Source organism: Agrobacterium sp. CG160-95, from assembly GCF_053521725.1.
Window position 1 is genome coordinate 628211 of sequence record NZ_JBNWDU010000002.1, and the last position, 57671, is coordinate 685881.

Annotated in this window: 51 protein-coding genes and 1 riboswitch (2 of these 52 running past the window's edge); of the genes, 20 read left to right on the forward strand and 31 right to left on the reverse strand. The window is 59.1% G+C overall.

Features of this window, described 5'->3' with window-relative positions; all coding sequences use genetic code 11:
* On the reverse strand, positions 1–357 hold the 5' portion of the coding sequence (locus tag ACQZ63_RS09510; protein ID WP_003510838.1) for a BA14K family protein. 156 nt of this gene lie to the left of the window's left edge; the window shows 357 of its 513 coding nt (coding positions 1–357); its start codon is at positions 355–357; the stop codon falls past the left edge of the window.
* 176 nt (positions 358–533) lie between these two features.
* On the opposite strand from ACQZ63_RS09510, the gene ACQZ63_RS09515 reads away from it, so the two are divergent.
* A complete protein-coding gene (locus ACQZ63_RS09515; RefSeq protein ID WP_025595694.1) occupies positions 534–1244 on the forward strand; it encodes a GntR family transcriptional regulator in 711 nt (236 codons plus the stop codon).
* Between the two features lie 49 nt (positions 1245–1293).
* Here ACQZ63_RS09515 and ACQZ63_RS09520 read toward each other — a convergent pair whose 3' ends face one another.
* Both ACQZ63_RS09520 and alr read right to left on the reverse strand, forming a co-directional pair.
* Positions 1294–2550 carry a D-amino acid dehydrogenase gene (locus ACQZ63_RS09520; RefSeq protein WP_113555692.1) on the reverse strand — a complete coding sequence of 419 codons (1257 nt, stop codon included), beginning with the start codon at positions 2548–2550 and terminating at the stop codon, positions 1294–1296.
* A gap of 7 nt (positions 2551–2557) precedes the next feature.
* Positions 2558–3724, reverse strand: coding sequence for an alanine racemase (alr, locus tag ACQZ63_RS09525; protein WP_113555693.1), 1167 nt, complete (start codon positions 3722–3724; stop codon positions 2558–2560).
* Positions 3725–3851: 127 nt separating this feature from the next.
* Here alr and ACQZ63_RS09530 point away from each other — a divergent pair, with 127 nt between their 5' ends.
* Complete coding sequence (locus ACQZ63_RS09530; protein WP_003500727.1) at positions 3852–4310, forward strand: Lrp/AsnC family transcriptional regulator; 459 nt, start codon at positions 3852–3854, stop codon at positions 4308–4310.
* A gap of 226 nt (positions 4311–4536) precedes the next feature.
* Here the strand turns inward: ACQZ63_RS09530 and thiD are convergent, their stop codons facing one another.
* The 5 genes from thiD to ACQZ63_RS09555 are packed head-to-tail and all read right to left on the reverse strand — an operon-like array spanning position 4537 to position 8449.
* Entirely contained in the window at positions 4537–5334 is a 798-nt protein-coding gene (thiD, locus tag ACQZ63_RS09535) for a bifunctional hydroxymethylpyrimidine kinase/phosphomethylpyrimidine kinase (RefSeq protein WP_112355442.1), read from the reverse strand.
* Positions 5331–5993, reverse strand: coding sequence for a thiamine phosphate synthase (gene thiE / locus ACQZ63_RS09540; protein ID WP_112296445.1), 663 nt, complete (start codon positions 5991–5993; stop codon positions 5331–5333). Before thiE ends, thiD begins: the two co-directional genes overlap by 4 nt.
* A complete protein-coding gene (locus tag ACQZ63_RS09545; protein ID WP_111828875.1) occupies positions 5980–6720 on the reverse strand; it encodes a hydroxyethylthiazole kinase in 741 nt (246 codons plus the stop codon). Before ACQZ63_RS09545 ends, thiE begins: the two co-directional genes overlap by 14 nt.
* Before the next feature lie 2 nt (positions 6721–6722).
* Positions 6723–7667, reverse strand: coding sequence for an ABC transporter substrate-binding protein (locus ACQZ63_RS09550; protein WP_162694079.1), 945 nt, complete (start codon positions 7665–7667; stop codon positions 6723–6725).
* Complete coding sequence (locus tag ACQZ63_RS09555; RefSeq protein ID WP_112296444.1) at positions 7664–8449, reverse strand: ABC transporter permease; 786 nt, start codon at positions 8447–8449, stop codon at positions 7664–7666. Before ACQZ63_RS09555 ends, ACQZ63_RS09550 begins: the two co-directional genes overlap by 4 nt.
* A 128-nt stretch (positions 8450–8577) precedes the next feature.
* Positions 8578–8680, reverse strand: a riboswitch (TPP riboswitch).
* Between the two features lie 181 nt (positions 8681–8861).
* Between ACQZ63_RS09555 and ACQZ63_RS09560 the strand changes: the two genes are divergently transcribed.
* Entirely contained in the window at positions 8862–10151 is a 1290-nt protein-coding gene (locus ACQZ63_RS09560) for a TadE/TadG family type IV pilus assembly protein (protein ID WP_038494024.1), read from the forward strand.
* Positions 10152–10236: 85 nt separating this feature from the next.
* On the opposite strand, the gene ACQZ63_RS09565 is transcribed toward ACQZ63_RS09560, so the two are convergent.
* The 6 genes from ACQZ63_RS09565 to ACQZ63_RS09590 form a co-directional block, all read right to left on the reverse strand.
* On the reverse strand, positions 10237–12231 hold the full coding sequence (locus tag ACQZ63_RS09565) for an alpha-glucosidase (RefSeq protein ID WP_113555694.1): 1995 nt from the start codon (positions 12229–12231) through the stop codon (positions 10237–10239).
* A gap of 12 nt (positions 12232–12243) precedes the next feature.
* A complete protein-coding gene (locus ACQZ63_RS09570) occupies positions 12244–13101 on the reverse strand; it encodes a carbohydrate ABC transporter permease (protein WP_003500737.1) in 858 nt (285 codons plus the stop codon).
* A 4-nt stretch (positions 13102–13105) separates the two neighbouring features.
* Entirely contained in the window at positions 13106–14017 is a 912-nt protein-coding gene (locus ACQZ63_RS09575) for a carbohydrate ABC transporter permease (RefSeq protein ID WP_162763609.1), read from the reverse strand.
* Between the two features lie 174 nt (positions 14018–14191).
* Positions 14192–15427 (reverse strand): ABC transporter substrate-binding protein, encoded by a 1236-nt coding sequence (locus ACQZ63_RS09580; protein ID WP_113555696.1) that lies wholly within the window; start codon positions 15425–15427, stop codon positions 14192–14194.
* A gap of 54 nt (positions 15428–15481) precedes the next feature.
* Positions 15482–16558, reverse strand: a complete 1077-nt coding sequence (locus ACQZ63_RS09585; RefSeq protein ID WP_003510819.1) for an ABC transporter ATP-binding protein — start codon at positions 16556–16558, stop codon at positions 15482–15484.
* 332 nt (positions 16559–16890) lie between these two features.
* On the reverse strand, positions 16891–17595 hold the full coding sequence (locus tag ACQZ63_RS09590) for a GntR family transcriptional regulator (protein ID WP_113555697.1): 705 nt from the start codon (positions 17593–17595) through the stop codon (positions 16891–16893).
* A gap of 100 nt (positions 17596–17695) precedes the next feature.
* On the opposite strand from ACQZ63_RS09590, the gene ACQZ63_RS09595 reads away from it, so the two are divergent.
* The 5 genes from ACQZ63_RS09595 (at position 17696) to ACQZ63_RS09615 (ending at position 25055) form a co-directional block, all read left to right on the forward strand.
* Positions 17696–18853, forward strand: coding sequence for an LLM class flavin-dependent oxidoreductase (locus ACQZ63_RS09595; protein WP_113555698.1), 1158 nt, complete (start codon positions 17696–17698; stop codon positions 18851–18853).
* Entirely contained in the window at positions 18853–19746 is an 894-nt protein-coding gene (locus ACQZ63_RS09600; protein WP_003510816.1) for an aldo/keto reductase, read from the forward strand. The genes ACQZ63_RS09595 and ACQZ63_RS09600 overlap by 1 nt, the downstream gene beginning before the upstream one ends.
* On the forward strand, positions 19746–20270 hold the full coding sequence (locus ACQZ63_RS09605) for a flavin reductase family protein (protein ID WP_113555699.1): 525 nt from the start codon (positions 19746–19748) through the stop codon (positions 20268–20270). The genes ACQZ63_RS09600 and ACQZ63_RS09605 overlap by 1 nt, the downstream gene beginning before the upstream one ends.
* A gap of 232 nt (positions 20271–20502) precedes the next feature.
* Positions 20503–24471 carry an autotransporter domain-containing protein gene (locus tag ACQZ63_RS09610; protein WP_448799123.1) on the forward strand — a complete coding sequence of 1323 codons (3969 nt, stop codon included), beginning with the start codon at positions 20503–20505 and terminating at the stop codon, positions 24469–24471.
* Positions 24471–25055, forward strand: a complete 585-nt coding sequence (locus tag ACQZ63_RS09615) for an invasion associated locus B family protein (protein ID WP_065659514.1) — start codon at positions 24471–24473, stop codon at positions 25053–25055. The genes ACQZ63_RS09610 and ACQZ63_RS09615 overlap by 1 nt, the downstream gene beginning before the upstream one ends.
* Positions 25056–25111: 56 nt before the next feature.
* On the opposite strand, the gene ACQZ63_RS09620 is transcribed toward ACQZ63_RS09615, so the two are convergent.
* The 7 genes from ACQZ63_RS09620 to ACQZ63_RS09650 all read right to left on the reverse strand — a co-directional run bounded on the left by ACQZ63_RS09620 (position 25112) and on the right by ACQZ63_RS09650 (position 34080).
* The gene (locus ACQZ63_RS09620; RefSeq protein WP_113555701.1) at positions 25112–28255 is read right to left on the reverse strand and encodes an efflux RND transporter permease subunit; all 3144 of its coding nucleotides are present in this window, start codon (positions 28253–28255) and stop codon (positions 25112–25114) included.
* On the reverse strand, positions 28252–29553 hold the full coding sequence (locus tag ACQZ63_RS09625; protein ID WP_113555702.1) for an efflux RND transporter periplasmic adaptor subunit: 1302 nt from the start codon (positions 29551–29553) through the stop codon (positions 28252–28254). Before ACQZ63_RS09625 ends, ACQZ63_RS09620 begins: the two co-directional genes overlap by 4 nt.
* A gap of 294 nt (positions 29554–29847) precedes the next feature.
* On the reverse strand, positions 29848–31044 hold the full coding sequence (locus tag ACQZ63_RS09630) for a polysaccharide biosynthesis/export family protein (RefSeq protein WP_013761539.1): 1197 nt from the start codon (positions 31042–31044) through the stop codon (positions 29848–29850).
* A 428-nt stretch (positions 31045–31472) separates the two neighbouring features.
* Positions 31473–31604, reverse strand: a complete 132-nt coding sequence (locus tag ACQZ63_RS09635) for a hypothetical protein (protein ID WP_448799124.1) — start codon at positions 31602–31604, stop codon at positions 31473–31475.
* Between the two features lie 172 nt (positions 31605–31776).
* Positions 31777–32295 carry a helix-turn-helix domain-containing protein gene (locus tag ACQZ63_RS09640; protein WP_113048339.1) on the reverse strand — a complete coding sequence of 173 codons (519 nt, stop codon included), beginning with the start codon at positions 32293–32295 and terminating at the stop codon, positions 31777–31779.
* Positions 32296–32576: 281 nt separating this feature from the next.
* Complete coding sequence (locus ACQZ63_RS09645; protein ID WP_003510798.1) at positions 32577–33701, reverse strand: glycosyltransferase family 4 protein; 1125 nt, start codon at positions 33699–33701, stop codon at positions 32577–32579.
* 178 nt (positions 33702–33879) lie between these two features.
* Positions 33880–34080: a hypothetical protein gene (locus ACQZ63_RS09650; protein ID WP_162763607.1), complete on the reverse strand. Its 201-nt coding sequence runs from the start codon at positions 34078–34080 to the stop codon at positions 33880–33882.
* 136 nt (positions 34081–34216) lie between these two features.
* On the opposite strand from ACQZ63_RS09650, the gene ACQZ63_RS09655 reads away from it, so the two are divergent.
* From ACQZ63_RS09655 to ACQZ63_RS09675, 5 genes are all read left to right on the forward strand, one after another.
* A complete protein-coding gene (locus ACQZ63_RS09655) occupies positions 34217–35743 on the forward strand; it encodes an ABC transporter substrate-binding protein (RefSeq protein ID WP_026330678.1) in 1527 nt (508 codons plus the stop codon).
* Between the two features lie 236 nt (positions 35744–35979).
* Entirely contained in the window at positions 35980–36921 is a 942-nt protein-coding gene (locus ACQZ63_RS09660) for an ABC transporter permease (RefSeq protein WP_065659511.1), read from the forward strand.
* On the forward strand, positions 36921–37796 hold the full coding sequence (locus ACQZ63_RS09665; protein ID WP_019564634.1) for an ABC transporter permease: 876 nt from the start codon (positions 36921–36923) through the stop codon (positions 37794–37796). The genes ACQZ63_RS09660 and ACQZ63_RS09665 overlap by 1 nt, the downstream gene beginning before the upstream one ends.
* A gap of 1 nt (position 37797) precedes the next feature.
* Positions 37798–39021: an amidohydrolase/deacetylase family metallohydrolase gene (locus ACQZ63_RS09670; RefSeq protein WP_065659510.1), complete on the forward strand. Its 1224-nt coding sequence runs from the start codon at positions 37798–37800 to the stop codon at positions 39019–39021.
* A gap of 82 nt (positions 39022–39103) precedes the next feature.
* Positions 39104–39598 (forward strand): RidA family protein, encoded by a 495-nt coding sequence (locus ACQZ63_RS09675; protein WP_013761533.1) that lies wholly within the window; start codon positions 39104–39106, stop codon positions 39596–39598.
* Between the two features lie 6 nt (positions 39599–39604).
* Here the strand turns inward: ACQZ63_RS09675 and ACQZ63_RS09680 are convergent, their stop codons facing one another.
* Positions 39605–40441: an IclR family transcriptional regulator gene (locus ACQZ63_RS09680; protein ID WP_013761532.1), complete on the reverse strand. Its 837-nt coding sequence runs from the start codon at positions 40439–40441 to the stop codon at positions 39605–39607.
* 89 nt (positions 40442–40530) lie between these two features.
* Between ACQZ63_RS09680 and ACQZ63_RS09685 the strand changes: the two genes are divergently transcribed.
* Both ACQZ63_RS09685 and ACQZ63_RS09690 read left to right on the forward strand, forming a co-directional pair.
* Positions 40531–41727, forward strand: a complete 1197-nt coding sequence (locus ACQZ63_RS09685) for an aminotransferase class V-fold PLP-dependent enzyme (RefSeq protein WP_013761531.1) — start codon at positions 40531–40533, stop codon at positions 41725–41727.
* Between the two features lie 48 nt (positions 41728–41775).
* Complete coding sequence (locus tag ACQZ63_RS09690) at positions 41776–43611, forward strand: ABC transporter ATP-binding protein (RefSeq protein WP_113555703.1); 1836 nt, start codon at positions 41776–41778, stop codon at positions 43609–43611.
* Between the two features lie 6 nt (positions 43612–43617).
* Here the strand turns inward: ACQZ63_RS09690 and ACQZ63_RS09695 are convergent, their stop codons facing one another.
* Both ACQZ63_RS09695 and ACQZ63_RS09700 read right to left on the reverse strand, forming a co-directional pair.
* Positions 43618–44247 carry a glutathione S-transferase N-terminal domain-containing protein gene (locus ACQZ63_RS09695; RefSeq protein ID WP_113555704.1) on the reverse strand — a complete coding sequence of 210 codons (630 nt, stop codon included), beginning with the start codon at positions 44245–44247 and terminating at the stop codon, positions 43618–43620.
* Between the two features lies 1 nt (position 44248).
* Complete coding sequence (locus tag ACQZ63_RS09700; RefSeq protein WP_003510774.1) at positions 44249–44614, reverse strand: ArsR/SmtB family transcription factor; 366 nt, start codon at positions 44612–44614, stop codon at positions 44249–44251.
* 212 nt (positions 44615–44826) lie between these two features.
* Here ACQZ63_RS09700 and ACQZ63_RS09705 point away from each other — a divergent pair, with 212 nt between their 5' ends.
* Genes ACQZ63_RS09705 through ACQZ63_RS09720 form a run of 4 tightly spaced genes read left to right on the forward strand, consistent with a single transcriptional unit; the run spans position 44827 to position 49696 of the window.
* Positions 44827–45693, forward strand: coding sequence for an ABC transporter substrate-binding protein (locus ACQZ63_RS09705; RefSeq protein WP_065661640.1), 867 nt, complete (start codon positions 44827–44829; stop codon positions 45691–45693).
* Positions 45690–46817 (forward strand): LLM class flavin-dependent oxidoreductase, encoded by a 1128-nt coding sequence (locus ACQZ63_RS09710; protein ID WP_113555705.1) that lies wholly within the window; start codon positions 45690–45692, stop codon positions 46815–46817. The genes ACQZ63_RS09705 and ACQZ63_RS09710 overlap by 4 nt, the downstream gene beginning before the upstream one ends.
* 31 nt (positions 46818–46848) lie before the next feature.
* Entirely contained in the window at positions 46849–48681 is a 1833-nt protein-coding gene (locus ACQZ63_RS09715; protein ID WP_113555706.1) for a TRAP transporter large permease subunit, read from the forward strand.
* A 16-nt stretch (positions 48682–48697) separates the two neighbouring features.
* Positions 48698–49696, forward strand: a complete 999-nt coding sequence (locus ACQZ63_RS09720) for a TRAP transporter substrate-binding protein (protein WP_113555707.1) — start codon at positions 48698–48700, stop codon at positions 49694–49696.
* Positions 49697–49753: 57 nt separating this feature from the next.
* On the opposite strand, the gene ACQZ63_RS09725 is transcribed toward ACQZ63_RS09720, so the two are convergent.
* Positions 49754–51265: an aldehyde dehydrogenase (NADP(+)) gene (locus ACQZ63_RS09725; protein ID WP_113555708.1), complete on the reverse strand. Its 1512-nt coding sequence runs from the start codon at positions 51263–51265 to the stop codon at positions 49754–49756.
* A 245-nt stretch (positions 51266–51510) separates the two neighbouring features.
* On the opposite strand from ACQZ63_RS09725, the gene ACQZ63_RS09730 reads away from it, so the two are divergent.
* Entirely contained in the window at positions 51511–51864 is a 354-nt protein-coding gene (locus ACQZ63_RS09730; RefSeq protein ID WP_034501960.1) for an antibiotic resistance protein VanZ, read from the forward strand.
* 28 nt (positions 51865–51892) lie between these two features.
* On the opposite strand, the gene uxuA is transcribed toward ACQZ63_RS09730, so the two are convergent.
* From uxuA to ACQZ63_RS09760, 6 genes are all read right to left on the reverse strand, one after another.
* The gene (gene uxuA, locus ACQZ63_RS09735) at positions 51893–53101 is read right to left on the reverse strand and encodes a mannonate dehydratase (RefSeq protein ID WP_113555709.1); all 1209 of its coding nucleotides are present in this window, start codon (positions 53099–53101) and stop codon (positions 51893–51895) included.
* Between the two features lie 16 nt (positions 53102–53117).
* Positions 53118–54164: an L-idonate 5-dehydrogenase gene (locus ACQZ63_RS09740; protein WP_019564621.1), complete on the reverse strand. Its 1047-nt coding sequence runs from the start codon at positions 54162–54164 to the stop codon at positions 53118–53120.
* Positions 54165–54236: 72 nt separating this feature from the next.
* Entirely contained in the window at positions 54237–55643 is a 1407-nt protein-coding gene (locus ACQZ63_RS09745) for a TRAP transporter large permease (protein WP_019564620.1), read from the reverse strand.
* A 4-nt stretch (positions 55644–55647) separates the two neighbouring features.
* Positions 55648–56220 (reverse strand): TRAP transporter small permease, encoded by a 573-nt coding sequence (locus ACQZ63_RS09750; RefSeq protein ID WP_013761519.1) that lies wholly within the window; start codon positions 56218–56220, stop codon positions 55648–55650.
* 61 nt (positions 56221–56281) lie between these two features.
* On the reverse strand, positions 56282–57256 hold the full coding sequence (locus tag ACQZ63_RS09755) for a sialic acid TRAP transporter substrate-binding protein SiaP (protein WP_013761518.1): 975 nt from the start codon (positions 57254–57256) through the stop codon (positions 56282–56284).
* A 61-nt stretch (positions 57257–57317) separates the two neighbouring features.
* Positions 57318–57671: the final stretch of a FadR/GntR family transcriptional regulator gene (locus tag ACQZ63_RS09760; protein ID WP_019564618.1), read on the reverse strand. It continues 363 nt past the right edge of the window; only the last 354 of its 717 coding nucleotides appear in the window; its start codon lies beyond the right edge, outside the window; the stop codon is at positions 57318–57320.

A 57671-nucleotide genomic window follows, 5' to 3' on the forward strand; every position in this document is an offset into this window, starting at 1 on the left:
ATTATTGTCATAGACCGGTTGGGCACGGTAAACCGGTGCCGGACGATAGACCGGCGCGGGTCGATAAACGGGCTGCGGCTGTGGCTGATAATAGCGGTAGTCCGGCTCTTCGTACACATAGCTCGGTTCATAGCGACGCGGCGGGTCGATATAGACGCGCTCGTCGTCTACCGGTGCCGGGCGGGAAAGGGCTGAGCCAACGGCGACACCGGCGGCAAGGCCAAGCACGCCACCCAGAATAGCGGCATCGCGACGGTCGCGGCGGCCCCAGTCATCGGCGGATGCGCTGTTGAAGGGCACGATGGTGGCGGCGGCGACGGCGATAGCCAGAACGGTTTTAGCTGCAAAGGACGACATGATCTTCTTCCATCCGGATGGCAGGGCGCTGCCAGTTGCAAATTCGATGGTTAAAGAAATATAGCGCGCCTGCTGAACGGGCGCTGAATGAATTGTGGCGGCTGGCGACAGCTCGCAATTCCTGTTTGCGCAAGCCGCGCTTCGCGCTAGAACTCAAGTTCAAACAGGACAATTCCATGAGCCTTGCCCATATAACCGTCAATTCCGATTCATCCCACGAAGACCGTGCCCAGGCTATTCGAGATACGCTGCGCGACGCAATTGTCGACCGACGGCTTGCCCCGGGAACGAAGCTGTCGGAATCGGAAGTGGGAACGCTGTTCGATGTCAGCCGCACGGTGGTGCGGGCGGCTCTTCAGATGCTGGCTTACGAAGGACTGGTCAAGGCCGAGCGCAACCGCGGCGCTTTTGTCTCCAATCCCACACCGGACGAAGCGCGGCAGGTTTTTGCGTCGCGCCGGCTGATCGAGCCCGGCGTTCTGGACGCCGCAATCGAAAAGATCACGCCTGCGGCGGTGAAGCAGCTGAGAGAGCATCTGGTTCAGGAAAGCCGCCACCAGCATGAGCGCGGCCCGCACGCCAGGCGCGCGGAAATCAAGGCATCAGGCGATTTCCACCTGATGCTGGCCTCGCTTGCCGGCAATGCCATCCTCGAAAAATTCATGGACGAACTGGTCGCCCGCTCGTCGCTGGTTATCGCGCTCTACGGGCGCTCGGGCGTTTCAAGCTGCGGCCACAACGATCATGCCGACCTGCTCGATGCACTGGAGGCGAAGGATGCGGCAAAGGCCCGTGCCTTGATGCTGCAGCACCTCGATCACATCGAGGCCGATCTCGACCTTCGCATGAAGGAAGGATTGGCGCTGAAGGATGCACTGGCACTTTGAGCGGCCACCATCCCCGCCTTTCAGACGGGGATAAGCGCCCTGTCGCACTTCAGGCTGCGTAACGGCTGAGTGCCAGATCGTGCGTGTCTATCTCGGGCTTGTTCCCGCTGATGAGATCGGCAAGCACGCGGGCCGAGCCGCAGGACATGGTCCAGCCAAGCGTACCGTGGCCGGTGTTGAGATAAAGATTGCTGTAGCGGGTGGCGCCGATGACAGGCGTACCATCCGGCGTCATCGGGCGCAGGCCGCACCAGAATTTTGCCTGGCTCTGGTCACCTGCGCCGCCGAACAGGTCTTCCACCGAATGGGCCAGAGTTTCCTGTCTTGCTGCGGGCAGATCCTTGCTGAAACCGGCGATTTCCGCCATGCCACCGGCGCGGATGCGCGAGCCGAGCCGGGTGATCGCTACCTTGAACGTTTCGTCCATCACGGTCGAAACGGGCGCGCGTTCCTCCTTCACGATCGGAACCGTGATGGAGTAGCCCTTGACCGGGTAAACCGGCAGGGTAAGGCCGAGCTGGCGGACGAATTGCGGGGAATAGCTGCCCAGTGCGGCGACGAAAATATCGGCTTCCACCAGCCCCTTGGTGGTTTCCACGGCCTTGATACGGCCTGCCTCGACGATGGGGCGCATGATGCCGGTATCGTAGATGAAAGTGACTCCCGCCTCTTCAGCCATGCGCGCAAGTTCGGTGGTGAACATGAAGCAGTCGCCGGTTTCATCACCGGGCAGGCGCAGGCCGCCGACGATCTTTTCCCTGGAAGGAGAAAGGCCAGGCTCGATGGCGGCGCAGCCGTCGCGGTCGAGAATTTCGAAAGGCACGCCACCTGCCGTCAGCACGTCCACATCCTTGCCGATGGCGTTGAACTGCTTCTGGGTGCGGAAAACCTCCAGTGTGCCCTGCATGCGCTGGTCGTATTCTATCCCGGTTTCGTCGCGCAGCGCCATCAGGCAATCGCGGCTATATTCGGCAATGCGCACCATGCGGCTCTTGTTGATGGCATAACGCGCCGATGTGCAATTGCGCAGCATCTGGCTCATCCAGCGCCACGCCGCCGGATCGGCGGTCGGGCGGATGATGAGCGGGGCATGCTTCATGAACAGCCATTTCATGGCCTTCATCGGAATGCCGGGCGCGGCCCATGGCGAGGAATAGCCGGGGGAAACCTCGCCGGCATTGGCAAAGCTGGTTTCAAGTGCTGCCGCCGGCTGGCGGTCGATCACCGTCACCTTGTGTCCGGCTTTGGCCAGATACCAGGCGGAGGTCACGCCGACGACGCCGGCTCCGAGGATAGTGACGTTCATGATCGTCTCACTTATGGCTGACAGATGTTGAAGCGACGGCCGGGTTTTCGCCCGGCTGAATATAATTGCGGCGGTAACGGCGTCCGAGGCCGGTCAGGATTTCATAGGCGATCGTGCCCGCGTCCTCGGCAATGTCTTCCAGCGTCTGGTCAGGCCCGATCATCTGCACGAAGCTGCCTTGCGTCAATGTTCCCAAGGGCAGGGCGGATATATCGAGAATGATGCTGTCCATTGAAACGCGACCAGCAATGGGTAGGCGAACGCCATTATACCATGCCGCACCGCGATTGCTGAGCGATCGCGGCAGGCCATCGGCATAACCAGCCGCGATCGTGGCAAGCCGCGTCGGCCCGGCCGCTTCGAAAGAGCCGCCATAACCGACCAGCGATCCGGCGGGAACGTCGCGGGTCTGAATAACGGCGACATCAAGCCGGACAACCGGTTTCATCGGGTTGGGACGGGTAACGGAGGGCGCGCCGCCATAAAGCGCAATGCCGGGGCGTAGCAGGGAGTTGTGATAGTCGTTGCCCAGAAAGATGCCGCCGGAATTGGAAAAACAGACGGATACATCACGAAAAGCGACAGCGGCTTTTCGCATCACAGAGAGTTGGGCGGCATTGGAGAGGTGATCCGGCTCGTCGGCGCAGGCGAGGTGGCTCATCACGAAGGCGATGTCGATACCATCAAGCAGTTGCGGCCGGGAGGCGAGGACTTCAAGCTCCTCGGGAGAGAGGCCGAGACGGCACATGCCGGTATCGATCTGCACTGCGGCGGGTAACGTCTTGCCAAGATTTTTGGCGTGGGCCGCCCATTGGGCGATCTGCTCGAGCGAATTCAGAACCGGTGTGACGGCCATGGCCGCGCAGGAGGTTTCGTTACCGGGCTGAAGCCCGTTGAGGACGAAAATCCGCGCTTCCGCTGAAAGACGCAGCCGGAGCGCCAGCGCTTCATCGATATGGGCGACGAAGAAATTCCGGCAGCCCGCTTCAAACAGCACCTGCGAGACGATATCCGCGCCGAGGCCGTATGCGTCAGCCTTGACGACCGCTGCCGTCTGCGATGTGGGTGCCATTGCCGCAAGCGCGAGATAATTATCGCGCAATGCGCCAAGATCGATGGTCAGATGGCCGCTTGCACCACCCGCTGCCTGCTGGCGGCTGATCTGCATGTCCATGGTCGTTCACCCTCATTTTTATCATATGAGAGTATTGCAACGATTGTCGAATTTCTTGGCTATTGTTCGAATAAGATGCGATAAAAATCAAATCTACGCAACTTTCATTGTCATATTGGAATTTTCTATGTCGTCACTCGACGCGACCGACCGGCACATCATCCGCCTGCTCCGGCTCAATGCCCGCATCAGCAATGCGAAACTTGCTGCGGAAGTCGGCCTTTCGGCCTCCGCCTGCCTTCGCCGGGTCGATATTCTGGAACGGGAGGGTATCATCCGGGGCTACACGGCGCTGACCAGCGGCCTTGCCGGCGGCGAGGTGATCTCGGTCATCGTGCAGATCACGCTCGACCGCCAGACGGAGGATTTTCTCAACAGGTTTGAGAACGCGGTGCGGCGTTATCCAGAAATCCGCGAATGTTACCTGATGACGGGCGGGTCGGATTATTTCCTGCGATGTGAGGCGGAAAGTGCGGGCGATTTCGAGCGCATCCATAAGGAGATTCTGTCGAAGCTGCCGGGTGTTTCGCGGATTCATTCGAGTTTTGCGATCAGGAATGTGCTGGCGACGCCGAAGGCGCGGTGAAGGCGGATGCGCAGAGCGTGGGGCTCACCCCCCTCTGTCCTGCCGGACATCTCCCCCTCAAGGGGGGAGATCGGGTGAGGTTTTCGCCTCGGTCCCCATTAACGTCGGTATCGCGATCTCGTCCGCCAACTAAAACGCCCGGGGCAGGCCACTTGTCGATCTCCCCCCTTGAGGGGGAGATGTCCGGCAGGACAGAGGGGGTAAGCCCTACGCTCCACTCTAACCTTCACCCCCACCATCGATAAAAATGATGCACCGGTCCCCGACCGTGCCCGACGGCAAGCCCCCGACCAGCGTCAAGCGCTCCATTCAGATAGTCCTTCGCAAGACCAACCGCCTCCGCCAGGTTATGCCCCATGGCCAGATGCGCGGTGATCGCCGCCGCCAGCGTGCAGCCGGTCCCATGGTCGTTTTTCGTGTCCACTCGCATAGCGGAAAGCGCCTGCACGGTGCCGTCTGCAAACAGATAATCCGTACTCTGCGGCCCGTCGCCATGGCCGCCCTTGATGAGCACGGCTTTCGCGCCCGCCTTCAGGATCATCTCGGCCTGACGGGTGATCTCCGCCTCGGTGTCTGCAATCGGCAACCCGGTGAGAAGCGCTGCTTCAGGCAGGTTCGGCGTGACGATGGTGGCGAGCGGCAGCAGGTCGCGCTGCAGTGTCTCGATCGCATCCGCATGCAACAGACGGTCGCCGGAGGTCGCAACCATCACGGGGTCGAGCACCACCGGCTGGGGCTGCTGCCGAAGCCTTGCAGCTATGGCCGCGATGGTTTCGATCCGCGATACCATGCCGATCTTCACCGCATTGACGGCAAGATCGGAAAAAACAGCGTCCATCTGCGCGACGATGGTGGCGACGGAAATATCCTCCACTGCCGTCACACCTTTGGTGTTCTGGGCGGTGATGGCGGTGATGACGCTGGCGGCATAGGCGCCGAGTGCCGAAAAAGTCTTGATGTCGGCCTGAATGCCCGCGCCGCCGCCGCTGTCTGAGCCGGCGATGGTCAATGCGATTGCTGTCATGACTGTCTCGCTTTCAGCGCTGCATCGACTGCCGCGCGGAAGTCCCTGGTTGTGCTGGCAATATCGCCTGCGCGGAAGATTGCAGAAATGACGGCGACACCATCCGCACCGGCAGCGATGACGTTCGGCACGCGGGCAAGATCGATACCGGCGATGGCGCCCACCGGCATGCCCGGCCGCAATTCGCGGAGCAGAGTGCGGAGCGTCGTAAAGCCGTCAAGGCCGACAGGCTTGTCTGGATTTACCTTGGAAACGGTTTCGAACACGCCACCAATGCAGGCGTAATCGGCGGGCATGGAGGCCGCCCGCTCGGCATCGGCGCGGTTCTTGACGGTGAGGCCGATGATCGCCTTATCTCCAAGGATGCGTCTGGCGGTTTTGGCATCCATATCATCGGCGCCGAGATGCACCCCGTCCGCGCCAGAGGCGAGCGCCACATCCACCCGGTCGTTGATGACCAGCGGCACGCCCGTGCCGGCAATGGCTTCGCGAATTGCGCTGGCGTTTTCGATCATCTCCCGCGTGGAGGCGTGTTTGTCGCGATATTGCAGAATGGTCGCGCCGTTGAGTGTGGCCGCCAGAGCAAGCTCGCCCAAGGGCGCAACATCGCCGAGGCTCGCATCGACCAGCGCGTTGAGACGGTAATCAACCTTGTTCATGCTCAATCCTCGCATGGTTTCTTATGTCTTCGCCGGAAATTTCTGAAAGAACATCCAGAAATGCCGGCTCGAATGTGCCGGGACCTTTGGCGTTTTTCGCTGCCAGTTCGGCTGCGACACCCGTGATGGCGAGGGCGGCGGCGGCGGCCGTCAGTGCGTCTTTTTCCACCGCCATGAAGGCGGCGATGACGCCACCCGATAGGCAACCCGTGCCTGTCACCTTCGCCATCCACGGGTGACCGTTGACGATTCTGACGCTCCTTGTGGCATCGCGCAGGTTATCGACAGGTCCGGTCTCTATCCTGATGGCGTTCGGAACAGCACCGATCAGGCTCATCTCAGCGCTGTTGCCGCGCACGATGGTGGGTCCAAGCGAGATCAGGTCACGCGCGAACGCCAGTCGCGATGGCGAATAGTCGCAATGCACGGGGTCCAGAATCCACGGCTTGCCAGCCGCGCGGGCGATCTCGACGGCAAATCGAATGACTTTTCGCCGGTCGGCGTCGAGCGTGCCGAGATTGATCGTCACCGCATCGGCTTTCGTGACGAAAGCACCGATTTCTTCGAGTGAGGTTGTCATCGAGGGTATGCCGCCGACAACGGTAATGCCGTCCGCGGTGAATTTCTGTACCACTGTGTTCATCAGGCAATGCACGCGCGGGCGCGTCTGCCTTACCCTTTCGAGGATCTCTGCGGCCTTCGCCGCAGTCGGAAAACTGTTTGCCATGGTTATTGCAACTCCACGGCAATGTCTTCCGCCGCCGGCGCCTGCTTGATCAGTTGCATGTCTTGCATGAAGGTGCCGAAGCGTGTGTAGCGGGCGCGATCGAGTGCGGCTGGACGTTTGGCGAAACGCGGCAGCGTATCGAAAAACGCCTGTTTGTTCAGCGCGTCGTCAAGGTTCGGATAGGCCTTGATGAAAAGCTGCCAGGATTCTTGCGGGTGGTTGGTGATGAAAATCGCCGCCTGCTCAACGGCCGAGAGAAAACGCGGCAGGCGGCTATCTTTCACGAGATCTCGATGGGTGACGAATATGAGCTCGTCATAGGCGGGCACGCCATGTTCCTCGGGGAAGAACGAGCGGCCTTCGTGGCCTTCAAGCTTCATCTGCGTCAGTTCGAAATTGCGGAAACCGCCAAGCGTGGCATCGACCTTGCCGGCGATCAGGGATGGCGAGAGTGAGAAATTGACGTTGACCAGTTCAACATCGTCCTTTGTCAGTCCCTCCTTCTCCAGCATGCGCTTCAGCATCGCATCCTCGAAACCGGAAACCGAGAAGCCGACCTTCTTGCCTTTCAGGTCCTTCAGGCTCTTGATCGGCCCGTCGGCCAGAACGGTGACGGTGTTCAGCGGGGTTTCCACCAGCGTGCCGAAACGGACGAGCGGCAGCCCTGCATCGTGGTCGAGATAGAGGTTCGGCTGATAGTGTACACCGATATCGGCCTGCTTTGCCGAGACCAGACGCGGTACGGCGGATGGGTCTGCGGGCGGAACCAGCTCAACGTCCAGCCCGGCATCTGCGAACAGGCCGCGTTCCTTGGCGATCACCATCGGAGCGTGGTCCGGGTTCACGAACCATTCCAGCAACACGGTAAGCTTGTCGGCCGCCTGCGATTGCACGGGCGCAAACACGCTTGCTGCCGCGACGACGAGGGAAAGAAGAGTTCGTTTCATGGTGCCGAAAGTCTCCGCAAATATTTGAAAGGAATGACGTGGTCTGTTTCTTTGGCCCAGGGGGCGAGGTTGGCCGTTGCCCGGTCGACGACAAGCCGCAGCAGCACCGCCATGACGGCGAGAATAGTCATGGCGGCGAACATTGTGTCGGTCTGCATGCGGGCATTGGACTGGATCATGACAAAACCGAGCCCGGCGGAGGCGCCCACCCATTCGCCAATGACCGCGCCGAGCGGGGCGAGCGGAGCTGCGACCCTCAGCCCGGAAATGAGTGCGGGAAGCGCCAGCGGCACACGCAGCCGGGTGAGGATTTGCCAGTGGCTCGCCTCCGTCAGCGAGGCGGCATCGAGGATTGTCCGATCCGTGCGGTTGAGGCCGTCGGTGAAGGCTGAAGCGACGGGAAAAAAGATGATGATCGCCGTCATGACAACTTTCGAGGCCATGCCGAAACCGAACCAGAGTACGAGAATAGGGGCCAGCACGAAGACCGGAAATGCCTGCAACACGAGAACCATGGGCCAGACGAGGCGGCCAAAACGCGGGACGGCGGCAATCGTAAAGGCAACGAGAATGCCGGCGGCAATGCCAGCCGCAAGCCCGACAGCCATTTCACCTGATGTCACCATGGCCTGTCCGAACAGGAAGGCTGGCTGGCGCAGGAGTGCTGCGGCAACATCGGCGGGCGAGGGCAGGATGTAGCGGGGCGGTGCAAACAGCCAGATGCCCAGCTGCCAGACAATCAGAATAAGAACGACGCCCTTCAGCGCATGGGAGGCACGCATCGGCCGGGACTCAGACGCAGCCGTACCGTATACGAAGGGAAGGATGTTTCATCATCATCGTTCGGTCTCCAGCTGTGGCGATCACGGAGATCCGGGCAAAGCGGAGAAGAGAAAGGGCAGTAACGCAAACGCGCTACAGTTTCCGTTCCTACGCCGGCATGACCCGGATCAGGTTCAAGGGTCCGGCTCATCGCCATCTCAGCACCGTCAGGTGCTCCCCTCGGAAGAGACTGTTTTGCTAGGAGGGTTTTGAAGTAATGTCAACTTTGAAAGTTAACGAGAATATTGGCGAATTTGCCGCGAACATATTAGTTATTGATTATATTAAGTTTATCAAAAATTAGTTATTTATTGAAACCGCTTTTCAATTCCGCTGTATTAGCTTCAGCTCCCAGATTGGTTGGGGGCGAACTTGAAAAACTTCTGGCGAGAGAAATCTGGAAATTTTGGCATTCTGACCGCGCTGCTCATGGTGCCTCTGTGCGGGGCTGCCGGTGTGGCGCTCGATATTACGCGCGGCATGTCGGTCAAAGCCGATCTGCAGCAGGCAGCGGATTCCGCGGCTCTGGCGGCAGTCGCCGATATGTCCGCAAGTGTTCAGGCGGCAAAGAAGATGTCGGGGGACGGTGTCATTCCCGTCGGCAATGAAGAAGCCCGGGCATTCTTCGATGGCAATCAGCGCGGCGACGCGGACTACACCATTACCTCGGTCGATGTTTCGGTGATCAAGCACGGCAATGTGGTCGAGTCGTCCGTCAGCTTCAAGGCGTCGGTCAGCACGACCCTCTCAGGGCTTCTGGGGAAGGATTTCGTTTCGGTTGCCGGCACGGCCACGGCCAAATACGAAACGGAAACCTTCAGCGATTTCTATCTTCTGCTTGATAATACGCCCTCCATGGGAGTGGGCGCGACACCCACGGATGTTGCCACCCTGGTTGCGAATACTGGCGATAAATGCGCTTTTGCCTGCCACATCGTGAAGGACGGCGTGGCAGACCCGAACAGCTATTACTTCAAGGCCAAGAAACTCGGGGTTACGACGCGTATCGACGTGGTTGCCAAGGCAACCGCCAGCCTGATGGACACGGCAAAGTCCACGCGCAAAAGCAGCAATCAATATCGCATGGCCGTCTATACCTTCGGGGAACGGGCGGAAGATACCAAGCTGCTTGAGGTCGTTTCGCTGACATCGGATCTGGACGCAGCAAAGAAAAAAGCTGGTGAAATCAACCTGATGTCAATCCCCTATCAGGGATACAACAACGACCAGCAAACAGATTTCGACCGGGCACTGATCCAGATTGGAGATAAGGTCGGCAGTTCGGGCACGGGCGCAAGCTCGGCGAACCCGGATAAGGTTATTTTCTTTGTTTCAGACGGGGTGGGCGACAGTTACAAGCCGTCCTCCTGTACGAAAAAACTGACGGGAGGCCGCTGTCAGGAGCCGATCGACATCAAAGACTGTACGAAACTGAAGGAAAAGGGTTTTCGTATCGCGGTGCTTTATACCACCTATCTGCCGCTGCCGACGAATGACTGGTATAATAGCTGGATCAAGCCCTTTCAGGCGGAAATTGGCTCACGCATGCAGAGCTGCGCTTCCCCGGGTCTGTACTTCGAAGTCAGCCCGTCCCAGGGCATCAGCGACGCGATGACGGTGCTGTTCAAGAAAGCCATTACATCACCACGCCTGACGGGCTGATGGCCGTCTAGCTAGGCCTGTTAAAGCATCGGTTGAACGCCGCAATATCTGCGGCGTTTTTTGGAAATGGCCGGAAGGTGATGCTTCAAGCGATATTACGAAGCCGTTCAAATAACGCAGTAAAGGGCGTTTCAGCGCGGTAGAACACAGCCGGTTGGCCTATCGGAGCCTCCACGGTGATCTCGTGCCCGCCAAAATACCGCGCGCCACTCCAAAGATGCATCCATTCCCCATCGCCCGGAAGGTAAAGCGTGCGCTGCGTCTCCCCCGCCTTCCACACGGGTGCGACCAGCATGTCGGCCCCGTAGAGATAGCTGTCCTGAATGGCATAGGTCTGCCGGTCGTTCTCGTGATGCAGGAAAAGCGGGCGCTGTACCGGCAGGCCGGTTTTGGCCGCTTCAGTGGAGAGCGATTTCAGATAGGGGGCTAGTGCGACATAGATTGCCGTCATGCGGGCAAAATGGCCAAGAACGGTCTCGTCCTGATCGATCTGGAGATTGTCGCGCGGGCGATTGCCCTCATGGGTGCGCATGAGAGGAGTAAAGGCTGCCATCTCCGTCCAGCGCATGATGAGTTCCGGGGTTCTGACATTGCCGAACAGGCTGGTATAACCGCCAATATCGGAATGGTGATAGGCATTGCCGAGAAGACCGGAGGACAGCGCACCGCATATGACAGTGACGAGACCGTCATGGCGGGAGAAATCGACGGACTGGTCGCCGCCCCACAGCAGCGGGCAGTGGGCTTGCACACCGGTAAAGCCCGCCCGCATGAAGAACAGCGCTTCGCCGGTTTTGCCACGGCTTTCAACAGCCTTGGCGTTGACCTCTGCCCAGAGCGTCGGCCAGGCATTGTGCATCAGCTTGGCGTCGATGCCGTTCGATAGCGTGATGTCGATCGGCAGATATTCGCCGAAATCCGCCATCCAGCCGGAAAGGCCGAAATCCAGCATGTTCCTGCCGATGATCTCTTCGGAAAACCACTTGGCTGCGGCCGGATTGGTGAAATCGACCACGCCACAATCGAACTCGCCGAAATCCACGAGCGCCGTCTTGCCGTCCGCGCCGGTGGCGAAATAACCGGCCGCCTCCGCCTCCGGAAAAAGCGGGCCGTCGACGCAGAGATAGGGGTTCACGTATCCCAGAAAACGAATGCCCTGATCGGCAAGCTCCGCGATCTTCTGACGCAAATGCGGATAACGCGCCTCATTGGCCTGCCAGTCCCAGAAGAGCCGGGCGCCGAAGGATGTCTGGCGAAGCCCCACCCAGTCCTCGCACCACAGGCCGGAGACCTTGGTTCCGGCAGCGCGGATTTTTTCCAGCCGGGCAAAGGAGTTGGCGCCATCCTTTAACCCGATGATCGCGCCGCCATAGACCCACTCCGGCAGTTCCGGCTGGCGTCCGAACCGCAGCGAGAGGGCGGAAACGATATCGGTGAAACGATCGCCGGTGAAAAACTCGATCCTTTCGGGGATTGCCCAGATCTCGACTTCGTGGAAATCTTCGTTGCGGAAATCGAAGACCGAATAGGCGCTGGTTTCCACATGCAGCGCATATTTGCGCGACGACAGATAGGTCGGCTGCGGGTAATTGGTGTTGTAATAATCGCCACCCGCCTTGCCGCTGACGTCAGCCTTGAAGGTGATTTCAGCGGTCTTGTCGCGGCCGACACCGGGTTCGGAGGTCCAGAGCGGAAAGCGGCGGCCGCGCATGTCGAAATAGGACATCTGTTCGCCACCGCCCCAGACATGTTCGTCCTCATCTGCGATGATCCGCAGCCACAGCCGATTGATGGTTTCATCCAGCGCCGTGACCCTGATGGCATTTCCATCCAGCGCCAGATGAAGGCGCGCGGCCTGCCCGGGTGCGGAAGACAGCGTAACGCTGTCGCCACTGACTTCGGCGTGGCGGAGCGCAGTTCGTTCGATGACGTAGTCCTCGATATCGAAATTGCCGCGATACATATCCATCCGCTCCTTGCCGAAACCGGCGAAGAAAGCCGGGTTCTCAGGCGAATGAGAAAGAATGGTGTGGCTGCCAATCGCAAGCGTGAAGCCGTCTTTGGTCTTTTCGAATTGCATGACTGTACCTGTTTAACCCTTGAGACCGCCGGCGGTGAGACCGGAGACGACGCGTTCCTGAAAGATGACGATCAGGATCGCAACCGGGACGATGCCGACCACCAGCGCCGCCGAGATGACGGGCCAGGGGAAAGCGAACTCACCCTGGTAAAGCTGGATGCCGACCGGCAGCGTGCGCAGTGCCGGATTGGAATTGAAGGAAAGCGCCAGCAGGAATTCGTCCCAGGCGTTCACGAAAGCGAGAATACCGGCGGTGAAGACGCCTGGCGCGCATAGCGGCACGACAACCTTGAACAGCGCGCCGATGCGGGTGCAGCCATCAATCATGGCGGCGTTTTCCAGATCGCGCGGGATGCTTTCGAAGAAGGACACCAGCATCAGCGTGCAGACCGGCAGGGAGAGCACGGTGTAAGGCAGTATAAGAGCGGTCCAGCTATTGAGCAGGTTGAGCGCACGCATGATCTCGAACAGAGGCACCAGCAGCGTTACCAGCGGGAATGTGGAAACGGCGATGATGAGCGAGAGGATCAGCGCCCGGTACTTGAGATCGAGCCGCGCCAGCGCATAGGCTGCCAGCACCGAAATCAGAATTGTGAGGGCCGTGGAAAGCAGCGCGACCATGAAGCTGTTGAACAGGAAGAGGTGCAACGGCTGGTCGGAAAAGGCCTGCATGTAATTGGCAAGCGTCGGCGCATGCGGAAACCATGTGATCGGTTTTACCGTCAGTTCCGCTTCGGTTTTCAGCGAGGTGAACAGAATCCATATTGCCGGAAACAGGCCGTTGACCAGCAATATGGAGGCCGCAATGAAGCGCAGCGGCTTGCCGGAGAAGAAGGAGGACAGACCGGAGGAGGTCGCAACGGTGCTCATGGGATCAGTCCTTCGTCCTGATAATGAGGAGATAAACGGCGGTGACGCACATGGAGAGCGCAAACATCATGACCGCCAGTGCCGAACCGTAACCGAGATCGAGGAAGGAAACGGTGTTCTGGTGAATGTACATGGCGAGCGTCGTGGTTGATGTGCCGGGGCCGCCGCCGGTCATCATGTATGGAATATCAAAGGTCTGCAGCGCCGTAATCGTACGGAAGATGAGAGCAACGACGATCGAGGGCTTTAGGAGTGGCAGCGTGATCTCGAAGAACTGCCTGAGCTTGCCGGCGCCATCCACATCGGCGGCTTCATAAAGCGAGCGCGGAATGGTTTGCAGCCCTGCAAGGATCATCAGTGCCATGAAGGAGGAGGTCTTCCAGATGATGGTCAGGCAGATGGCCGCAAAGGCCCAGTTCGGGGAGTTGAACCAGATGATGCCTTCAAAGCCCAGCCGGTTCAGCACATCGTTGACCACGCCGTATTCGTAGTGGAAAAACCACGCGAAGATGAGGCCGGCGAACGACAGAGGCAGCGCCCAGGGGATGAGCAGCGACAGGCGCATCGGCCATTGCATCGAAAACGGCAGGTTGGCGAGGAGCGCAAGGCCCAGGCCCATGAACAGCGCTCCCGGCACCGTTATCAGCGTTATCAGCACCGTATTCCAGGTCGTTTCCCAGAAAATCGGGTCATCGAGCATCGCCGTGTAGTTTTCAAAGCCGATGAATTCCGCCGGCAGGCCCGATGTCAGCGAAAGGCTGAAAAACGAGGTGTAGACGAGACGCGCCACCGGATAGACGATGATAAGCGAAAGAAGAATGGCTGCAGGCGCCAGCAAAAGCACGGCAAGCGACCGGTCACCGAGATCGAGCCACCGCGTCCAGCGCGGCTGCGGTTTCTCGTCCACCCTGACCATTGTTCTCTCCGGCATCGTCACGTCTGCCACTCCCGCAACTGAATTCACGTCATCGTCTCCCGATCAGACCGGTTAAGTCCCGGCCCGTTTATCGCGCCGTTCAGGCGATTTTCACTGGTTCGGCCAAACAGGCCGGCAACGGCATGTCCTGCATGCCGCCCCCGGCCACAGGGCTTAGCGCAATACGCGGCGCAGACGGCTTTCCATCTGCTTTGCGCCGTCTTCCGGCGACATCACGCCCGCAAGCACGCCATTGACGGTGGTGCGGATCGTTTCGCTGACCTCGTTGTAACGCGGTGTAACCGGACGGGCCTTTGCAGTTTCAACAACCGGTAGAGCATCCGCAAACCAAGGGATGGACTTGGTCACATCAGCATCCTTGTAGAGCGAGGCATAGGTGGGCAGCAGCGCGGCGTTGATGGCCATGAACTTCGAAACATCCTGGCTGGACAGATATTCCACCAGTTTCTTGGCTTCGTCCTGCTGCTTGGAATAGGCGGAAACGCCGAATTCCCAGCCGCCGAGGCACGTCGCCTGCTCTCCGCCCTTGACGGCCGGCAACCGGGCGACGCCAACCTTGTCGTTCACTTGGGATTCCTTGCCCTGAAAATGGGTCCAGGCGTAGGACCAGTTGACGGCGAAGAGAACCTTGCCCGCCTGGAATTCCTTGCGCGTGTCGTCGGTCGCCACTTCGGAAATGTTCTTCTTGGAAATGCCTTCGTCGACGAAGCTCTTCCAGAGCTTTAGCGAATCCACGGCCGCCTGATTGTCGAAATTCAGCTTGCCGTTTTGAACCAGCGACTTGCCTTCGCTCCAGTAGGGCAGCAGGAACGTGCATACCGCACCTTCGATGGCCTTACCCTGGAAGGAGAGGCCCTGAAGTTCGGGGTTCTTTTCGCCCTCCATCACCTTTTTTGAGGCTTCCTTCAGCTCATCCCAGGTGGTCGGCGGCTGGATGCCGTATTTGTCCAGCAAGTCCTTGCGATAGTAGAGGAACATGGAATCGGCGAACGCCGGCAGCGCCACGATCTTGCCGTTCACGGTGTTTGCTTCTGCATAGGTCGGCAGGTAGGCGGACAAGTCTTTGCCGGAGAAATCGCTGGTCCAGCCAGCGGTTGCGAACTGTGCGGGACGGATGACATCGAGCATCAGCACGTCGAGGCTCGAATCCTTGGCAGACATGACGGTGTTGAGATATTGCGCCTGCATTTCGGAGGTATTGCCGCCGGTCTCGATCACGACTTTCACGCCCGGCGTCTTCGCCTCATATTGATCGAGCGCCTTGCGCCACATATCGGGTTGATGCTGGCTGGAAACGAAGATTTTGAGTTCGGCGTCGGCAAAGGCCTGTCCCGAAAAGCTGAGCATCGTTGCGCAGAGCGCCGCTCCCGTAAGGGCTTTGAATTTCATGTTTTCCTCCCGTTATTGAAATCTTGAAGCCGGGCCGGTGGCGGCCCGATCCTGTCACTGAATGGAGCGTTCCGTCGTCACGTCGAACAGGTGCACCTTCGATGGGTCGAGGCCGATCTTCAGTTCCTCATTCGGAGCCGGTTTCATCTCTGGCGGCATTCTCGCCGTCAGCGCCGCATCACCGAGGGTGAAATGCACCAGCGTATCCGACCCCAAAGGCTCCACCACCTGCACCTTGACGGAGAGCTGTGTGTCAAATCCCCCGGCAGGACCGAAATGTTCAGGGCGAATGCCGACGATGACCTCCCGTCCATCGAGCGCCGTTTCACGGGACGGTCTGATTGCTGCCAGTGGAAGAGAGTTGCCGTCCGTAAATGTCAGCCTGTCGCCGGTCACTCTGGCGCGGGCGAAATTCATGGCAGGCGCACCGACGAAACCGCCGACGAACACGCTTTCCGGACGGTTATAGACCTCGTCCGGCGTGCCCACCTGCTCGATATCGCCGCCACGCAGAATGACGATGCGGTCAGCCAGCGTCATCGCCTCCACCTGATCATGCGTCACGTAGATGATGGTGGTGCCGAGCTGCTGGTGCAGGCGCTTGATTTCCGTGCGAACCTGTCCGCGCAGTTTTGCGTCGAGGTTGGAAAGCGGCTCGTCGAACAGGAACACCTGCGGGCGGCGCACGATGGCGCGGCCCATGGCCACGCGCTGGCGCTGGCCGCCGGAAAGCTGGCCCGGACGACGGTCCAGCAGATGGCTGATGCCCAGCATATTCGCTGCCTCATCAATGCTGGCATTGGCCTGCGAGGCGCTGACACCACGTACCTTCAGGCTGAAACCCATGTTTTCACGCACCGTCTTGTGCGGGTAAAGCGCGTAGTCCTGAAACACCATGGCGATGTCACGCTCGCGCGGCGGCAGTTTGTTGACAACGCGGTCGCCGATCATCACCTCACCGCCGCTGATGCTTTCCAGCCCGGCGACCATGCGCAACGTCGTGGATTTTCCGCAGCCGGAGGGGCCGACGAAAACCACGAATTCACCATCGTTGATTTCAAGGTCGATACCCTTGACGATGCGCAGGGCACCGTAACTCTTGTCCAGCTTGCGCAGGCTGACTGAAGCCATCTTTTCCTCCTCACGTCCGGGGCGTCCAAAATACGATGAACGCAAACCCGGCATCAACCTTCAAATCCACGCATCGCTTTTCGAAAAAATCATCCCGATCGTCCGGCGATATCGTGGGACGGCCAAACGCCTGTCTCCCTAGGCCCGTGATATTACCTTTCGTCAAAAGGAAATCAATAGTGTATCAATTTTATTTCTGACAGAAATCAAAAACCGGCAAAGCTTTGATTTGTAGAAATATTTCAACGAAAATCCCTGCGTGGCAGGTCGCGGCTTCCTTGCCTGTGGTCAATTTTCTCTGTCCATGTGGATCACGCGAATTTCGTGCGTTTTCAACGTATGCGTGAAACGTACCGTGCGACGGTGTGGTCGAACCATGTCCATGAGACTTCAGCCACAGCTCCGTCCTGACCCTGGCTCAGGCGAAGGACACGCGGTACCGAAGAGCCGGATTTCTGGCCGAATTGTGCAGGCGCCCATTCTGGCACTTCCCCGAGGTCGATGCGGTCTTCGGCCTTCGATATCCAGAGATTGAGGCGGGTGCGATAATAGAGATAGAGCGATTCCGACAGGTTCTCGATGGTAATCGTGTCGACATACGAACCGTCTAGCCAGATCTCCTCGATTGCCGCTGGTTTCCCCGCGATACGCCTCAGGCGGCGGATGCGGTGGCCTTCCGGCGATGTGCCAAAGGCGGGTAGGGTGGATGGCTTGGCAAGGCGCGCAACATCCAGCACCTCCGCCGTTGGCAGGCCACCGCCCTCGATCATCTCCAGCCGGAAGAAGGCATAAACGCTCTGGGGATCGCTGACCGCGCGGATATAATTGCCGGAACCCTGCACACGCTCCAGCAGTCCACGCTCCTGCAACTCCGCAAGCGCCTTGCGAAGCGTGCCGACAGCAATGCCGAGATCGGCTGCCATATCCCTTTCGGGAGCAAGCTTTTCACCATCTGTCAGACGGCCCGCAGCGACTTCGCGCACCAGCATTTCGGCGATCTGCAAATACATAGGCAGGCTGCCGCCCGTGTGTTTCATGATGCCATCCCCTCCGCAAAACAAAAATTGATACATCATTGATTTACATATTTCTTGATGTTATGCAAGAAAAACGAGAGCGGCCTTGAGGAGGAATTGCATGACCGTCGTACCCGTTACATCCCCTGATCTCGATGCTGCCGAGGTCTCCTGGTTTTCTGCCCTTTGTTCCGATGATTACGCCTATCTGGGCGTGCCGGATGGCAGCCTGCGCTCCAGCTTCGAACATTGCTCGGATATCGTCAAAAAGGCCGAGGAACTCGGTTTTCGCAACATTCTCTGCCCCTCTTCCTATCAGGTCGGCCAGGACACGTTGAGCTTCGTGGCGGGTTGCGCTCCGATCAGCGACCGCATCAATTTCCTTGCTGCAATCCGTTGCGGCGAAATGCAGCCGATCATGCTGGCGCGTACGGTGGCGACGCTCGATCACATGCTGAAGGGCCGCCTGACGCTCAACGTCATCAGCTCCGATTTTCCCGGCGAGGTGGCTGACAGCGCGTTTCGCTACAAACGCAGCCATGAAGTCGTGCAGATTTTGCGCCAGGCCTGGACCCGTGACACGATTGACCATGACGGCGAGATCTACCAGTTCAAGGGTGTCTCCACCGAGCCTGCACGTCCGTACCAGCAGAATGGCGGTCCGCTGCTCTATTTCGGCGGTTATTCGCCGGATGCGCTGGAGCTGTGCGGTGCGCAATGCGACGTGTATCTGATGTGGCCCGAAACGAAAGACCAGCTCGCAGACCGCATGCGCGCTGCCCATGAGCGTGCCGCAGCCCATGGCCGCACGCTGGATTACGGCCTGCGAGTCCACATGGTCGTGCGCGATACCGAACAGGAAGCGCGCGAATATGCCGAGCATCTGGTTTCGAAGCTCGATGACGAGTATGGCCAGTTGATCCGCAACCGCGCCCACGACAGCGGCTCACTCGGTGTATCGCATCAGGCGCGGGCCCGGGAACTGGCCGACAAGTTCGGTTATGTCGAACCCAACTTGTGGACCGGCATCGGCCGGGCGCGCTCCGGCTGTGGTGCAGCGCTCGTCGGCTCCACCGACAAGGTCCTTTCGGCGCTGGAGGAATACCAGAAAATGGGTATTCGCGCCTTCATCCTCTCGGGTTATCCGCATCTCGACGAGGCTGAACACTTCGGAACCAAGGTCCTGCCGCAAATGAAAACCTGCTCCCTGCCGCATGCATACGGCCGGGTGCCTTCTGAAACACCTGCCACGCCGCTGGGCAACGGGGAACGCCACTGATGGAACGTATCGCTCTTTCTGAAAACCTGGAACTTAGCCGCATCGTTTACGGCATGTGGCGCATCGGCGACGATGCTGATACTTCGCCTTCCCATGTACAGGCAAAGATCGAAGCCTGCCTGGAGCAGGGCATCACCACCATGGATCAGGCTGATATATATGGTGGATACACGGCGGAAGCCATTCTGGGTGCCGGCCTCAAGGCAGCTCCATCCCTTCGCGACAAGATCGAGATCGTGACGAAATGCGGCATCGTGGCGCCAGCCGGGCGTCACTCAGCCGCCCGCGTCAAGCATTACGATACCACTGCTGGCCATATCAACGCTTCAGTCGAGGCCTCCTTGCGTGACATGGGCACAGATCATGTCGATCTGTTGCTGATCCACCGGCCCGATCCGCTGATCGATCCCGAAGAAACCGGCAAGGCGCTCGATGCACTGGTAGCGTCCGGCAAGGTCAAGGCCGTGGGCGTTTCCAATTTCCGCCCTTGGGATTTCTCCCTGCTGCAATCGGCTATGAGCAACAGGCTGGTTACGAACCAGATCGAAATGAGCTTGCTTGCTACCGATAGCTTCACCAATGGCGATCTGGCCTTCCTGCAGGAAAAGCGCGTTTCACCGATGGCGTGGTCGCCGCTTGGCGGCGGTTCGCTGTTTTCCGGTGCGCATGGTGGAACCATGGCTGCCCTGCAGCGTATCGGCAACGAGCAGGGCGTCGATGCCACTGCCGTTGCCATCGCCTGGCTGCTGCGGCATCCGGCAAAGATCGTGCCCGTGCTCGGCACCAACAATATTCAGCGCATAAAAACGGCGGCCGATGCCCTGCGCGTCACCATCGACCGCCAGACATGGTTTGAGCTTTACACACTTGCAATTGGAAGCGAGGTGCCGTGATGACAGTCGCAGAAGCGATCAAAATGCCCAATGAGCGCGTATTTGTTCCCGGCGGCGAAAACAGCCGCAGCTTTCGCAATGCGCTCGGCGCGTTCACCACCGGCGTGACGGTGGTGACGGCAACGACGCCCGAAGGGCCGATCGGTATGACGGTCAACAGCTTCGCGTCGGTATCGCTCGATCCGCCGCTGGTGCTGTGGTCGCCTGCCAAAAATTCATCGCGCTATCCGGCCTTCAGCGGCGCAACGCATTTCGCCATCCATGTGCTGAGCGCAGATCAGGACGTGCTGAGCGCCCGCTTCACCCGCAACGGCCGCGCATTTGACGATCTTGACTGGGAAATCAACGACGAGGGCGTTCCGGTCATTCCGGGCACGCTCGCCCGTTTCGAATGCCGGCAGGCGGCAGCCCACGATGCGGGCGATCACACCATCATCGTCGGCGAAGTGCTGCGTGCCGCCCACCGCGATGGCGATCCCCTGTGCTTTTCAGGCGGAGCCTTCGGGCGGTTTTCAAAGCAGTAGGCAGAACGGGATTTTCCCGTTCGATCTCGGTAGAGATTTACTCCAGCCATCTGTTGCTTATTTAACGGAGCACGCCTGTCGTGCTCCGTTTTTGTTTCGTCTGTCAGTAAAAACCACGCTTTGCGCTGTTCATACTGGAAATCATCTTTCAAACTGGCTTAGTTGATCTGATTCACAAAATGATTCGCTCGATCAAAGGAAGACCGCACGTCGCGCGGGTTAGGGAGACTGAATGTCCGCTTGTTTCTGCCATGTTTCGGAAGGGGAAACCTGTCCGACAGCGGAAATGCGTGCCTTGACGCCAAGCAGGCTTTTCGTCTGCGGGACGGCGGGTCTTTTTTTCTTTATATTTTCGCTTGCCGCTACATCGGAGGCTATCGCCGAAACGTTGCTCTGGACGGGGTCCGATGGGGGGGGCTGGTTTACCGACGCGGACTGGGGTCCGTCGCGCCGCGTGCCTGGTGCCAGCGATGATGTGATGATCGATACCTACGGGCCGGTCATTACGATAGGGACGAGCGCCAAAGCCCGTGAATTGTTGATAGGCACCGCGCCAGGGGCCGGCACGCTGGTAGTGCAGGGCGGCTTGCAGACAGATTCAGTTTTTCTCGGCGCTGTCAGTGGCGCGTCCGGCACGGCAAGTTTCATCGGTGCGAAATGGCAGAATGACGGTGATGTCTCCATCGGTGGCAGCGGCGTGGGTAACCTTTCCCTTTTGCACGGCACGACGGCATCGTCGAAGAACGTCCTTATTGGCGGAAGCGGGACTGGAAATGGCTCCCTCAAGCTCGATAACTCTTCCACTCTCACGACTTCCGACACCGTTTTTGTGAGCGGGTCGTCTTCCGGAGCTGGCGGCGGTGGAAATCTGGATGTGCTCGGCGCCAGCGAGCTTTACAGCGCGAGAGGCGTTCTGGCCGAAGACCTCGGCACGACGGGAACCGCGCTGGTTTCCGGTGAAGACAGCCACTGGACCATGTCCGGGGATATGGTCGTTGGCGAAGCAGGCGTTGGTAAGCTCACCGTAACCGGTGGCGGCACGGTCATCAGTCAGACAACGACGGTGATTGCCAATCTGGCTTCTGCGGACGGAAGTTCTGTGACGGTAAGCCGTCTGGGCTCCGCGCTGCAAAGCGGCGGATCGCTCGTCGTTGGCAATTCGGGAGCTGCAACGCTTCTCGTAGAGGCCGCAGGGACCGTAACCAGTGGCGAGGCCATTGTCGGCCGCCATTCGGCAAGTGAGGCGACTGTCACCGGCGACGGCTCCAACTGGAGGACCGGCGACCTGCAGGTCGGCGGCGATGTCGCCGATCCGGGCGGTGCCGCCGGCAATGGTAAGCTCAACGTTATGGCGGGTGGCTCCGTTGATAGTACGACGGCGCGGCTTGGTGTTGTGGCGGGTGCGACGGGCGCTGCCGCCGTGGATGGGCAGGGCTCGGTCTGGACAGTCAACCGTGGCGATCTCGAGGTGGGGGTGAATGGCACGGGTTCGCTGGCGGTCACGGGCGGCGGCCTTGTCGATGCAGCGAATATCATCATCGGAACAAATGCCGGCGGTATTGGTTCCGCCCGGGTATCCGGCGCCGGCAGCAAATTGCAAAGCCGCGCCGATCTCAATGTCGGCCTTGACGGCAACGGTTCCATGACCGTCGAGGCCGGTGGCACGGTGGAAAGCCGCGACGGCTATGTTGCGGCCCATGGCGGTTCCACTTCCACCGTAACGGTGGCGGGCGACGGATCGAGCTGGGCGATGACCGGAACGTTTTTTGTCGGATATGGAGGCGGGACTACAGGAAATGTGTCGGTCAGCGCCGGTGGCGGTATCAAAGCTGCCAAGGTGATGCTCGGTGATCTTGCCGGTTCCTCCGGTGCGATGACGATCACAGGAGCGGGTTCGAACGTCACCGCTTATATCGACAACGGCGTTGTGAACTCCGGCTCCGTCGATGTGGGTTTTGAAGGTTCCGGAAGCTTGACCGTTACGAACGGCGGATCGCTTGATGCCTATGATCTCTATGCGGGCAGTGCGGCGGGATCGAATGGAAACGTTCTGGTAAGCGGTGTGGGATCGCGCGTTGCGGTTGGCAATCTCATGGTCGTCGGCGATGCCGGAAACGGTTCCGTGGAGATAACCGGCGGAGCCTCGCTGGCTGCGCCCACTATTCTCATTGCCGCATCGGCGGGTTCCACAGGCGTGCTCAACATCGGAGCTGCCGTGGGCCAAACCGCCCGCTCAGCCGGTGCGTTAGAAGCGCGCACGATTGCTTTCGGTGCAGGCAACGGCAGCATCGTCTTCAACCATTCCGAGACCGGCTATATACTCTCAGCCGATATTTCAGGTGCGGGCAAAGTCGTTGCCGAAGCTGGCGTCACAACGCTTGGCGGCAATAACAGCTATTCCGGCGGCACCACGATTTCCTCCGGCACGCTGAAAGGCAACTCAAAAAGTTTCGGCTCGGGCGGCATCGCCAATGATGCGCAACTCGTTGTCGATGGTGCCGGCACGCTTTCCAATGCCATCAGCGGTACTGGCACCTTTGAAAAGACGGGCGATGGCAATCTGGTCTTGACCGGAAATAGTACCTATACGGGCACCACTGCGGTTTCCTCTGGAAAGCTCAGCGTCAATGGCTCGCTTGCAAGCGCTGTTTCGGTCGGTACCGGCGCGACACTTGGCGGCTCCGGCACCATCGGCGGCCTGACCGTCGGCTCGGGTGGCACGCTCGCGCCCGGCAATTCGATCGGCACGCTGGCTTCCACGGGCAGCGCAACATTTGCTAGTGGCTCTCGCTATGAGGTTGAAATCGACGCCGCCGGCAATTCCGACAGGCTTGCCGTGACCGGAACCATCACCATCGACAATGATGTCAGTCTTGTCGTTACGTCGCTGGCGAACCAAACTGCCTATAGCCTCAGCACCCGCTACACGATCCTGACGGCAACGGGTGGAATTACCGGTACGTTTTCAAGTGTCGGCGAAAATTTCGCCTATCTGACCGCAATGGTAGCCCGGAGTGCTGACGACGGCAGCACCTATCTTTCCTTCGCCCGGGCATCACCGGATGCCGGCTTTCTGGCCGCTGAAACATCGACGGCCAATGCGCGCGGGGCCGCCAACGCCATAGAGGCGCTTGGGGAAAGCTCGCCGCTCTACGAGGCGGCCGTGTTTCTGCAACAGGGCGAAACCCAATCCGCCTTCGCGCAGCTTGCCGGGGAAATTCATCCCTCGCTTGCCATGGCTTTGATCAACCGCAGCCAACTCACCCGCGATGTCATTCTCAACCGGCTGCGCAGTGCTTTCGAAGGTGTTGATGCGCGCCCGATCCTGCCGGTCGCCTATGCTGAAGGCGGATCAAACCCGTTTGACATTGACGAGGGTTCACTCACGTTCTGGTCCAGTGGTTTCGGCTCTCGCGGCCGCACCGATGGTGATGGAAACGGCGCATCGGCCGACATGAAGGGCGGCGGCGTCCTCTTTGGTATTGACGGAGATTTGGCTGATGGCTGGCGTGCCGGGGTGGCCGCCGGATACGGCCGCGATGTGATCAGCCAGGGTTCTCCTGCGGCATCTGCTGACGTGGACGGCTACTATGTGGCGGGTTATGCGGGCAAAACAATTGGCCCTGCATCCCTGCGTCTTGGTGCAACCCACGCCTTTCAGGATGTCGAAACGCGCCGGGCGGTTTCCTTTTCAACATTGAAGGAGGACCTAACCGCTGGTTACGACGCTTCCACCACGCAGGTCTTTGCCGAAGCCGCCTGGCGGTTCGATTTCGATCTCACCCATATCGAGCCTTACGCCAATATCGCTTACGTGAATACGCGGACGGATGCTTTCCGGGAGATGGGCGGTATCGCCGCCGTCTCTTCGGGTGCCGTCAGCCACGACGAGTTTTATTCGACGCTCGGGGCGCGCATCAGCCGTGACATTGCGTTGGAGGGGATGCTTGGACGCGCGATGCTCGATATCGGGTGGCGTCATGCCTATGGCGATCCGATGATGGAGAGTGCACTGTTCTACGATGGTGGCAGTGCGTTTTCTGTGACAAGTGCTGCCATGGCGCGCGACGTGGCATTGATCAATCTGGGGCTTAGCTACAATCTCAACCCATCCGCGACCTTGACATTCCGTTACGGCGCGGTTTTTGGCGCGGGTCTTCTGGATCAATCTGCTTCAGCCCAACTTGGAGTTCGTTTCTGATGAAGCGCAGTCAAAACACGCTTTGGAAAACGGCTCTCACGGTGTTCCTGTCCGCCGGTTTGGTGGCGGGCGGTGCTCCCGCGCAAGATGCAGAAAAAAAGGCGGACGCGCCGTTGCGTGAGGTTCACGGGAGTTGGCAGCTTGCTTGCGTCGCGCCTGCGAAAAAAGATGATAATGACGCCAGTAAGCCGGTGGCGGAGACGGCAAAACCGCTCTGCGCCATCGCTCAGGTCCAGCTTGAGGAGAAGACACGCAAACTGGTCGTCTCCGTCGAGTTCCGGCTAGATGATGTGGGGACGCCGGGTAAGCTTTCCGGCACCATGGTCATGCCTTTCGGCCTTGCCGTCACAAAGCTGTTTTCGGTAAAATCCGGAAATGTGCGGTTGCAGGAAGTTCAGGTCAGCACGTGTCTGCCCGTGGGCTGCATCGTTTCCTTCACGCCGTTCGTCGAACTTGTAACCGCGCTGAAGGCCGGACAAACCCTGACGATAGAGGCCCCCGATCTGCAGGGCCGAACGGTTTCGTTCCAGTTGCAGGGACAGGGATTTTCCGAGGCACTGGAGCGCCTCGGAAGCTTGCATTAGAGCATTTCCGGTAGAAACCGCATCGCGGTTTATGTCCGGAAATGCGTATCTTCGATCTATGCCGCGACGGAATCGGGTTCGCTGGAACCTTCCGGATTTTGCGGTTCCGCGTGTTTTTCGGCCGATTTCTTGCGCGAAAACAGCCCGGTGAGGTAGGTACCCAACCTGTCCATTTCCACGAAGATGACCGGGGTGATGAACAGCGTCAGCAATTGCGAGACGATGAGACCACCGACCACGGCAACGCCAAGTGGCTGGCGCAGTTCCGAGCTGGCGCCTGAGCCGAGGGCGATGGGCAGGGCGCCCAGCAGCGCGCAGAAGGTCGTCATCATGATCGGCCGGAAACGGCGCACGCAGGCTTCGTGGATGGCGCTGGTGGGCGGTTCGGCCTTTTCGCGGATCAGTTCCACCGCCACGTCGATCATCATGATCGCGTTTTTCTTGACGATGCCGATCAGCATCAACAGCCCGATCAGCGCAATGATCGAGAAATCCATGCCCATCACCTTCAGCGCCACCAACGCGCCAAAAGCCGCCGCCGGCAGACCGGAAAGTATGGTCAGCGGGTGGATGAAGCTTTCGTAAAGCACACCCAGCACCACATAGATGGTCAACACCGCCGCAAGAATGAGGATGCCGGTATTGCCCTGGCTCTGCTGGAATATCGCCGCCGTGCCGCCATAGCTGGTGAACACGTCCTGCGGCAGGCCGATGGTGGTTTTGATCTGGTCAATACGGCTCGTCGCATCCGAAAGCGCCACGCCATCCGGCAGGTTGAAGGAGACGGTCGTAGAAACGAGCTGGCCCGTCTGGTTGATGGTCACCGGCGCCTGCGTGCGGGTGAGGGTGGCGAAGTTGGAAAGCGGAACCAGAACACCCGATTTTGCCGAGAGAATGTTGATGTCGCTCAGGAAATCGTCATTCCACTGTTTCGAGCTGTCGAATTCGACGATCACATCATAGCTATCACCGGTCGACTGGATTTGCGCCGCCGTATAACCGCCGAACGACATTTCCAGCGTCTTGCGCAATTGGTCGTTGGTAATGCCGAAGGCGGCTGCCTTTTCCGGGTCGACCGAAATCGTCGCCGCAATTGCGCCGTTCTGAGCGTCGGAATTGACGGCGGCGAATGTGCGGTCGCGGCGCATCGCCTCCATTAGCTTGTTCGACCATTCATTGGTCGCGTCGGCATTCAGGCCCTGAATGACGAGCTGGTATTGGCTGGCGGAGCTGCGCCCGCCCAAACGTAAGCTTTGCTGGGGATTGATATAGGTGCGGATGCCCGCCACCTTCGATGTCGCCTGGCCAAGTTCGGCCAATACCTGGCTTAGCGGTGCGCGCTCTTCCTTCGGTTTCAGTTCTACGAACATCGAGCCGTTATTCAGCGGGTTGCGGGAGTTGCCGCCGACTGTAGAGGTCACATGCACCACGGCCGGGTTCTTGCGGATCTGATCGGCCACCTGCGCCTGAAGATCGCGCATCGCGGTATAGGAAATGTCCTCACGCGCCTGCGTCGACACGGAAAGGCGACCGATATCCTCCTGCGGGAAGAAGCTGGAAGGCAAAGTCTCGAACAGATAAAGCGATGCTGCGACCGATGCCAGGAATGCGCCCAGAACCACGCGGCGATGGGAAAGGCACCAGCCGACGGCCTTGCCATAGAGGCGAAGCGTGCGCTCGAAGCCGGCGTCGAACCAACGGATGATGGCTGGCGGTCTGGAGGAATGACCCGAAAGCCGTGAGGCGAGCATGGGCGTGACAGTCAGCGAAACCAGCGCCGACGCCATGATTGCCAGCGTGACCACCATGCCGAATTCGTTAAACAGCCTGCCGATCACTCCGCCCATCAGCAGAATGGGAATGAACACTGCGACCAGTGAGATGGACATGGACAGAATGGTGCCGCTGACTTCCGCGGCGCCCTGAAGGGCCGCCTCGCGCATCGTCAGGCCTTTTTCCTCGTGCAGTCGCAGGATGTTTTCCAGCATGACGATCGCATCGTCCACCACAAGTCCGACCGACAATGTCAGTCCGAGTAGCGAGATATTGTCGATACTGTACCCCAGAACATACATGGCGCCGAAGGCGGTAATCAGTGACAGCGGCACTGCAAGGCCCGGAATAATGGTCGCCGTCAGATGCCCGGTGAAGAGATAGATAACCGCGACCACCAGCCCGATGGTGAGGAGCAGCGTGAACTGTACGTCGGCAATCGCGTCCTTGATCGCGGTCGAGGCGTCATTCATGACGTTGATATTGACCGATGGCGGCAATTGCTGGCGCAGCGCCGGTAACTTGGCCCGGATGGCATCCACCACATCAACGGTGTTGGCGTCCGGCTGGCGCTGCACGGCAAGAACGATCGCCTGTTCGCCATCGAACCAACTGCCGGCATTGGGGTTGTCGATACTGTCCGTGACATTGGCGATATCGCCGAGATGGATGGAAGCACCGTTGCTTGTCGCCACCACCAGCGAGCGGAAGGCCGCTGCATCGGTGCGCTGGGTGTCTGCCTCTATCGTCAGGCGCTGGTTGTCGTTCTGCAACGCGCCCACGGGCACCTGATTGTTCGCCTGCGCGATGGCGGTTGTGACGGTATCGACGCCAAGCCCTCTTGCCTGAAGCTGCGAGGGATCGAGGCCAATGCGCACGGCATAGGTCTGCGCGCCGTAGATACTCACCTGCGCGACACCGGAAATGGTTGAAAGCAGCGGCGAGATGATATTCTCGGCGATTTCATCCACCTTGCTGGTCGGCATCTCCTTGCTGTTGATGGCAAGCAGCAGTACCGGCGCATCGGCCGGGTTGGTCTTGCGGTAACTCGGCGTTGTCGTCATGTTGCTTGGCAACTGCCGCTGTGCGCGCGAGATCGCCGCCTGAACATCTGCTGCCGCTGCGTCGATGTCACGGTTGAGATCGAATTGCAGCACGATGGAGCTGTTGCCCAGAGTGTTGGTGGCGCTGATTTCGCTGACACCCGGAATGGTCTCGAACTGCTTCACCAGCGGCGTGGTGACTGAGGTGGCCATGGTTTGCGGCGAGGCGCCCGACAGCGACGACGAAACGCTGATCGTCGGAAAATCGACTTTCGGCAGCGCAGCGACGGGCAACAGGCGGAAACCGGCAAGCCCGGCGAGCACGAGGCCGATGGCGAGAAGAGTGGTTGCAACGGGTCGGTTGATGCAGAAATTCGGGATCATGGGTTACCCACCTGTTCCTGCTGCGGAATATTGGCGGCCAGATTGGCGGCCGCGCCGCCCTTGTCCGAGAATTGCTCGACCACCTGTTGACCGTCGGCAAGTCCCGACTGGCCTTCGATGATCACATGCTCGCCGCCGGTGAGGCCGCTGGCAATGGCTGTCATATCGCCGTTGGAGCGGGCAACTTCCACGGTCGTCATATGAACACGGTGGTTGTCATCGACGGTGTAGACGAAATTGCCCTTCGGCCCCGGCCGCACGGCAACCGTCGGCACGACGATCATCTCCGCGTCGGAGACGAAATGAGCCGTGACGTTGACGGACTGGCCGGGCCACAACAGCCCGCGATCGTTCTTGAATTCCGCTTTGGCAAGTACGGTACCGGACGTTTGGTCTACGACGTTGTCGTAAAAACGCAGCATGCCGCTCATGGGCTCACCGCCGGTTGCCGCCGGGTCTACATCGACCGCCGTGTCCTTCTGAACGCCTTCGCGCAATTGCGGCAGGTAGCGCTGCGACAGGCGAAAACTGACAGAGATGGGATCGTATTTCGTGATCGTCACAATATTGATGCCAGCGCTGAGATAGGCACCGGGGCTGACGGTAACATCGCCCAGTCGCCCATCGAAGGGCGCACGGATCTCCATATGTTCGAGCGTTACCTGGTCGGAAGCAAGCGTCGCCTTGTCGGCATCGATCTTTGCGGCGGCGCTGTCCCTGGCTGCCCTTGCCTGATCCAGCACCTGCTGGGACTCTGCGCTCTGCTTGACCAGATTGGCGGCGCGCTGGAAGGCGGCTTCCGTCTGTTCCAGCGTTGCCTGATCGGCAGCGATATTGGCCTTGTCCTTGTCGACGGCTGCGCGGGCTATACGGTCATCCATCTTGAGGATCAGATCGCCCGCCTTGATATGCTGGCCGTCCTTCGCGGAGATTTCCGTAACGAGACCGGCCTGAAGCGGCGCTATATTGGTGATGTCGGCGGCAATCGCCCATCCCGTCGCCGTAGCATCCATTGGCAACGTCGCCTTGTTGACGGCGATGGTGCTGACGGTAGGCGGCCCGCCATTGCGCCGCCCGCCACCTTGCCTCTGGCCTGTCTGCTGGCCGGCTTGACCGTTCTGCGACGTCTGGCCCTTCTTGCCGGCAGATCCATCGGCCATTGCCGTTTCTGCATGTGGCGAAACGCTGGCGAATTGTTTGAGATAGGGAATTTGATCAAGGGGCAGGCGATCTTTAAAATACCACGCGCCAGCGGCTGCGATGGCGAGAACGCTGAGGGCGGTCCAGAAACGTTTCATCTGACGGTTCCGCAAAATGAGAGCAATACATGTTTCCCGAACATGTTCGGCAAGCCCTGGGAGCAGCTTTAGCTCCCACAAGACACCCAATGCGCTGCAAAATCACCTTAAACTTTTGTAATGGCGGCGACGATGTATGCCGTCATGTTGCCCTGCGAAACAAGGGTTGTGGCACTTTTGGGCATATGCCCGTCGCCGGGCTCGATGCACGGAACTTGACCCCAATCGTTACCAAAATAAAAAGCCGCCTCGTTTCCGGGGCGGCTTTGAACAGGAGCGGCGAGTTGCCGAGGATCAGAACGCCCGGATGGCGTTGCGCGTCGCAAGTACATCCTCGGAGACGTTGCCGGCCGTTGCGGGAACGGAGCCAACGAGGTCCAGGAACTTGTAAAGTTCGGTTGCCTGCGAGTTGGTGACGTAGATGATATCGCGATCCTGCATAGGGAATTTCGTGGTGGCAAAGAAGGTTGAAGGATCGCGCAGGTTGGCGCGGAAGATGACCGGAACTTCCTGTCCCGGGAACTTGGACATGTCGATGCCAAGCTTCACGAGAAGATCGCGTTTGACGGTACGATAGACATAGACCTGCGCAGGGTCGGCACGGGAATCGAGCAATCCGCCTGCCTTGCCCAGCGCATCCGAGAGCTTCAGCGCGGCGTCCTCAAATTCGAAACGACCATTGAGGCCGGAAGCGCCGAAAGCGAGATAGGTGCGGCGTTCACGCTCCACCATGACCGTGTCGCCCGGAACCACATAGATGTTCTCGGAAGGCGTGCTGACAAGGTGATTGTAGTTGACGCGCGCGGTCTTGCCGCGACGGATCAACGTGACATAGGATTCGATATTCGGGGCGCTGAGGCCTTTTGCATAGGAGATGACGTCGAGAACGCGGTCACCTGCTTCTGAAAGCTGGACCTTCGTCGGCTCCTTGACGTCGCCAAGCACGGATGCCTGTGCGGAGCGGCTGGAAATCTTGGTGATGAGGACCTGCGGTTCGATGGCCCGGTTGGCCAGACGCTCCTCGATCTCGCTCTGAACATCCTCGACATTGCGGCCTGTTGCGCGGATCTTGCCGGCATAGGGAACGCTGATATTGCCTTCCCGGTCTACCGTCTGGTTCGGCAGGCTGATGAAGTTGCCGGGACGGCTGCCCGCATCGTTTGGAATGAAAAGTCCGCCCGCCTGGCTTTCGAAGATTGCGACCTGCACCACGTCACCAACGCCCATCGGCAACGCCGGAACACCGCCCTTGCCGCCGCCGAAACTGCCGAGCAGGGTAGCGGTGGTGGTATCGCCGACATAGTTCAGGACGGAACTGTTGATATCGATGAGAGCGTAGTCAACGCCCGCAGTTTTCTTTTTGTCCTTGGAACTGAATTTCACTGAAGCGTTGGATTCGATTGTTGCCGCATCGGGGCCTGATGCCGCGGTGACGGTGCACCCCGCAAGTGCTGCGGAGGCAAGCAGAATCGAAACATTCAATAAACGCATTTGGTCCTCAAAATAAATTTCGTCCGAAAAAAAAGAAACAAACCGGACATCGTATAGTTTTATAAAAATTGGCACTTCATATTTGACACCGGTAAATCAAATCTCAACCGGGCATTACATCCGTTCAGCAGAATCTTGTCACAAAATGTCTACGCTTGCATCAGGCTTATTGCCTAACTTAAGGCGATGCTTCAAGTTAAGTCGTCGCTCGATTGCGCCGGAAAATCCGTAACATGCACAATATTCACGACCCCGAATGGCGTCAGTATCATCGTTCTTCTATATTCAATCGGACGGCATAATCACTGCGATTACCGCATAGCGCTAGTGCAGTTTTGTCACGCTTGTCCAGTTTCTTTCATGTTTGACTTAAAAACACGATAATTGGTTGTTTTAAAGTATCTTTCCCCCGCATCAGCGGCCGATCCTCAGTCTCCCCGGCTGGCCTGCGGCGCCAGCCGCTCATTGACCCCGAAACGGATAGCGGCCATCATTCCGGTGTGGTCAAAAACGACCAGAATGCCGAGACCCTTGGCTATATCACAGCTGTGATCACGCAACGCCTCATCTCCCATAAAACACCTAATGTAAATTTTAAAATTATTTATAATTTAGTGAACTATTTAGTTGATGTAGATAAAAAATTTATTATGAAATACTAATCATGTATAAGAAGTATTGAATGATATTAAAAATCTGTCTATTGTGGCTGCTGTATAAATATGCTGAATATTAAAACCCTGAAGATTCGTATTTGCCGAGTCCCGATCCCGCTGTAGTTATACGCTCCCTGAAGCGTAGCAGAAGTACGGGTAAAATTGCCTCTACCATCTGGACGTCGCGAATGTCCGATATGGTTTTGGCCAGTTCGTTATAAATAAGCGCGGCCTCCGTTATTGTAGACCGTGTAGGCGACTTTTGGCGACACTCCGCGAAGATCGTCTCGACCCGGTCGCTGATTTTTTGCAGCAGGGCAACGTCGTAGGCAAGCGTAGGTGCCGCTGGCGCCGTGTCAAACATGTCGCCCATACCGGCCACGAGCCAACTTATATTGATGCCGAACCGCTCACGATAGAGCGCCAAAACGCCAGCGTCGGGAATACGGTCGCCCCGTTCATAGTAACCAAGCATTGCAACTGTCAGGCCTAGTGCCTCAGCAAATGGCTCACGCTCGTCGAATTTCAGTGCTTCGCGGACCTCGGTCAGCCGTTTTCCCAACGGCGTCTTTGGCTCGACGCGTTTCCTGCTCATAATTCCGCATAAATATCACGATTTGGTATTTACTAGATACCAATTTGTGATATTCCTCTGTTTGTACAAAGACCAAATCACTCATGAGGTAGGCCGGTCAGGGCCGCCTCGCTCACAACGAGGAATCATTATGCACGGCGACTGCATTGCGGACAAGGCGACGGCGAGCCTGCGCTGGATAAGAGAAAACCGGTGACGCCACTTGCTTTACCTATGAGTGTCTCTGTCGACGTCAGCAGAGTATATCCAATATGGATATATTCGACCTTGAAAATTGCATGTCAGGCCCGTTCAGCCAGCGCGAAATTCACGGTATCGGCAAACTCTCGCAGGAAGCGTTCACTTGAAAAGCGGGCGGCGTTGTCGACGCAGGCGTTCTTGTCGAAACTGTCGGAGTTATCGACAAACTCCTGCACCGCAGCGCAGATGGCTTCAGGCGTTTGCTCGCGGAAATAAAGCCCGGTTGGCTGATTGGAGGCGCCGAGAGGAACAACGGTCTCTAGTACGCCGCCTTTTCCATAGGCGATGACGGGTGTTCCCAGCGCTTGCGATTCGACCGGGACGATGCCGAAATCGTCTTCGGCAGCAAAGACGAATGCCTTGGCTTCCGCCATGTATTTGTGAAGCTCGTCATTGCCGACGAAACCGAGGATCTCGACATTGGGAGTGGCGATTTCCTTGATGCGTTTCATGTCCGGGCCGTCGCCGATGACGACCAGTCGTCTGTCGGGCATTTTTGCAAAGGCTTCTACGATGAGGTGGACCTTCTTGTAAGGCACCAGCCGCGAAGCCGTGACGAAATAATCGCCTTTCAGGTCGGAAGGGGAGAGATGGGAAGTATCCACGGGCGGATAAATAACCGTAGAGTCGCGCCCGTAGCATTTGCGAACCCGGCTGCGAATGAATTTGGAATTGACCGTCATGAGATCGACGCCGTTGGCGGTGCGGATGTCCCACATGCGAATATAGTGGAGAACGGCACGGGCGATCCACGAGGCGAAACCGCGACTAAGCTTTGATTCTTTCAGGTACTGGTGCTGGAGATCCCAGGCGTAACGGATGGGGCTGTGAATATAGGAGACGTGAAACTGGCCGGGTCCGGTGATAACGCCCTTGGCGACGGCGTAGCTTGAGGAAATCACCAGATCGTAGCCGCTGAGATCAAATTGTTCGACGGCCAGCGGCATCAGCGGCAGATAGGAGCGATATTTTTTACGAGCGAAAGGCAGTTTCTGGATGAAGGAGGTGTTGACCGGCCTGCCACCGAGAAAGCCCCGGTCTCGATCGCTCATGAAATCGACAAGGCAATAGAGATCCGCGTCAGGATAGATCTCAAGAAGGTTGTGAAGCACTTTTTCGGCCCCACCTCTGTCGGTGAGCCAGTCATGCACGATTGCCGTCTTCATGATTTCCTCAATAATTTCAACGTAATAAAAATTTATAACCCGCCCCGGAATAAAGCTCGGCGGTTTAGAATATCTGGTCTGTCTTCAGCCCTTAAAAACACGGCTGGGAAGGCGAATAACGTAACGATTAATAAGAATGCGAGATTATGTCTGTCGTAATCTGGTCTTGGTCTGATCCTCAATAGCACTTTGTTCGCAAATGCGAAATATCAAAGCCTCTTAATTCCTCCTCTTCGTTTTCCGGTTGAAAGCCAGCCGTAGTTTCCGCAGTTCCGGCTGGCAGCAGCGGTGTTTGCAGCGCGCCGTGTTTCGGGCGAAATAGCCTGTTTTCCATCGACTTACGTTCCGTTTCCGCCTCTTGCAAAGGCCCGTCTTCCATTTCGCCTGTCTTGGAAACCCTTCCTCGCACCGCATTGTCATTGACAAGGCGCCCTATCGAGTTATTCTGTTATAAAGATTGATATAACATAATAATGGAACTCATAAGGTCGGAACCAAGAGCTGGGAGCTTAACAATGAGACGTAAACTTGCATTTCTCGCCACTGCTGCTTTGATGCTAGCGCCGGGCGTGATGATGGCTGCGGAAAAGGGCGGTGTCATCAATGTCGCCACGATCGGCGAGCCGCCGACACTCGATCCCATGGCCTCGACGGCCGATCTCGTCGGCATTGTCACGCAACATATTTTCGAAACGCTCTACACCTTCGACAAGGGGTGGAAGGTGACGCCGCTTCTGGCGGAAAGCCTGCCTGACATCAGTGCGGACGGCAAAACCTACACGATCAAGCTGCGGAAGGGCATCAAGTTCCATGACGGTAGCGATATGACCTCGGAAGATGTCGTCGCCTCGCTTGGCCGCTGGATGAAGATCGCATCACGCGGAAAACAGGTCGCCGGTTTCATCGACAATATCTCCGCGCCTGATGCCGAGACGGTGACAATCACCCTCAAGCAGCCCTATGCGCCGCTAACCTCGCTGCTTGCTTTCAACAACTCCGCAGCCATCATTCTGCCCGCTGAAAAGCAGGCTGAGCCGATGACAGAATTTGTCGGCACCGGCCCGTATATGCTGAAGGAACGCAAGGCGGACCAATATATCCAGCTCGTCCGTTTCGACGGCTACAAGTCTCGTGACGGTGAAAGTGACGGATATGGCGGTGCGCGCCATCAGTATCTCGATGAAATCCGTTTCGTTCCGGTTCCCGATCCGAATACCCGTGTCGAGGCCGCTGTTTCCGGCCAGTATGACTACGTCGATTCCATTCCGGTGGAATCCTTCGCCAAGGTGAAGTCCTCCTCGGCCTCGCAGCCGTTGATGCTGAAGCCCTTCGGTTATCCGGTCTTTGTATTCAATACCAAGGAAGGTTTGTCTTCCAAGTTGGAGGTCCGCAAGGCGGTGACCGAAGCGTTGAACATGGAGGACATGCTGGCGGCGGCGTTCGGCAGCACGGATTTCTATGCGCTTGATGGCGCCTACTATCCGTCCAATTTCTCCTGGCATTCGGAAGAGGGCGTCGAAGGCAATTATAATGTCGGCAACCCGGAGGCCGCAGCCGAAAAGCTGAAGGCCGCCGGATATAATGGCGAGCCGTTGCGCATCCTCACCAGCCGTCAGTATGAGTTCCACTACAAAATGGCGCAGGTGGCAGCGGAGTATCTGAAGCTTGCCGGTTTCAAGGTGGATATGCAGGTGGTGGACTGGGCGACGCTGACGCAGCGCCGTGCCGACCCGAAGCTCTGGGATATCTACATCAGCCACAGCCCCTTCCTGCCGGAGCCGGCGCTGATTGGCGCGCTTTCCACAGGTTCGCCGGGCTGGTGGGACACGCCGACGCGCAAGGCGGCGGTGGACGCTTTCACCTCGGAGGCTGATCCGGAGAAGCGCGTTGCTCTCTGGGCCAAGGTGCAGAAGACGATCTATGACGAGCTGCCGCTCATCAAGATCGGCGACTTCAACGCCGTGGCGGCGAAGTCCAACAAGCTTGATGGCGTCGATCCGGCTCCCTGGCCCTATTTCTGGAATGCTTCGGTTACGAAGTAAGACCGCTCCGCACTCCGTGACCCCGGACTGAATCCGGGGTCCAGCGCGATCAAGTCTTTGACCGCAAGAGGACGCCTTCACCACGCAGACGCGCGGTGGCTGGATGCCGGATCAGATCCGGCATGACGGAGGCGGGAGTCTTCCAGCCATGAGCGCCGGGTTTACCGGCACTCGTCGACAACTCTGTTCAACCGTCGCCTGAGAGCGGCCCATCACGCGCTTCGGAGCATTCATACGTGATACGGTATATTTTCCAGAGACTTGCCGGAATGATCGTGGTGATGTTTCTCGTCGTCACCATCGTTTTCATCATCCTGCGCGTCACGCCCGGCGATCCGGCGGCGGTGATGCTCGGGCCGGACGCCTCGGCACAGGACATCGCTGAGTTGCGCACCAGACTTGGCCTAGATCAGTCGCTCGGCGTGCAATATGTCTACTATATCGGGCAATTGCTGCGCGGTGATCTCGGCCAGTCGATCTTCCTCAACATGCCGGTTGGATCGGCGCTTCTGGATCGGGCGGAACCGACCTTCTTCCTGACGATCTTTTCGCTGTTGATCGCCAGTGCCATCGCGCTTCCCATCGGCATCTATGCCGCTTACCGGCGCGGTTCCTTCGTGGATCAGGCAGCGACAACCATTGCGATGCTGGCGGCGAGCATTCCGAGCTTCTGGCTTGGCCTGATCCTCATGCAGTTCTTCGCTGTCCGGCTCGATATGTTCCCGGTGTCGGGATATGGCGGTCCGGGCGCAAGCTTCCTCGAGCGCATGTATCACCTGACCTTGCCAGCCATCGCACTCGGCCTCGTTTCTTCCGCCCTCATTCTGCGCTTTACCCGCGCCTCGATGCTGGATGTTCTCGGCGACGACTATGTCCGTACCGCCAGAGCCAAGGGCGTCAAGGAACCCCGGGTGGTGATGAAACACGCGCTGAAGAACGCACTCATCCCCATCCTCACCGTGCTTGGTCTCACCGCCGCCGTGCTGATTTCCGGCGCGGTCGTTACGGAAACCGTGTTTGGCCTGCCGGGCGTCGGCAATCTCGTCGTGTCAGCCGTCTTGAGGCGCGATTATCCGGTCATTCAGGGCGCGCTTCTCGTCATCGCCGGGCTTTACGTGCTCATCAATTTTGCCATCGACATGCTGTATCTGCTGGTCGATCCGAGGGTTCGTTACTGATGGCCGATATCACCTCCACCGCCCAGCCGGCGCGCAACCCGACCATCCTGTTCATTCGGCGTCTGTTGAAGCGCAAGACGGTCGCAGCAGGTCTGATCGTGCTGCTCGTCTTCGTGCTGCTCGCCGTTTTCGCGCCGATGATCGCGCCTTATTCGCCGTCGAAACTGTCGATCGTCAACCGTCTGAAACCGCCGAGCGAACTCTACTGGTTCGGCACGGACGAGTTCGGCCGTGACGTTTTTTCCCGTACCATCTTTGCGGGAAGGCTGTCGCTTCTGGTCGGGGCCGCGGTGGTGGCGCTGTCGGCGTTGATCGGCATCACGCTCGGCCTGCTTGCCGGTTTCTTCCAGAAACTGGATACGCCGATCGCGCGACTGATCGATGCCATGATGGCGTTTCCGGATATTCTGCTGGCCATCGCGCTAGTGGCCGCACTCGGGCCGTCGCTGACGACGGTAATCATTGCGCTTGCCGTCGTTTATTCGCCGCGCCTTGCCCGCATCGTGCGCGCCTCGACGCTGGTGATCCGGGAATTGCCCTATGTGGAGGCGGCCAAGGCGCTTGGCATCTCCACCTTCCACATCATGACGCGGCATGTGCTGCGCAATCTGATCTCGCCGATCCTCGTGCAGTGCACCTTCCTTTTCGCCAGCGCCATGCTGGCCGAGGCCGGCCTTTCATTTCTGGGGCTGGGTGTCAGCCCCGAAATTCCGACCTGGGGAACCATGATCTCCGCAGGCCGCCAATATATCGGCCAGGCGGACTGGATGACCTATTTCCCCGGCTTTGCCATCATTCTTTCCGTGCTCTCGCTGCAAATGGTTGGCGACGGACTGCGGGACATGCTCGACCCAAGACTGCGAAGGGATTTGTAATATGACGTCCGGTGAACAGGCAAAAACGCCTTTTCAAGCTCCCATTCTTCTCTCCAATGTGAAACCCGTCGGCTTCGAAAAGGGGGCGCCACAGGCCCAGACCGATATCCTGATCGGCGGCGATGGCAAGGTCGCGGCGGTTGGGCCTGCCCTTCAGGCGCCGACTGATGCGCAGCGCATCGACGCAAAGGGCGCATTCGTCTCGCCCGGCTGGGTGGATCTGCACGTGCATATCTGGCATGGCGGCACCGATATCTCCATCCGCCCGTCAGAATGCGGGGCCGAGCGCGGCGTGACGACGCTGGTGGATGCCGGTTCGGCGGGGGAAGCAAATTTCCACGGTTTTCGCGAATATATCATCGAACCATCGAAGGAACGCATCAAGGCCTTCCTCAATCTCGGCTCCATCGGGCTTGTCGCCTGCAACCGGGTGCCGGAACTTCGCGATATCAAGGATATCGACCTCGACCGCATCCTTGAATGTTATGCCGAGAACAGCGAGCATATCGTTGGCCTCAAGGTGCGGGCGAGCCATGTCATTACGGGTTCCTGGGGTGTTACGCCGGTCAAACTCGGCAAGAAGATCGCCAAGATCCTGAAAGTGCCGATGATGGTGCATGTGGGTGAACCGCCTGCGCTCTACGATGAGGTGCTGGAAATTCTCGGTCCCGGCGATGTCGTGACCCATTGCTTCAACGGCAAGTCCGGCTCCAGCATCATGGAAGACGAGGACCTGTTCAACCTTGCGGAGCGCTGCGCCGGGGAAGGCATCCGGCTGGATATCGGCCACGGCGGTGCATCCTTCTCCTTCAAGGTGGCGGAAGCGGCGATCGCGCGCGGCCTTTTGCCCTTCTCGATCTCCACGGATTTGCATGGCCATTCGATGAATTTCCCCGTCTGGGATCTGGCGACGACCATGTCGAAGCTGCTTTCGGTCGATATGCCCTTCGAAAATGTCGTCGATGCCGTCACCCGCAATCCGGCCTCCATCATCCGCCTCGACATGGAAAACCGCCTCGATGTTGGCCAGCGTGCGGATTTCACGGTTTTCGATCTTGTCGATTCCGATCTGGAGGCGACCGATTCCAATGGCGATGTTTCGCGTCTCAAGCGGCTGTTCGAGCCGCGCTATGCGGTGATCGGTGCGGAGGCCATTGCCGCCAGCCGTTATGTCCCAAGAGCGCGCAAGCTCGTGCGCCACAGCCATGGCTATTCCTGGCGCTGAACCGACTGGAGCGGCGGGGAGGGATGCTCTCCGTCTTCCGCAAAGAATAGGGATACCCGTCCCGGTATTATGAGGAATTCGCGTGAAACAGTCTTCGCTTGAGGCAGATGGGCGTCATTCGCCCTACGACCGGCTTGCCGCGCTCGGCATCTCGCTGCCGCCGCCACCGCCGCCGATCGCCAATTTCGTCACGCATGTGGTGGAAGGCAACATGCTCTATCTTTCGGGGCAAGGCCCGAGGGAGGAGAACGGACACCTGTACGCCGGCAAGGTCGGAGCCGAGATCGGGCTGGACGAGGCGTACCAGCATGCGCGTTTAACCGGCATCAATCTTCTTGCCGTCATGCATGAGGCGCTTGGGGATCTGTCGCGGGTGAAGAAGGTGGTCAAACTGCTGGGCATGGTCAATGCCGTCAGCGATTTCCGCGATCATCCAACCGTCATCAACGGTTGTTCGGATCTCTTCATCGATGTGTTCGGCGATGCGGGGCAGCACGCCCGCTCCGCCGTGGGGTTCGGTTCGCTGCCGGGCAACATCACCGTCGAGATAGAAGCCATCATCGCCCTTAGGGATTGAGGCCGTTCAATGGTTGCGCCAGCCCATCAGCTTCTCGATCCTTTCGGCCGAAACCCTGACCTGTTCGGTATAGTGGTTTTCGTCCGCCAGCACCTTCTGTTCCGGCAGCACGATGGAGATCGTCGCCACGCATTCTCCATTGGTGTCGCAGATCGGCGAGGCGATGCAGGCAACAGCGTAGTCGGATTCCGCAACCTGTATCGACAGCCGGTCACGGAACGCCGTGCCTGCCGATTGAGAAAGCGCTTCCGGGTTGATTTCCGCACGGCCGGTGGGCGATGTGCGGGCGCAGCGTTTGAAAAGCTCGACGCGCTCCTCTTCCGGCAGATGGCCAACGAGCAGGCGGCCGGATGCCGTCCAGTTCAATGGAACACGGGTGCCGACGCGCGAGGCAACCTGGAAATGGCTGGGGCCATCCGCCATGGCGAGCACCAGCATATGGTCACCGTCGCGACCGCAAAGCTGCACCGTCTCACCCGCATGGCGGCACAGATCATGCATTTCGTGGGTTGCGACACCCATGAAATCCAGCGAGCGGGCATAGGCAAGGCCGTAGTGATAAAGCCGTGCGCCGAGCCATATGTTACCTTCGGCGTTGCGCGCCAGCATGTTCTTTTCGACCAGATCGTCAACGATCACATAGACGGTGGAAAGTGGCGCCTTGATCGCCTTGGCAATGGCGTAAGCGCCAGCTGGCGATCCGGTTTCGTAAAGGTAATCAATCACCTGAAGAGCGCGATCAATGCCGCTGACACGCGAGCGCTTGGACACCTTCGCGTCCGGGTTTTCCTCGGTCGCGGACAAGGCGTGTGAAGACAATTCGTCCAGTTTATGGGCGTCCAATTTCGGGCTCCTCATGAATTTTGAGAAGCTATTACATTATTATGGCATATATGTCGATGCCTATCGCATCGCAAAGACAGGAGAAAGACATGACCGAGGATATCAGAAGCAGGATCGGCCTTCGCCCGGTCATCAACGTCTCGGGCACCATGACGTCGCTCGGTGCTTCCATCGTCGTTCCAGAGGCGGTTGAGGCCATGGCGGCGATCCTGCCGCAATTCGTAGAGATCAACGATCTGCAGCGCAAGGCAAGCGCGATCATCGCGAGACTGACGGGCGGCGAGGCTGGTTTCGTCACTGCTTCCTGCTCTTCCGGCATCAGCCTTGCTGTTGCCGGCGCCATCACCGGCAACAATCTCCTGGCCATTGAAAAGCTGCCTGATATCGCACCGGAAAAGAACGAAGTGCTGGTGCAGATGGGGCATGTGGTGAGCTACGGCGCGCCGGTGGATCAGGCGATCCGGCTTGGCGGCGGCAAGGTGGTGCTGGTCGGGCAGGCCACATCGACCCATCGCTTCCACATGGAAAACGCCATCACCGAAAAGACGGCGGCGGCGGTCTATGTCATCTCGCACCATGTCGTGAGTTACGGCCTGCTGCATCTTTCCGAATTCGTAGAGATCGCCCATGCCAAGGGTGTTCCGGTTATCGTGGATGCGGCGTCCGAATATGATCTGGAGCTGTTTCTGGCCACCGGCGCAGATATTGTCCTCTATTCCGGCCACAAGTTCCTCGGTGGCCCCACCTCCGGCATCGTGGCCGGAAGTAAGGAACTGGTGCGCAACGCCTTCCTGCAAAATATGGGCATTGGCCGCGGCATGAAGGTCGGCAAGGAAAGCATCTATGGCGTTATGGCGGCACTGGAAGCCTGGGAAAAGCGCGACCATGCCGGCATCCGTGAGCGCGAGACCGGATATCTCAATCTCTGGAAGGAAACGCTGGATGGCCGCCCGGGCGTGACCGCGCTCATCGAGCCGGATCCGACCAATAACCCGCTCGACAGGCTGCGCGTCATCATCGATGCCGAAGAAGCGCATATCACTGCCTGGGACCTGACGACAGCGTTGGCCAGGGGCAATCCTCCCATCATCACCCGCGACCACGAGGTAGAGCATCGCTATTTCTATCTCGACCCATGCAATCTGCATCCCGGACAGGAAACCATCGTGGCGTCTCGTCTGGCCGAGGAACTGGACAAGGCGCGTGCCTCCAACGAGGTGATTGCAACACCTTTCGAAGACCGGAGCCGACACCGCTTCGACGGCATGCTGCGCTGGCCGGACTAGGCTTGACCGCTTGCGCCGCCAAAACCTAACGACAAGAAGGGAACGATCATGACCATGCCGCAGGCCGCACCCGTTGGTGCCGAAGATGCCGTGCTTTCCGTCCGCAATCTCACCACGTCCTTTCACGTGGATGGCGGCTGGAAACCCGTGGTTCGTGATATTTCCTTTGATGTCGGGCCGGGTGAAACGGTCGCGATCGTCGGTGAAAGCGGTTCGGGTAAAAGCGTTACCTCCCTCTCCATCATGCGGCTGCTGGATCGTGAAAGCAGCAGGGTGGAGGGTGAAATCCTGCTTGGAGGGCGCAACCTGCTGTCCCTCTCCGAAGATGCCATGCGGCAGGTGAGGGGAAACGAGGTCGCCATGATCTTTCAGGAGCCGATGACCAGCCTCAATCCGCTGTTCACCATCGGCGACCAGATTTCCGAGGCCTTGTTATGCCACCAGCCGATGTCGAAAACCGACGCGAGGGCGGAGACGGTTCGGCTGCTCGAAAAGGTCCGTATTCCTTCAGCCGCATCGCGTTTCGATGAATATCCGCATCGCTTTTCCGGCGGCATGCGCCAGCGCGTGATGATCGCCATGGCGCTTGCATCCCGGCCGAAGCTGCTGATCGCCGATGAGCCGACGACCGCACTCGACGTGACCATTCAGGGCCAGATCCTTGACCTCATCAAGACGCTTCAGGAGGAGGAAGGCACGTCGGTTCTGTTCATCACCCATGACATGGGCGTGGTGGCTGAGATCGCCGATCGTACCGTTGTCATGTATCGCGGCGAGCAGGTGGAAGTTGGCGCGACCGCTGATATCTTTCATCGCGGCAAGCATCCCTATACCCGCGCGCTTTTGTCCGCCGTTCCGGTTCTGGGTTCCATGACGGGTGAGGAAAGACCGCTCAGGTTTCCCATCGTCAACACCACCACAGGCGAAACGCAGCAGCCGGCGCGGCCGGGCGATACCGTTGACGCGAGTGCCCAGCCGGTGCTCAAGGTAGAAGGGCTGACCAAGCGCTTCGATATTCACTCCGGCCTTTTGGGGCGGCTCAGCGGCCGCGTGCATGCGGTGGAGAATGTGTCCTTTGATCTCAGGGCCGGCGAGACATTGTCGTTGGTCGGCGAAAGCGGTTGCGGCAAATCGACCACCGGGCGCGCCATCATGCGGCTGATCGAGCCGGATGCCGGCTCAGTGATGGTTAATGGCGAGAATATTCTCGCCCTCGACAAATCAGGCATGCGCGAGATGCGCAAAACGGTGCAGATGATCTTTCAGGACCCCTATGCCTCGCTCAACCCGCGCATGACGGTGGGTGCGGCGATTGCCGAACCGTTTCTGGAGCACCGCATGGGAAACGCCCGCGAGGCGAAGAATGTTGTGGCCGATATGCTGGCGAAGGTCGGCCTTTCGCCCGATATGGCGGCGCGCTACCCTCATGAATTTTCCGGCGGCCAGCGTCAGCGTATTTGTATCGCCCGCGCGCTTGCGCTCCAGCCGAAGGTGATTGTCGCCGATGAGAGCGTTTCGGCGCTTGATGTTTCGATAAAGGCGCAGGTCATCAACCTGATGCTAGATCTGCAGCAAAGCCTCGATCTCGCCTTCCTGTTCATCAGCCATGACATGGCGGTGGTGGAGCGCGTCAGCCACCGGGTAGCGGTAATGTATCTCGGCGAGATCGTTGAAATTGGCCCACGTGCGGCGGTGTTTGACAATCCGCAGCATGATTACACCCGCAAGCTGATGGCCGCCGTGCCGGTGCCGGACCCGGACCGCAGAAACACCCGGCGAAATGCCGCGAATGACGAGCTGAAAAGCCCGATCCGCGCGATCGATTACGTGGTGAAACCGCGTGAGTACCGTGAGGTCTCGCCCGGTCACCTTGTCGCCTGCTAAAGCGGGTTAAAGACCCGGTACATCGGATGTCGCGAAAGGCACGCGGTAACCGCGCCGGAAGGTTTCGCGCTGTCCGAGCTGGCGATACCATTGCTGTACCGCCGGAAAATCGTCGAGGTCAATTTTATGGCGCGCGAAACGCGAGACCCATGGCCAGATGGCGATATCGGCTATGGAAAAATCACCGGCGATGAATTCCCGGCCCGTCAGGCGCTGGTTCAGTGTGCGGTAGAGGCGCTCCGTATCCGAGGCGAAACGCGCCTCGGCAAAGGGTGCCTGTCCGGTATTGTAGGTCAGGAAATAATGGGCATAACCGAGTGTCGGGCCAAAATTGGCGGCTTGCCACACCAGCCATTCGGTGACTGCCAGCCGCGCAGCAGGGGAGGCAGGCAGAAGACGCCCGGCCTTTTCGGCGAGATAGATCAGGATCGCGTTCGATTCCGCTAGAACTGTGCCGTTATCGCGGTCGATGATTGCCGGTATTTTCGAGCCGGGATTGACGTGGGTATAGTCGGCTGAGAATTGTTCGCCTTTTTCAATGTCGATGGCGTGGCTGATATAGGGCAGGCCGAGTTCCTCCAGCGCAATCGAGATTTTCAGGCCGTTCGGGGTGATCCAGGTGTAGAGGTCGATCATGCTAATCGAACATCGCCTCATCTAGTGGCAAAGCTCGCCTGCCTTTCTTGCCGGTCACATCAGAAAGATCAGTATAAAGACCGCGCAATGTCGCAACGAGTTGGATGATGCGCGGATCGGTGACGCGATAAATCACCTGTTTGCCTTCCCGCGAGCCCTCGATCACACCGGCATCGCGCAATTCGGCAAGCTGCTGGGAAAGTGTCGGTTGCTGAATGCCGAGTTCATATTCCAGTGCGGAAACGGAAGCCTCCGTTTCCATGAGATAACAGACGATGGCCAGGCGATTGGCGTTGGCGACAAGCTTTAAAAGCTCGCTCGCCTCCACAACGCTGCGGCAGATGAGATTGGAAACCGGTTTCGTCACGACTACAGGTCCATTTTTCAAACTATAAAAAAGTAAATTGTAATTCGATAAATTTCAATGGTTTGATTGGGCCGAGTTTGACCGCGTCAGGAAATTTTTTAAAATCTACAGGATTGATAGATTTCTCTTTCGCTTTCCCGCAGAGGATCGCCAAAACGTTCCTCGAAAACATTCTATAAAAAAGTAGATTGATTGAGAAATGAGGTGTCGACATGAAAATCGGGGTCCATCCCAACAATCTGCATTTGCGGCTCGCCCGGCTCTGGCCCGGCGCGTTTGATGAATTCGATCCGGAATTCGTGCCCTACCGCGAGGGGCGCGATACCGCAGCGCTTTTGGAAAAAGGCGAAATTCATTTCGGCGGCACGGGCTCGACGCCGCCAATCGAGGCGGATGCGCGGGGGCTTTCCGCAGCTTATATCGCCGCCTCGGCACCACGCCCCGCAAACGGCGCGATCCTCGTGCGGCGCGACAGCCCCATCCGCTCTGCGGCCGACCTTTCGGGAAAACGCATATCGCTGATTGACGGGTCTTTTCATACCTATCTTCTTGCGCGTAGCCTGGAAGGTGTGGGGCTTGGTCTTGCGGATGTAATACGCATCGAGAGCGGTGACAGCGATAGCCTGCGCGATCTCGTGGAAGGCCGCGTCGATGCCTGGGTGACGATGTCGCCACGGCTCGAAAAAGCTCTGACCCATGACGGGATCAGTCTTCTGGTCCGTTGCGGCTCCACCATTCCCAACCGTTCGCTGTTCTGGACGCTCGCGCGTCACACTGTGGCGCTGGAACAACGCGATGCGATTGCCGCCGAACTGGACCGCGTTGGCCGCGCCGTCATGGCGGATATAGACAGAGCCGCGGCCCTTCTTGCCGCCGAGCCGGGCAGCGAAGGCGATGCGCAGTCCTGGGCAAAGGTGCTGCGCTCACGCGATCTTTCGGTGGTTCCCGCCGCCGAAAATATCCTTGCCGAACAGCAGGAGGAGGCCGATACGCTTTACAGGCACGGCCATTTCTCTCTACCGGTTCTGACCGGGCAGAGACCGGCCCCACAATCAGCCAGCGCGGGAGGCGACAGATGAACGTTTTCTGGTACATGTGCGCGCCCGATGGCGCCTATCCCTGGCAACCGGAAGGATCCCGCAAGGTTGATCTCGGTTATTACAAGCAGCTTGCTCTTGCTTATGATCAGCTTGGTTACACAGGCGCCCTGTTTGCCACCGGCGCGCATGATGTGTGGGTTCTGGCTGGCGCGCTGCTTTCCCATACCGAGCGGCTGAAGTTTCTGGTCGCGATTCATCCGGGTCTTGTCGCGCCAACGCTGCTCGCCAAGATGGCGGCGACGCTTCAGGAATTTTCGCGCGGACGCCTGCTGATCAACGTCGTCTCGGGCGATGCCAAGATGCTCGGTGCATATGGCATGACCATGCCGCATGACGAACGCTACGATATGGCGGATGAATATCTGCAGATCTGGCATCGTCTTTTTGCCGGTGAGACGGTCGATTTCAAGGGCCGCCATTTCCAGACCGAAGGCGCAAAGTTGGCACTGCCGGTGGGGCAAGGCATAGAGCCACCACCGCTATGGTTCGGCGGCTCTTCGGACAAGGCGATCGAGGTTGCCGCCAAACATGTCGAGACCTATCTTTCCTGGGGCGAAACGCCCGACCAGATCGGCGCGAAGGTCGATCTCGTCAAGGCGCGGGCGGAGAAACTCGGCCGTGAGCTGGAATACGGCATTCGCCTGTACGTGATTGTCCGCGATACGGATGAAGAGGCATGGGCCGCCGCCGCCGATCTTTACGGGCGCATGGACGAGCGTGCCATTGCAGCCAACCAGCGTTTCGTCGGCAAGACCGATTCCGTCGGCCAGCAGCGCATGACGGCGATGCATGGTGGACAGAAGCCTGAGAACCTGCGTGATCTCGAAATTGCTCCCAATCTCTGGGCCGGCATCGGTCTTGTCCGGCCGGGACCGGGCACCGCAATTGTCGGCTCGCCCGATACGGTGATCCGCACGCTGGAGGCCTATAAAAAGGCGGGCGTGAATACCTTTATTCTGTCCGGCATGCCATTGCTGGAAGAGGCCTTCCGTTTCGGGGAAAAGGTTCTTCCGCGTCTTGATGTATCGCGGGAAGTCTCGTCAGCCAAACAATTCACCTGGTCGACTTTGTTCGACCGCGACCTCTCGGCAAAGGCATCGTAAACATGGCCCTCCGGGAGTGGAGAAAAAAGACATGACGGCTGGTCCGGCAACAACGATTGCACAACGGCGCATCGGCCCGCAGCGTGCGGCGGAGCGGGCGCTTGCCGTTCTGGACAAGGCGCTTGGCGCGGTCGCCGCCGCAATCCTTGCGACTCTTCTCGTGGTGGTGCTGGTCAATGTCACCCTGCGTTATCTGTTTCACACCGGCTTCATCGGTGCGGAAGATCTCGGCATCTGGCTGCATGTGGCGATGATCGCGGTCGGCGCGCCGCTCAGTCTCAAAAGCGCGCTTGCCATGCGGCTCGATGTTTTCGTGCGGTTTTTGCCTGAGCGGTTGCATGCCGCCACCGAAGTTCTGGCGGATGCCTTCTCCTTCATCGCAGCACTGATCCTCGCCTTCGGTGGGGTTGAAATCGCGGCGATGCTGGGCGGTACGTCTCCGACGCTCGGTCTGCCGGAATGGGTGCGTTTTGGCTTTCTGGGTGCAGGCGGCGCGTTGATCCTTCTTTACCTGGCGCTTCAGCGTGTCAGTGAGGGCAAGACATTTGCCGTTCTAGTGTCTCTCACCATTGCAATTGCGGCCTATGTCGGCCTGCCGGAAGTCTTCGTTGATACGAGCCTGCCGCCCAGCCTGTTTCTGGCGCTGACGGCGGCGGTGGGGCTGGTTCTGGCAGCACCGCTCGCCCATGCCTTTCTCGCCGCAGCCTATGTGGCGATCGCCTTCGGCAGTACCTTGCCGGAGCCGGCCATCGTTTCCTCAACGGTAACAGGCATGTCAAAATTCCTGCTGCTCGCCATCCCCTTCTTCCTGCTGGCCGGAAGCCTGCTGACGGAATCGGGGGTTGCCAACCAGCTGGTTCGGTTCGCCGCCTCCATGGTTGGACACCGCCGGGCAGGGCTGGCGCAGACGACGCTGTTGACCAGCGTGCTGTTTTCCGGCGCATCCGGTTCCTCTGTCGCCAACGCCGCCTTCGGCGCTTCAACGTTCCAGCCGGAACTGGTCAAACACGGCTATCCGCCGGCGCAGGCGGGCGCGATCATTGCTGCAACGTCGGTGCTCGACAATGTCATCCCGCCCTCCATCGCCTTTCTCATCCTCGCAACGGCTACCAACCTTTCGGTGGGCTCGTTGCTGGTCGGCGGCTTTTTCGCCGGCGGGCTGATGGCGATCTGCCTTGCGGTAGCTATCCATTGGAGCGTGCGCAGCGTCGATACCCTGCCGCGCGCCACGGGCACGGAACGCTGGCGCTCGGCTATCGCCGCCATACCCGCCTTCGGTCTCGGCGTTATCGTGGTAGTCGGCATCCGCATCGGCGTCGTCACCACCACGGAGGCGGCCGCACTTGCCGCACTCTACACGCTGCTTCTCGGCTTCGGGTACCGGCTGGGCGCGGGGCGTATCTTCTCAACTTTCCGGCAATCAGCCGGTGAGGCGGCGGCCATCGGTCTCCTTATCGGCACGGCAGGCCCCTTCGCCTTTCTTCTGGCGGTCGATAATGTCTCCGGCCTCGTCACGGATTTCGTGACATTGCTTGGCGGCAGCAAGATCGCGGTGCTTCTGCTTTCCAACCTCATCCTGCTCGTGGTGGGGCTGGTGCTGGATATCGGTGCGGCCATCCTGCTGTTTGGACCGATCCTGTTGCCCGCGGCCGTTGCGGCCGGTATCGATCCCATCCATTTCGGCGTCATTCTCGTGGTCAACCTGATGATCCATGGCCTCACACCACCTCTCGGCATGCTGATCTTCGTCGTCAGCGGTGTCACCCGCATTCCGGCGACGGCGCTGTTCCAGGCCGTCGTTCCCTATCTCCTATCCCTTCTCGTTTCCCTCGCCATTCTTTGCGCCTGGGCCATTGTCTTCTAAATCCGGGGTTTTATTCATGACTATTATCGATCGTCGCAATCTCCTGAAACTCTCCGCTGCGGGTGCGGCAGCACTTGCCACGCCCGCCTTCGTCCGCAACGCACATGCCAGGACCCGCAACATTACGGTCGCCTCCCTGTTCGCGGACGACAAGCCGGAGACGAAAATCTGGGTGAAGATCAGCGAGCTGGTGGAGGCAAAGCTGCCCGGCCGTTTCCGCTTCAACATCGTCAAGAGCGGTGCGCTGGGCGGCGAAAAGGAAGTGGCGGAAAATATCCGTCTCGGATCGGTTCAGGCGAGCCTTTCCACGGTCTCTTCGCTCTCCGGCTGGGTGCCGGAACTGCAAATCCTCGATCTGCCCTTCCTGTTCCGCGATGCAGACCATGTGCGCAAGGTGGTGACGGGCGAGACCGGCAGCGAGCTGAAGACCAAGCTTGGCGCGCAGCAATTCGTGGCCGTAGACTTCATCAACTACGGCGCCCGCCATCTCCTGACCAAGGAGCCGGTAACCCGGCCAGAGCAGCTCAACGGCAAGAAGATCCGCGTCATCCAGAGCCCGCTGCACACCAAGCTGTGGAGCGCCTTCGGCACCACGCCGGTCGGCATTCCCATCACCGAGACCTATAATGCACTGTCAACCGGCGTAGCCGACGCCATGGATCTGACGAAGTCCGCCTATGCCGGGTTCAAGCTTTACGAGGTTGTACCCTACATGACCGAGACCGGCCACATCTGGGCATCGGGCGTGGTTTATTATGGTGCGGCTTTCTGGAACCAGCTCGATGACGAAGAGAAGAAGGCCCTGACCGAAGCATCAAGCGAAGGCGCGCTCTATTTCAACCAGCTGATCGTCGAGGACGAGGCGAAGTCTGTGGAGCTTGCGATTTCGAAGGGTGGCAAGGTCTTGCAGCCCGAAGCCTTGGATGAGTGGCGCAAGGGGGCGCAGGGCGTCTGGCAGGATTTCGCCGGCACTGTCGGCGGCATCGAGAAAATACAGGCGATCCAGTCGGCCTGATACCGAAGCACTATTGTGAATGGGGAGGGCGCAGGAGCGCCCTCCCCATTTTTTTGATCAGCGGATATCCTGCGGCAGAACGTCCGAAGGAATATTCTGGTAGGAAACCGGGCGCGTGAAGCGGCGGATCGACATGGTGCCGACCGAGGTCGCGCCGAAGTTCGTGGAAGCGGGGTAGGGGCCGCCGTGAACCATGGCTTCGGAGACTTCAACGCCGGTCGGGAAGCCGTTGGCGAGAACGCGGCCGGCCTTGCGCTCGAGGATCGGCAGCAGCTTGCGGCCGAGTTCGGCGTCACCTGCGTCAAGATGCATGGTCGCTGTCAGCTGACCTTCGAAGCTCTTTGCCACTTCGATCATTTCTTCAGCGCTGTCGACCGTCACGATCAGGCCGAGCGGTCCGAAGACTTCTTCGGCGAGCGCGTGGTTGGCAACCCAGTCCTTGCCCGAAACGCGGAACAGGTAAGGCGTTGCGTTACGCAGATCGCAGGTGGTGGTCAAAACGTCGCGCACGCCGTTGCCAGCTGCGATGCGGTCGCGACCGTCACGATAGGCAGCGGCGATACCGTCGGTCAGCATGACCTGCGGGCCGACTTCGGAAAGGGCCGCCCGTGCGGTTTCCGACACAGCATCCGCCTGCGAGGCAAGCACCACGGCAATGCCGGGATTGGTGCAGAACTGGCCAGCACCCATGGTGAGCGAACCTGCCCAGCCCTTGGCGATGGCTTCACCGCGCGCGGAAACGGCTTCCGGCAGCAGGAACATCGGGTTGACGGAACCGAGTTCGCCGAAGAAAGGGATCGGTTCCGGACGCTGGGCGCAGAGATCGAACAGCGCGCGGCCACCGGCGAGCGAGCCGGTGAAGCCGACTGCCTTGATGCGCGGATGCTGGACGAGCGCAGCGCCGACATCGCGGCGGCCGCCCTGGATCAGCGAGAAGACGCCGGGATGCAGATTGTGCTTCTTGACGGCGGCGAGAACGGCCTCGGCGATAATTTCACCGGTGCCGGGATGGGCGGAATGGCCCTTGACCACAACCGGGCAGCCGGCTGCGAGAGCGGCGGCGGTATCACCACCGGCGGTCGAGAAGGCGAGCGGGAAGTTGGAAGCACCGAAGACCGCAACGGGGCCGATCGGACGCTGCATCAGACGGATATCCGGGCGCGGCAGCGGCTGGCGGTCAGGCAGCGCTTCGTCGTGGCGGCGGTCGAGATAGTCGCCCTTGCGGATATGCGATGCGAAAAGGCGAAGCTGTCCGGTGGTGCGGCCGCGTTCACCCTGCAGGCGTCCTGCGGGCAGGCCGGTCTCGGACGTGCCGATTTCAGTGATGGCGTCGGCGCGGGCCTCGATCTCATCGGCGATGGTGTCGAGGAATGCGGCGCGCTCTTCGCGGGTCGTGTAGCCGTAGCTCCAGAAAGCCTCTTCGGCTGCTTCTGCGGCCGCATTCACCAGATCGACGGTGCCGACCGAAAAATCGAAAGCTTCGCCATGTGCAGGCTCGCTGCGGAATTTCGCTTCCGTGGCGACCCATTCTCCTGCAACCAGATGTTTGCCGTGCGGCTTGAAACTCATTGTGCTCTTCCCTGAAAATCTGATCCTGTGTGGAAAATCCACCCGATACCGTAAAACCGGACCGAAGGGCGACAGCCTGAAAGGCCATCAGCCGCGATCCTTGTCCGGTTGCTCTCTGCCTTAGCCCGAGTAAGGCTTTAGCGAAAGCCGGTTTGTGCAGTATCTGTCCAAAAAGTGTGATTTATTGGGCGGTGGAAGAAAAAGACGATCTTCCGTTTATGCGCGCAGCGCTCTATTGTGACGCCATGATGACAAATAGACTTCCGAAATACATCGCCTGGTCGGTTCTGCTGCTGATCGTGATCGTTACAGTTTGCCCGATCGGGCTTCGGCCGCATACGCTGACGACCGTCGGCATCGACCGCGCCGCCGCCTTTGCCTTCTGTTCGGCTGCCTTCGTGCTGGCCTATCCGCGTTACTGGCTTGCCATCATTGTCGCGGGTGTCGTGGCGGCTTTCGGCATCGAGGCGCTGCAATTTCTGTCGCCCACACGGCATCCGCATATGACAGATGCAGTTGTGAAAGCCGTTGGCGCCATTGCCGGTGGGCTTGCCGCCTTTTCGTATCTTCAATTCAGGACGCGATTGACCGCAAGCTAAGAGGCTGCCGGCGGCCAATCGTGACGGCTTAATTAGCCTGCTTCGCCAATCCGAAACGGCCATGCGACAGCGTGCGCTCGATGCCGCGAAGCTCTGCCAGCCCCTTCAATCGGCCGATGGCGGGATAACCCGGCTGCGCCCCGCGCGTCAGGTCATCAAGGATTTCCTGGCCATGGTCGGGCCGCATCGGAATGGTGTGGTCTGCACGGCCCTCCGCGCGACGGCGGGATTCTTCCGACAGAAGTGCTGCGATAACGGCGACCATATCCGTTCCACCTTCCAGATGCTCGTCCTCGAAGAAGGAGCAGGGCACGGTGTCCGTGTCGCGCGTGACGTTGCGCAGATGCACGAAATGGATGCGGTCTGCAAAACGGCTGGCGATGAAGGGCAGGTCGTTATCCGCCCGCGCGCCGAGCGAGCCGGTGCAGAGCGTAACGCCATTGGCCCGGCTGTCGACTTGCGAGAGCATATGGGCGTAGTCGGACTCCGTTGAAAGAATACGCGGCAGGCCGAGCAGCGGCCATGGGGGATCGTCGCCGTGGGCGCAGATGTTGATGCCGACCTCTTCCGCGACCGGCGTCACTTCCGACAGAAAATCGATCAGGTTCTGCTGCAGTTTTTCGCGGTTTATGCCGTGATATGAGCGCAGCTTTTCGAGAAGCTGGCTGAGCGTGTGACCATCCGCCGAACCCGGCAGGCCCGCGCCGATATTACGTCCGAGTGCGGCGATCTTCGTATCCGGCATGTCGGCGAAACGTTTTGCCGCTTCCTCGATCAGCCACTCCGGATAATCGGCCTTTGCGTCGGGGCGTTTGAGAATGTGAATGTCGAAGGCGGCGAAATCGGAAAGGTCAAAACGCATGGCTTTTGCGCCGTGCTTCGTTTCCCAGCGCAGATCGGTGCGGGTCCAGTCCAGCACCGGCATGAAATTGTAGCAGACGGTGCGAATGCCCGTGGCGGAGAGGCGGCGCAGCGTCTCCTGCCAGTTGGCGATATGGTTTTTCCAGTCGCCCGTCTGGGTTTTGATCTCCTCGGAGACCGGCACGCTTTCCACCACGTCCCAATACAGCCCACCGGCCTTGATCGCCTCATGCCGTTTGTCGATTTCATCCACAGGCCAGACATCGCCGGTGGCGATGTGGTGCAGCGCGCTTACGATGCCTTCCGCCCCTGCCTGAGCCGCATCCTGAACCGTGACCTTGTCCACCGGGCCGAACCAGCGCCATGTATGTCTCATTTTCTGTCCTCAAATATCATTCTGCGGAAAATGTCAGCTGCACCTTGCAGGCGGCGGAGCGGTCTCCAGCCTGCTCGAATGCGGATTTCGCTTCTTCAAGCGGGAAGCTGTGGGAAATGATCGGCCGCACATCGATCCCGCGCGTGGAGATCAGGCGGGCGGCAATGGCGAATTCGTCGTGGAAACGCTGCGAGCCGCGCCAGAGGATTTCCTTGCCCACCAGCGCATTGAGCGGAATGGTTATGTCACCGGTGACGCCCACCTGCACGACAGTACCGCGCGGACGTACACAGGCGAAGGCGGCGCGAAGCGCAGGTGCCGCGGCGGAGCAATCGAAAACGACGTCGAAATACCCCTTATTGTCCTGATAGGGCAAAAGTGCTTCTGCGTTTTTCGCGACATTGATGGTGCGGTCCGCCCCCATGGCGGGCGCGCGCTCCAGCGCCGCATCGGTCAGGTCGGTGGCGAGAATGATGCCGGCACCGGCATGGCGGGCGGCGGCAATCGTCAAGAGGCCGATCGGCCCGGCGCCCGTTACCAGCACCTTGGCGCCGGTCAGATCGCCCGCTTGTGCGACGGCATGCAGGCAGACCGCAAGCGGTTCGGTGCAGGCGGCTTCGGCGGGCGAAGTGGTGTCTGAAAATGTCGCGCATTGTTTTGCGGGAACCACGAGCCGATCGCGGAACATGCCCTGTTCGTGCGGCAGGCGCATGGCGCTGCCCATGAAGCGCATATCGAGGCAATGGATCGGTTGGCCCTTCAGGCAGAAATGGCAATGGCCGCAAGGCTGCGAGGGATTGACGGCGACGAGCTGGCCGAGTGCGAGCCCGTTGACGCCTTCGCCCAGCGCCTCCACCCGCCCCGATGCCTCATGGCCGCAGATGATCGGCTCGCGCACCCGCACAGGCCCGAAGCCGCCGTCCTGATAATAATGTAGATCGGAACCGCAAATGCCGCCCGCCGCCATGGTCAGCAGCACTTCACCGGGGCCGGGCGCCTGCATGTCCTGCGTTTCGACGCGGATATCTTCACGGCCGTATAGACGTGCCACGCGTGTCTGCATCACCGTGCCTCTCATCGTATGTGTATTGGATGAATGAAACCCGCGCGGCTAGCCGCGCGGGCAGTGCGTCGATTAGCGGATCAGGCCCATCTCGGTCGGCAGCCACAAGGTGATTGCCGGGACGAAGGTGATCAGCAGCAGCGCCACGAACAGCGGCACCAGCCATGGCAGAATGGCGACGGTGGTGCGCTCGACGGAGAGTTTCGCCACGCGTGAGAGCACGAACAACACCATGCCGAGCGGCGGATGCAGCAGCCCTATCATCAGGTTGAGGGTGATGATGAGGCCGAAATGCACCGGATCGATATTGAACTGCAGCACCAGCGGCAGCAGGATCGGCACGAGGATGGTGATTGCCGCAATCGTGTCTAGGAAGCAGCCGACGAACAGCATCAGCAGGTTGACCAGCAGGAGGAAAATCCACTTGCTGTCGGTGATCGTCAGGATCGCCGCCGATAGCAACTGTGCTGCCTGGCTGACCGTCAGAAGCCATGCGAAGATTGATGCCGCCGCAACGATGAAGAGAACCGATGCCGTGGTCTCTATCGTGTCGAAGGTCGATTTTGCCAGCGACTTGAACGTCATCGTCCGGTAACGGACAAGCCCGAGGAACAGAGACCACAACACGGCTGCGACAGCCGCCTCCGTCGGCGTGAACCAGCCCATCGTCATGCCGCCGATCAGGATCACTGGCGTCATCAGGGCCATCACGGCAGAGAAGTCGAAATACCAGTCGCAGGCGAGCAAGACCACCAGCACGATCAGGATTGACAGGTTGAGCGACAGGCCAAACAGCGTCAGGAGATAGATGCCGAGCGGCACCATCATGACGATGAGCACTTCAAGCGAAGCGCCGAAGATGGTTCTGAGGTTGAACGGCGTATCGGAACCCCAGCCCTTGACGTAGGCGAAAACTGCAACGGTGATCATCATCAAAAGTGTCATGACGACGCCCGGAACGATGCCGGCCATGAACAGTGCGCCGATCGAGACGTTTGCCATCATGCCATAGATGACGAAGGGCAACGATGGCGGAAAGATCGGCCCGAGCGTTGCGGAAGCGGCGGTGACGCCGACGGCCGCTTCGACCGGATAACCATGATCCTTCATGGCCTTGATTTCGATGGTGCCGATGCCGGCGGCGTCGGCGAGGGCCGTGCCGGACATGCCGGAAAAGATTACCGAGCCGATGATGTTGACCTGTGCCAGACCACCTTTCATCCAGCCGACCAACGCCACGGCAAAGGAATAGATGCGTCCCGTCACCCCCGCCGTGTTCATAAGATTGCCGGCAAGGATGAAGAAGGGAACGGCGAGAAGCGGGAAGCTTTCCACGCCCGCAATCAGACGCTGCGCCGCGATGATATCTGGCGCGACATTATACGAGACGATGTAGAGAAGCGATGCCGTGGCCATTGAAATGGCGACTGGCAGGCCGATCAGCATCAACAGAAGAAACGAGCCGATAAGAATAAGCATATGTTCAATCCCCCGCGCTCTGGAATTCTTCCGGCCGTTCCAGAACGGAATAGCCACGCTGCATGTTGGCGATGAAGACCTGCACCGAACGGAAGAACATGAGGACGAAAGCGGCCAGAACCGTATAGAAAACGATGTTGCGCGGCAGGGCGACGGTGACCATTTCCTCGTCCGCGACGATTTCCAGATACCGCCACATCAGCCACGAGGTGTAGGCGAAGAACACGATGCGCAGCACGTCGACAAGGATCGACATGACGCGGGCAACCTGCGGCGGAACGTAGTGATAAAGCACATCCACCTGAATGTGGCGTGACATGCGCACGCACATGACCGAACCTAGAAACACCACGCCAATCAGGCAGTTGACGGCGATTTCTTCCGTCCAGGCATAGCTGTCGTTAAGCACGTAACGGGTAAAGAATTGAAGGAACACGCAACCTGTCATCAGCCAGAAAAGGCCAAGCGTAACCCAGTCCTCGAAGGCGTAGACCTTCAGGTCGACTTCGGGCGGCGCCTCGTCAAACGTGTGGGCGAGTTCTTCAGGCGTGACCTGAGTATGAATTTCCTGCGACATTGAGATATCCCGTCTGGAGAGAAAGGGCGGTGCGGCAACGGAGGCCGCACCGGATCTTGGCTCACTTGACGGCGCGAATGGCTTCCCAGTCGGCCTTGTCGTAACCGAAGTCCTCGAACTTCACCTTCTCCATGACGTTCTTCTCAAAGTCCGCCTTGTCCACCTCTGCGACGTTCAGGCCACGCTTCTTGAACTCTTCCACGAGGCTTTTTTCGCGTCCTTCGATGGTCTTCGTGGTCCGCACGGCGGCTTCCTGCATGACGTCCGTGAAGATTTTCTTGTCTTCATCGGAAAGCTTCGACCACAGGTTCTTCGAGATCACCGTGTTGAGGTGGTCGACGATGTGGCCGGTCAGCACGATGTTCTTCTGCACTTCGAAGAACTTCTTTGCCTCGATGGTGGTCAGCGGGTTTTCCTGTGCATCGACCGTGCCGTTCTGAAGCGCCAGATAGACTTCTGCGAATGCGATCGGCGTCGTGTTTGCGCCGCAGGCGCGTGGCATGGCGAGATAGGCCGGAACGTCGGGAACACGCATCTTCAGCCCCGCCATGTCGGCGCAGTTGGCAATCGGCTTGTTCGACGTGGTGTGGCGCGTGCCGTAATAGCTGACGGCGGCGATGTGGTTGCCGGTCTTGTCCTCGTAACCCTTGGCAAGACGCTTGAAGATATCACTCTTGGTATAGGCGATCAGATGGCTCGGGTCGCGGAAGATATATGGGAAATAGGTGACGCCGATCGGCTTGAAGTCACGTGCAGCAAAACTGGAGCCGGAGATGATGATATCCACCGTGCCGATCTTCAGGCCCTGGTTGATATCCGCTTCCTTGCCGAGCTGCGAGGCGGGGAATACATCCACCTTGTAGCGGCCGTCGGTGCGCTTGGCGATTTCTTCCGCAGCCCAGACCGAATCCGTGTGGAACGGTTCGGAGGTCTCGTAGACATGCGCCCATTTCAGCGTTGTTTGCGCCTGTGCCGCCAAAGCCGAAAGCAAAATGGCAGCGGTTGCACCCATCAAAGTCGACAATCTGATTTTCATTCTTAACTCCTCCCGAATTAAAGCCAGATTTCTGTTTTTCCCGTCGCCGGTTGCGGCGCGGTCACTCTTCTCCGATCGTTTCCTCCCCGAAACTCTCGGAAAATCTCTTTTGCGACAGCGTCAGATGCTGGCGCATCGCCTCGCGTGCGCCTTCCGGATCGTTCGCCGCGATCGCGTCGCGGATCACCCGGTGTTCCTGAACGGCAAGAATCCATGTGTGAGGACCCTCGAAATAGCTGGCGAGCTTTTCGAAATAGGGCGAAAGGCTGCGCTCGTCATAGATCAGGCCGGTAAAGCGGTTCAGCGCCGAGTTGCCGATGATGTCGGCAATGGCGGTGTGGAAGGCGCGGTCCAGGTTGAGGGCCTGCGGCGAATTGTCGAGCGCCCCGGCCATGCGTTCGATGATGTCGTCCAG

Coding starts and splice junctions, on each gene's coding strand:
- ACQZ63_RS09515 (WP_025595694.1), top strand. CDS start 534: ATGAGCCTTGCCCATATAACCGTCAATTCCGATTCATCCCACGAAGAC.
- ACQZ63_RS09520 (WP_113555692.1), bottom strand. CDS start 2,550: ATGAACGTCACTATCCTCGGAGCCGGCGTCGTCGGCGTGACCTCCGCC.
- alr (WP_113555693.1), bottom strand. CDS start 3,724: ATGGACATGCAGATCAGCCGCCAGCAGGCAGCGGGTGGTGCAAGCGGC.
- ACQZ63_RS09530 (WP_003500727.1), top strand. CDS start 3,852: ATGTCGTCACTCGACGCGACCGACCGGCACATCATCCGCCTGCTCCGG.
- thiD (WP_112355442.1), bottom strand. CDS start 5,334: ATGACAGCAATCGCATTGACCATCGCCGGCTCAGACAGCGGCGGCGGC.
- thiE (WP_112296445.1), bottom strand. CDS start 5,993: ATGAACAAGGTTGATTACCGTCTCAACGCGCTGGTCGATGCGAGCCTC.
- ACQZ63_RS09545 (WP_111828875.1), bottom strand. CDS start 6,720: ATGGCAAACAGTTTTCCGACTGCGGCGAAGGCCGCAGAGATCCTCGAA.
- ACQZ63_RS09550 (WP_162694079.1), bottom strand. CDS start 7,667: ATGAAACGAACTCTTCTTTCCCTCGTCGTCGCGGCAGCAAGCGTGTTT.
- ACQZ63_RS09555 (WP_112296444.1), bottom strand. CDS start 8,449: ATGCGTGCCTCCCATGCGCTGAAGGGCGTCGTTCTTATTCTGATTGTC.
- ACQZ63_RS09565 (WP_113555694.1), bottom strand. CDS start 12,231: ATGCAATTCGAAAAGACCAAAGACGGCTTCACGCTTGCGATTGGCAGC.
- ACQZ63_RS09570 (WP_003500737.1), bottom strand. CDS start 13,101: ATGAGCACCGTTGCGACCTCCTCCGGTCTGTCCTCCTTCTTCTCCGGC.
- ACQZ63_RS09575 (WP_162763609.1), bottom strand. CDS start 14,017: ATGGTCAGGGTGGACGAGAAACCGCAGCCGCGCTGGACGCGGTGGCTC.
- ACQZ63_RS09580 (WP_113555696.1), bottom strand. CDS start 15,427: ATGAAATTCAAAGCCCTTACGGGAGCGGCGCTCTGCGCAACGATGCTC.
- ACQZ63_RS09585 (WP_003510819.1), bottom strand. CDS start 16,558: ATGGCTTCAGTCAGCCTGCGCAAGCTGGACAAGAGTTACGGTGCCCTG.
- ACQZ63_RS09590 (WP_113555697.1), bottom strand. CDS start 17,595: ATGAAACACACGGGCGGCAGCCTGCCTATGTATTTGCAGATCGCCGAA.
- ACQZ63_RS09595 (WP_113555698.1), top strand. CDS start 17,696: ATGACCGTCGTACCCGTTACATCCCCTGATCTCGATGCTGCCGAGGTC.
- ACQZ63_RS09600 (WP_003510816.1), top strand. CDS start 18,853: ATGGAACGTATCGCTCTTTCTGAAAACCTGGAACTTAGCCGCATCGTT.
- ACQZ63_RS09605 (WP_113555699.1), top strand. CDS start 19,746: ATGACAGTCGCAGAAGCGATCAAAATGCCCAATGAGCGCGTATTTGTT.
- ACQZ63_RS09610 (WP_448799123.1), top strand. CDS start 20,503: ATGTCCGCTTGTTTCTGCCATGTTTCGGAAGGGGAAACCTGTCCGACA.
- ACQZ63_RS09615 (WP_065659514.1), top strand. CDS start 24,471: ATGAAGCGCAGTCAAAACACGCTTTGGAAAACGGCTCTCACGGTGTTC.
- ACQZ63_RS09620 (WP_113555701.1), bottom strand. CDS start 28,255: ATGATCCCGAATTTCTGCATCAACCGACCCGTTGCAACCACTCTTCTC.
- ACQZ63_RS09625 (WP_113555702.1), bottom strand. CDS start 29,553: ATGAAACGTTTCTGGACCGCCCTCAGCGTTCTCGCCATCGCAGCCGCT.
- ACQZ63_RS09630 (WP_013761539.1), bottom strand. CDS start 31,044: ATGCGTTTATTGAATGTTTCGATTCTGCTTGCCTCCGCAGCACTTGCG.
- ACQZ63_RS09640 (WP_113048339.1), bottom strand. CDS start 32,295: ATGAGCAGGAAACGCGTCGAGCCAAAGACGCCGTTGGGAAAACGGCTG.
- ACQZ63_RS09645 (WP_003510798.1), bottom strand. CDS start 33,701: ATGAAGACGGCAATCGTGCATGACTGGCTCACCGACAGAGGTGGGGCC.
- ACQZ63_RS09650 (WP_162763607.1), bottom strand. CDS start 34,080: ATGGAAGACGGGCCTTTGCAAGAGGCGGAAACGGAACGTAAGTCGATG.
- ACQZ63_RS09655 (WP_026330678.1), top strand. CDS start 34,217: ATGAGACGTAAACTTGCATTTCTCGCCACTGCTGCTTTGATGCTAGCG.
- ACQZ63_RS09665 (WP_019564634.1), top strand. CDS start 36,921: ATGGCCGATATCACCTCCACCGCCCAGCCGGCGCGCAACCCGACCATC.
- ACQZ63_RS09670 (WP_065659510.1), top strand. CDS start 37,798: ATGACGTCCGGTGAACAGGCAAAAACGCCTTTTCAAGCTCCCATTCTT.
- ACQZ63_RS09685 (WP_013761531.1), top strand. CDS start 40,531: ATGACCGAGGATATCAGAAGCAGGATCGGCCTTCGCCCGGTCATCAAC.
- ACQZ63_RS09690 (WP_113555703.1), top strand. CDS start 41,776: ATGACCATGCCGCAGGCCGCACCCGTTGGTGCCGAAGATGCCGTGCTT.
- ACQZ63_RS09695 (WP_113555704.1), bottom strand. CDS start 44,247: ATGATCGACCTCTACACCTGGATCACCCCGAACGGCCTGAAAATCTCG.
- ACQZ63_RS09705 (WP_065661640.1), top strand. CDS start 44,827: ATGAAAATCGGGGTCCATCCCAACAATCTGCATTTGCGGCTCGCCCGG.
- ACQZ63_RS09710 (WP_113555705.1), top strand. CDS start 45,690: ATGAACGTTTTCTGGTACATGTGCGCGCCCGATGGCGCCTATCCCTGG.
- ACQZ63_RS09715 (WP_113555706.1), top strand. CDS start 46,849: ATGACGGCTGGTCCGGCAACAACGATTGCACAACGGCGCATCGGCCCG.
- ACQZ63_RS09720 (WP_113555707.1), top strand. CDS start 48,698: ATGACTATTATCGATCGTCGCAATCTCCTGAAACTCTCCGCTGCGGGT.
- ACQZ63_RS09725 (WP_113555708.1), bottom strand. CDS start 51,265: ATGAGTTTCAAGCCGCACGGCAAACATCTGGTTGCAGGAGAATGGGTC.
- ACQZ63_RS09730 (WP_034501960.1), top strand. CDS start 51,511: ATGATGACAAATAGACTTCCGAAATACATCGCCTGGTCGGTTCTGCTG.
- uxuA (WP_113555709.1), bottom strand. CDS start 53,101: ATGAGACATACATGGCGCTGGTTCGGCCCGGTGGACAAGGTCACGGTT.
- ACQZ63_RS09740 (WP_019564621.1), bottom strand. CDS start 54,164: ATGCAGACACGCGTGGCACGTCTATACGGCCGTGAAGATATCCGCGTC.
- ACQZ63_RS09745 (WP_019564620.1), bottom strand. CDS start 55,643: ATGCTTATTCTTATCGGCTCGTTTCTTCTGTTGATGCTGATCGGCCTG.
- ACQZ63_RS09750 (WP_013761519.1), bottom strand. CDS start 56,220: ATGTCGCAGGAAATTCATACTCAGGTCACGCCTGAAGAACTCGCCCAC.
- ACQZ63_RS09755 (WP_013761518.1), bottom strand. CDS start 57,256: ATGAAAATCAGATTGTCGACTTTGATGGGTGCAACCGCTGCCATTTTG.